The sequence below is a fragment of the Bradyrhizobium sp. UFLA05-125 genome (assembly GCF_059803515.1).
Genome location: NZ_JBANBJ010000045.1, coordinates 1 through 56966 on the forward strand (window position 1 = coordinate 1; position 56966 = coordinate 56966).

At 64.7% G+C, this 56966-nt stretch carries 52 protein-coding genes and 1 pseudogene (1 of these 53 running past the window's edge); 29 read left to right on the plus strand and 24 right to left on the minus strand.

Features of this window, described 5'->3' with window-relative positions; translation table 11 throughout:
• Positions 1-402: 402 nt before the first annotated feature.
• The 6 genes from SO156_RS30240 to cobS all read right to left on the minus strand — a co-directional run bounded on the left by SO156_RS30240 (position 403) and on the right by cobS (position 6863).
• Entirely contained in the window at positions 403-1515 is a 1113-nt protein-coding gene (locus tag SO156_RS30240; RefSeq protein ID WP_498537313.1) for an NADH:flavin oxidoreductase/NADH oxidase, read from the minus strand.
• Positions 1516-1678: 163 nt separating this feature from the next.
• Complete coding sequence (locus SO156_RS30245; RefSeq protein WP_498537314.1) at positions 1679-2374, minus strand: hypothetical protein; 696 nt, start codon at positions 2372-2374, stop codon at positions 1679-1681.
• 91 nt (positions 2375-2465) lie between these two features.
• Positions 2466-3539 carry an esterase-like activity of phytase family protein gene (locus tag SO156_RS30250; protein WP_498537315.1) on the minus strand — a complete coding sequence of 358 codons (1074 nt, stop codon included), beginning with the start codon at positions 3537-3539 and terminating at the stop codon, positions 2466-2468.
• A complete protein-coding gene (gene cobT / locus SO156_RS30255) occupies positions 3536-5440 on the minus strand; it encodes a cobaltochelatase subunit CobT (protein ID WP_458148617.1) in 1905 nt (634 codons plus the stop codon). The genes SO156_RS30250 and cobT overlap by 4 nt, the downstream gene beginning before the upstream one ends.
• Positions 5437-5847, minus strand: a complete 411-nt coding sequence (locus SO156_RS30260) for a GNAT family N-acetyltransferase (RefSeq protein WP_458148618.1) — start codon at positions 5845-5847, stop codon at positions 5437-5439. Before SO156_RS30260 ends, cobT begins: the two co-directional genes overlap by 4 nt.
• Before the next feature lie 17 nt (positions 5848-5864).
• Positions 5865-6863 carry a cobaltochelatase subunit CobS gene (gene cobS, locus SO156_RS30265; RefSeq protein ID WP_027524083.1) on the minus strand — a complete coding sequence of 333 codons (999 nt, stop codon included), beginning with the start codon at positions 6861-6863 and terminating at the stop codon, positions 5865-5867.
• 296 nt (positions 6864-7159) lie between these two features.
• Here cobS and SO156_RS30270 point away from each other — a divergent pair, with 296 nt between their 5' ends.
• Complete coding sequence (locus tag SO156_RS30270) at positions 7160-7819, plus strand: DedA family protein (RefSeq protein ID WP_458148619.1); 660 nt, start codon at positions 7160-7162, stop codon at positions 7817-7819.
• A gap of 187 nt (positions 7820-8006) precedes the next feature.
• On the opposite strand, the gene SO156_RS30275 is transcribed toward SO156_RS30270, so the two are convergent.
• The gene (locus tag SO156_RS30275) at positions 8007-9236 is read right to left on the minus strand and encodes a citrate/2-methylcitrate synthase (protein WP_458148620.1); all 1230 of its coding nucleotides are present in this window, start codon (positions 9234-9236) and stop codon (positions 8007-8009) included.
• Between the two features lie 73 nt (positions 9237-9309).
• Between SO156_RS30275 and SO156_RS30280 the strand changes: the two genes are divergently transcribed.
• Positions 9310-10401, plus strand: coding sequence for a citrate synthase/methylcitrate synthase (locus tag SO156_RS30280; protein ID WP_498537316.1), 1092 nt, complete (start codon positions 9310-9312; stop codon positions 10399-10401).
• 189 nt (positions 10402-10590) lie between these two features.
• On the opposite strand, the gene SO156_RS30285 is transcribed toward SO156_RS30280, so the two are convergent.
• Entirely contained in the window at positions 10591-11226 is a 636-nt protein-coding gene (locus tag SO156_RS30285; RefSeq protein ID WP_458148622.1) for a J domain-containing protein, read from the minus strand.
• A gap of 120 nt (positions 11227-11346) precedes the next feature.
• Here SO156_RS30285 and SO156_RS30290 point away from each other — a divergent pair, with 120 nt between their 5' ends.
• Positions 11347-11616, plus strand: a complete 270-nt coding sequence (locus SO156_RS30290) for a BolA family protein (RefSeq protein ID WP_458148623.1) — start codon at positions 11347-11349, stop codon at positions 11614-11616.
• 171 nt (positions 11617-11787) lie between these two features.
• Here SO156_RS30290 and SO156_RS30295 read toward each other — a convergent pair whose 3' ends face one another.
• From SO156_RS30295 to SO156_RS30305, 3 genes and pseudogenes are all read right to left on the minus strand, one after another.
• Positions 11788-13092, minus strand: coding sequence for an HlyC/CorC family transporter (locus SO156_RS30295; RefSeq protein ID WP_458148624.1), 1305 nt, complete (start codon positions 13090-13092; stop codon positions 11788-11790).
• Between the two features lie 27 nt (positions 13093-13119).
• The gene (gene aroB / locus SO156_RS30300) at positions 13120-14268 is read right to left on the minus strand and encodes a 3-dehydroquinate synthase (protein ID WP_498537317.1); all 1149 of its coding nucleotides are present in this window, start codon (positions 14266-14268) and stop codon (positions 13120-13122) included.
• Positions 14265-14878 (minus strand): annotated as a pseudogene (locus SO156_RS30305) (shikimate kinase). The gene aroB and the pseudogene SO156_RS30305 overlap by 4 nt, the downstream one beginning before the upstream one ends.
• 167 nt (positions 14879-15045) lie before the next feature.
• On the opposite strand from SO156_RS30305, the gene SO156_RS30310 reads away from it, so the two are divergent.
• The 5 genes from SO156_RS30310 (at position 15046) to SO156_RS30330 (ending at position 20407) form a co-directional block, all read left to right on the plus strand.
• Positions 15046-15192 (plus strand): histidine kinase, encoded by a 147-nt coding sequence (locus tag SO156_RS30310; protein ID WP_458148626.1) that lies wholly within the window; start codon positions 15046-15048, stop codon positions 15190-15192.
• 17 nt (positions 15193-15209) lie between these two features.
• The gene (gene xerD, locus SO156_RS30315; protein WP_498537318.1) at positions 15210-16187 is read left to right on the plus strand and encodes a site-specific tyrosine recombinase XerD; all 978 of its coding nucleotides are present in this window, start codon (positions 15210-15212) and stop codon (positions 16185-16187) included.
• A 287-nt stretch (positions 16188-16474) separates the two neighbouring features.
• Complete coding sequence (locus tag SO156_RS30320) at positions 16475-17434, plus strand: acetyl-CoA carboxylase carboxyltransferase subunit alpha (protein WP_498537319.1); 960 nt, start codon at positions 16475-16477, stop codon at positions 17432-17434.
• A 471-nt stretch (positions 17435-17905) separates the two neighbouring features.
• Entirely contained in the window at positions 17906-19468 is a 1563-nt protein-coding gene (locus tag SO156_RS30325; RefSeq protein WP_498537320.1) for a L,D-transpeptidase family protein, read from the plus strand.
• 90 nt (positions 19469-19558) lie between these two features.
• Positions 19559-20407, plus strand: a complete 849-nt coding sequence (locus tag SO156_RS30330; protein ID WP_498537321.1) for a protein NO VEIN domain-containing protein — start codon at positions 19559-19561, stop codon at positions 20405-20407.
• A gap of 375 nt (positions 20408-20782) precedes the next feature.
• On the opposite strand, the gene secA is transcribed toward SO156_RS30330, so the two are convergent.
• Complete coding sequence (secA, locus tag SO156_RS30335; protein ID WP_498537322.1) at positions 20783-23623, minus strand: preprotein translocase subunit SecA; 2841 nt, start codon at positions 23621-23623, stop codon at positions 20783-20785.
• A 342-nt stretch (positions 23624-23965) separates the two neighbouring features.
• Here secA and SO156_RS30340 point away from each other — a divergent pair, with 342 nt between their 5' ends.
• The 3 genes from SO156_RS30340 (at position 23966) to SO156_RS30350 (ending at position 26670) form a co-directional block, all read left to right on the plus strand.
• Positions 23966-24889, plus strand: coding sequence for a peptidylprolyl isomerase (locus tag SO156_RS30340; protein ID WP_498537323.1), 924 nt, complete (start codon positions 23966-23968; stop codon positions 24887-24889).
• Positions 24890-25012: 123 nt separating this feature from the next.
• Complete coding sequence (argJ, locus tag SO156_RS30345; protein WP_498537324.1) at positions 25013-26254, plus strand: bifunctional glutamate N-acetyltransferase/amino-acid acetyltransferase ArgJ; 1242 nt, start codon at positions 25013-25015, stop codon at positions 26252-26254.
• 5 nt (positions 26255-26259) lie between these two features.
• Complete coding sequence (locus SO156_RS30350) at positions 26260-26670, plus strand: (deoxy)nucleoside triphosphate pyrophosphohydrolase (RefSeq protein WP_498537325.1); 411 nt, start codon at positions 26260-26262, stop codon at positions 26668-26670.
• Positions 26671-26788: 118 nt separating this feature from the next.
• Here the strand turns inward: SO156_RS30350 and SO156_RS30355 are convergent, their stop codons facing one another.
• The gene (locus SO156_RS30355) at positions 26789-27637 is read right to left on the minus strand and encodes a methyltransferase domain-containing protein (protein WP_498537326.1); all 849 of its coding nucleotides are present in this window, start codon (positions 27635-27637) and stop codon (positions 26789-26791) included.
• 64 nt (positions 27638-27701) lie between these two features.
• Between SO156_RS30355 and SO156_RS30360 the strand changes: the two genes are divergently transcribed.
• The 4 genes from SO156_RS30360 to SO156_RS30375 are packed head-to-tail and all read left to right on the plus strand — an operon-like array spanning position 27702 to position 30191.
• A complete protein-coding gene (locus SO156_RS30360) occupies positions 27702-28511 on the plus strand; it encodes a ComF family protein (protein WP_498537327.1) in 810 nt (269 codons plus the stop codon).
• A 35-nt stretch (positions 28512-28546) separates the two neighbouring features.
• Positions 28547-28822 (plus strand): glutaredoxin 3, encoded by a 276-nt coding sequence (grxC, locus tag SO156_RS30365; RefSeq protein ID WP_458148297.1) that lies wholly within the window; start codon positions 28547-28549, stop codon positions 28820-28822.
• Positions 28819-29715, plus strand: a complete 897-nt coding sequence (locus SO156_RS30370) for a carbon-nitrogen hydrolase family protein (RefSeq protein WP_458148298.1) — start codon at positions 28819-28821, stop codon at positions 29713-29715. The genes grxC and SO156_RS30370 overlap by 4 nt, the downstream gene beginning before the upstream one ends.
• Positions 29712-30191, plus strand: a complete 480-nt coding sequence (locus SO156_RS30375; RefSeq protein WP_458148299.1) for a DUF1178 family protein — start codon at positions 29712-29714, stop codon at positions 30189-30191. Before SO156_RS30370 ends, SO156_RS30375 begins: the two co-directional genes overlap by 4 nt.
• 108 nt (positions 30192-30299) lie before the next feature.
• Here SO156_RS30375 and SO156_RS30380 read toward each other — a convergent pair whose 3' ends face one another.
• The 4 genes from SO156_RS30380 to SO156_RS30395 form a co-directional block, all read right to left on the minus strand.
• A complete protein-coding gene (locus SO156_RS30380) occupies positions 30300-31199 on the minus strand; it encodes an EamA family transporter (RefSeq protein WP_458148300.1) in 900 nt (299 codons plus the stop codon).
• Positions 31200-31420: 221 nt separating this feature from the next.
• Positions 31421-31735 (minus strand): GIY-YIG nuclease family protein, encoded by a 315-nt coding sequence (locus tag SO156_RS30385; protein ID WP_498537328.1) that lies wholly within the window; start codon positions 31733-31735, stop codon positions 31421-31423.
• 112 nt (positions 31736-31847) lie between these two features.
• Complete coding sequence (ubiG, locus tag SO156_RS30390; protein WP_458148302.1) at positions 31848-32621, minus strand: bifunctional 2-polyprenyl-6-hydroxyphenol methylase/3-demethylubiquinol 3-O-methyltransferase UbiG; 774 nt, start codon at positions 32619-32621, stop codon at positions 31848-31850.
• A gap of 14 nt (positions 32622-32635) precedes the next feature.
• Positions 32636-33103: a PH domain-containing protein gene (locus SO156_RS30395; RefSeq protein ID WP_498537329.1), complete on the minus strand. Its 468-nt coding sequence runs from the start codon at positions 33101-33103 to the stop codon at positions 32636-32638.
• Between the two features lie 148 nt (positions 33104-33251).
• Here SO156_RS30395 and SO156_RS30400 point away from each other — a divergent pair, with 148 nt between their 5' ends.
• From SO156_RS30400 to prfA, 3 genes are all read left to right on the plus strand, one after another.
• The gene (locus SO156_RS30400; protein ID WP_458148304.1) at positions 33252-34508 is read left to right on the plus strand and encodes an aspartate kinase; all 1257 of its coding nucleotides are present in this window, start codon (positions 33252-33254) and stop codon (positions 34506-34508) included.
• A gap of 286 nt (positions 34509-34794) precedes the next feature.
• A complete protein-coding gene (gene ptsP / locus SO156_RS30405) occupies positions 34795-37062 on the plus strand; it encodes a phosphoenolpyruvate--protein phosphotransferase (protein WP_458148305.1) in 2268 nt (755 codons plus the stop codon).
• A 57-nt stretch (positions 37063-37119) separates the two neighbouring features.
• On the plus strand, positions 37120-38205 hold the full coding sequence (prfA, locus tag SO156_RS30410; protein ID WP_498537330.1) for a peptide chain release factor 1: 1086 nt from the start codon (positions 37120-37122) through the stop codon (positions 38203-38205).
• A gap of 97 nt (positions 38206-38302) precedes the next feature.
• Here prfA and SO156_RS30415 read toward each other — a convergent pair whose 3' ends face one another.
• Both SO156_RS30415 and SO156_RS30420 read right to left on the minus strand, forming a co-directional pair.
• A complete protein-coding gene (locus SO156_RS30415; RefSeq protein ID WP_498537331.1) occupies positions 38303-38710 on the minus strand; it encodes a MarR family winged helix-turn-helix transcriptional regulator in 408 nt (135 codons plus the stop codon).
• Between the two features lie 260 nt (positions 38711-38970).
• The gene (locus tag SO156_RS30420) at positions 38971-39483 is read right to left on the minus strand and encodes a hypothetical protein (protein WP_498537332.1); all 513 of its coding nucleotides are present in this window, start codon (positions 39481-39483) and stop codon (positions 38971-38973) included.
• Positions 39484-39818: 335 nt separating this feature from the next.
• On the opposite strand from SO156_RS30420, the gene SO156_RS30425 reads away from it, so the two are divergent.
• From SO156_RS30425 to SO156_RS30440, 4 genes are all read left to right on the plus strand, one after another.
• A complete protein-coding gene (locus tag SO156_RS30425) occupies positions 39819-41165 on the plus strand; it encodes a substrate-binding protein (protein ID WP_458148309.1) in 1347 nt (448 codons plus the stop codon).
• A gap of 105 nt (positions 41166-41270) precedes the next feature.
• Positions 41271-42146, plus strand: a complete 876-nt coding sequence (locus tag SO156_RS30430) for a branched-chain amino acid ABC transporter permease (protein ID WP_498537333.1) — start codon at positions 41271-41273, stop codon at positions 42144-42146.
• Positions 42147-42157: 11 nt separating this feature from the next.
• Positions 42158-44020: a branched-chain amino acid ABC transporter ATP-binding protein/permease gene (locus SO156_RS30435; RefSeq protein WP_458148311.1), complete on the plus strand. Its 1863-nt coding sequence runs from the start codon at positions 42158-42160 to the stop codon at positions 44018-44020.
• Positions 44017-44715 (plus strand): ABC transporter ATP-binding protein, encoded by a 699-nt coding sequence (locus tag SO156_RS30440; protein ID WP_458148312.1) that lies wholly within the window; start codon positions 44017-44019, stop codon positions 44713-44715. The genes SO156_RS30435 and SO156_RS30440 overlap by 4 nt, the downstream gene beginning before the upstream one ends.
• A 14-nt stretch (positions 44716-44729) precedes the next feature.
• Here SO156_RS30440 and SO156_RS30445 read toward each other — a convergent pair whose 3' ends face one another.
• The gene (locus SO156_RS30445) at positions 44730-45155 is read right to left on the minus strand and encodes an HIT domain-containing protein (RefSeq protein WP_458148313.1); all 426 of its coding nucleotides are present in this window, start codon (positions 45153-45155) and stop codon (positions 44730-44732) included.
• A 99-nt stretch (positions 45156-45254) separates the two neighbouring features.
• Here SO156_RS30445 and prmC point away from each other — a divergent pair, with 99 nt between their 5' ends.
• Positions 45255-46139 (plus strand): peptide chain release factor N(5)-glutamine methyltransferase, encoded by an 885-nt coding sequence (prmC, locus tag SO156_RS30450; RefSeq protein WP_458148314.1) that lies wholly within the window; start codon positions 45255-45257, stop codon positions 46137-46139.
• 484 nt (positions 46140-46623) lie between these two features.
• Positions 46624-47379 carry a DUF4167 domain-containing protein gene (locus SO156_RS30455; RefSeq protein ID WP_458148315.1) on the plus strand — a complete coding sequence of 252 codons (756 nt, stop codon included), beginning with the start codon at positions 46624-46626 and terminating at the stop codon, positions 47377-47379.
• Positions 47380-47445: 66 nt separating this feature from the next.
• Here SO156_RS30455 and SO156_RS30460 read toward each other — a convergent pair whose 3' ends face one another.
• Positions 47446-48189 (minus strand): methyltransferase domain-containing protein, encoded by a 744-nt coding sequence (locus tag SO156_RS30460; RefSeq protein WP_458148316.1) that lies wholly within the window; start codon positions 48187-48189, stop codon positions 47446-47448.
• Between the two features lie 108 nt (positions 48190-48297).
• Between SO156_RS30460 and gloB the strand changes: the two genes are divergently transcribed.
• From gloB to SO156_RS30475, 3 genes are all read left to right on the plus strand, one after another.
• Positions 48298-49065 (plus strand): hydroxyacylglutathione hydrolase, encoded by a 768-nt coding sequence (gloB, locus tag SO156_RS30465; protein ID WP_458148317.1) that lies wholly within the window; start codon positions 48298-48300, stop codon positions 49063-49065.
• 9 nt (positions 49066-49074) lie between these two features.
• Positions 49075-49497, plus strand: coding sequence for a cupin domain-containing protein (locus SO156_RS30470; protein WP_458148318.1), 423 nt, complete (start codon positions 49075-49077; stop codon positions 49495-49497).
• A 174-nt stretch (positions 49498-49671) separates the two neighbouring features.
• On the plus strand, positions 49672-50358 hold the full coding sequence (locus SO156_RS30475) for a flavin reductase family protein (protein ID WP_498537334.1): 687 nt from the start codon (positions 49672-49674) through the stop codon (positions 50356-50358).
• Here the strand turns inward: SO156_RS30475 and yddG are convergent.
• The 3 genes from yddG to SO156_RS30490 form a co-directional block, all read right to left on the minus strand.
• Complete coding sequence (yddG, locus tag SO156_RS30480) at positions 50345-51226, minus strand: aromatic amino acid exporter YddG (RefSeq protein ID WP_458148319.1); 882 nt, start codon at positions 51224-51226, stop codon at positions 50345-50347. The genes SO156_RS30475 and yddG overlap by 14 nt on opposite strands.
• A 176-nt stretch (positions 51227-51402) precedes the next feature.
• Positions 51403-52128: an acetoacetyl-CoA reductase gene (gene phbB, locus SO156_RS30485; protein WP_458148320.1), complete on the minus strand. Its 726-nt coding sequence runs from the start codon at positions 52126-52128 to the stop codon at positions 51403-51405.
• A gap of 212 nt (positions 52129-52340) precedes the next feature.
• Positions 52341-53519: an acetyl-CoA C-acetyltransferase gene (locus tag SO156_RS30490; RefSeq protein ID WP_458148321.1), complete on the minus strand. Its 1179-nt coding sequence runs from the start codon at positions 53517-53519 to the stop codon at positions 52341-52343.
• Between the two features lie 316 nt (positions 53520-53835).
• Between SO156_RS30490 and phaR the strand changes: the two genes are divergently transcribed.
• The gene (gene phaR / locus SO156_RS30495) at positions 53836-54426 is read left to right on the plus strand and encodes a polyhydroxyalkanoate synthesis repressor PhaR (protein WP_458148322.1); all 591 of its coding nucleotides are present in this window, start codon (positions 53836-53838) and stop codon (positions 54424-54426) included.
• Between the two features lie 543 nt (positions 54427-54969).
• On the plus strand, positions 54970-56966 hold the 5' portion of the coding sequence (locus SO156_RS30500) for a PAS-domain containing protein (protein WP_498537335.1). It continues 871 nt past the right edge of the window; the window shows 1997 of its 2868 coding nt (coding positions 1-1997); it begins with the start codon at positions 54970-54972; its stop codon lies beyond the right edge, outside the window.

Genomic DNA, 56966 nt, shown 5'->3' on the forward strand with positions numbered 1-56966 from the left:
GCTCCAGCACGTGGGCAGACTTCCGGACACCATAGCGCATGGCAGGCCTCGCGGGGTTCGCGATGGCGAGGTTAGGCTAATTTCGGCAGTGGCGGAAGGTTGGTCGAGTCACGGAGGGGTGATGCGAGGTGGTGGTGAGGATGCGTGAGGAACGGGCAACACACGCCACTGTCGTCCCGGACAAGCGCAGCGCAGCGGAGCGCTGATCCGGGACCCATACCCCCAGGGAGAAGTTTGGCGAAGACTGTTAGTTGCGCTGCCGAGCAACGATCACCGCGCGCTACGGATGGATCGCGCGGTTTGAGTCCCGGGCTCGCGCTTCGCGCGCCCCGGGACGACACTGTGAATGTGGCGACGGCGTCCCAACTCATGCGCACAACATGTACGCACGCACCGCCCTCCTCACCTCGCCCCGAACGTCGTCTTGCCGAACAGCGCCTTCTGCGTCGAGGGCTGCGAGCGCCAGTATTGCGGCGGGGCATCGACGGTACCGCCGAGCTCGGCGGCGGCGTGCCAGCCCCAGCGAGGATCGTAGAGCATGGCCCGCGCAAGCGCGACCATGTCGGCCTTCCCCGAGGCGACGATCTCCTCGGCGTGCCGTGCTTCCGTGATCAGGCCGACCGCGATCGTCGTCACGCCGGTCTCGCGCTTGATGGCCTCCGCGAACGGCACCTGGTAGCCGGGGCCGAGCGGAATCTTCTGCAGCGGCGACACGCCACCGGAGGAGGCGTCGATCCAGTCGATGCCGTGGCTCTTCAGCGCTTTGACGAATTCGATGGTCTGCGGCAGGTCCCAGCCGTCCTCGAGCCAGTCGGTCGAGGACACCCGCATGCCGATGGGCTTGTCATGCGGGAAAGCCGCGCGCACCGCGTCGAACACCTCGAGCGGAAAGCGCATGCGATTTTCGAGCGAGCCGCCATACGCGTCGGTGCGGTGGTTGGAGATCGGCGAGAGGAATTGATGCATGAGATAGCCGTGCGCGCCGTGCAGCTCGATCGCGTCGATGCCGAGGCGCTCCGCGCGGCGCGCGCAGTCGACGAAGGCGTCGCGGATGCGGATCATGCCGGCGCGGTCGAGCGCGGTGGGGGCCGCCTCGCCCTCCTTGTGCGGCAACGCACTTGGGGCAACCGTCTGCCAGCCGCCCTGCTCCACGGCGATCAACTGCCCGCCATCCCAGGGCCGCGCGGAAGAGCCCTTGCGGCCGGCATGCGCGAGCTGCATCGCGACGGCGGCGGTGGAATGCTTGCGCACGGAGGCGATGATCGGCTTCAGCGCGGCCTCGCAGGCATCGCTGTAGAGCCCGAGGCATCCCGGCGTGATGCGCCCGATCGCCTCGACATGCGTCGCCTCGATGCAGAACACCGACGCGCCCGACAGCGAGAGCGAATTGACGTGGGTGAAGTGCCAGTCGGTGGCGACGCCGTCCTCGGCCGAATACTGGCACATCGGCGACACCATGATGCGGTTCTTCAAGGAGAGGCCGCGCAGCTCGATCGGGGAAAACAGGGCGCTCATGCGTGATGTTCCGGCGGATGGAGGGCGATGAGGGGAAGTGTAGTGGGCGGGCGCAGGAATGCTAGCCGCGCAGGAGGAATGGCGGCTAGCGGCGCGGTGCATTGCAAGGCGCGGCCCCGTTCACCGCTGGCGTCCTGGCGAAAGCCAGGACGACATCAAGGAGTTACTCCCAGAACGCGCCCGGCTCCGGCTTGCCGATGCGGAAGCGGTCGCCGCTGACAAGCTCGACTTCGGCCTTCGCCGAGAACTCGATCGAGTAGCGGCCGTCATCCATCTTGCTCGACTTGCCGAACGCGTCGAGCTTGTCGGCAAGCCCGGCATCCTGCATCACGAAGAGCCGATACTCGGACAAGCGAAAGCGGCGCGGGCCCAGCCATTCGATGCCCGGATCGAAGGTGCGCATGTCGCCGTCGGTCTTGCGGTCGATCTTGCGTCCCGTCACGTCGCGGAACAGGTCCGGCGCGGCGATCAGCTGCGCGCGGCCGCCTTCGATGGCGTAGAGGTTCAGCGTCACGATGTGCCGATCGCTGCGGAAAGAGATGGCGACGTGGTGCGAGTCCGGCGACCAGGTGGCGTGATAGGCGTCCGGCGCGGTATCGAGATTGTTGTCCGACGAGACGTTGTCGAGCACCGCGAGCCGGCGGTGGCCCGGCTCAGCCATCAGATAGGCGTGGAAATTGTCGTGGCCGCCTTCGCCGCTGCCATGCACGGCGATCGACAGTTTTCCGTTCGGCGCCTTGCCGCCCGTGACGATGGCGTACTCTCCCTTGGCATAGTCGTGCTCAGCCGTGGCGTGGGCCGGCGACAGTGCGGTGAGGGTAAGAGCGAGGGCGGCGAGGAAAGTGCGAGGGAGGTGCATGACGGTATGTCGCGGCTCTCCGGCTGCGCGTTCAACACCACTGTCGTCCCGGGGCGGGACGAAGTCGCGAGCCCCGGGACGACAAGGTGCGCTACTCCACCAGCGTGAACTGCAACAGCAACGTGCGCTGCAGAAACGAGAAATTATCGTCCGAGACCATCGTCAGCACAGTCTCGCCATCCGCACCGACATGGGCGTCGATGCCTTCCATGTTGTCGATCTCGTGGCCGAGATCGGCGGCGAACAGCTCGGGGCCGTCGACCAGCGCGCCGGGCGCGATCGACTTCAACGCCAGCGAACGGATGCGGATGTTGACGCCGGTGAACCAGGAGAATTTGCGCTCCAGGATCAGAAGCTCGCCGGAGGGCAGCAGCACGGCGTCGCTGATGTCGAAATTTCCGGTGCGGCGCACGCTGAACTGGCCGGGCGAGGGACCGCCGATCAGGAAGGCGATCAGGTTGCCGTCGCGGTCGAGTCCGCGCTCGGAGAGCGCGATCAGCGTGCCGGCGAGCGGCTGCCCCTTGGGCACGAATACCAGCGCCTCCAGCCCCTTGTTGCGCGGCAAAGTCCGCGCCGCGGGCGGCAGCGGCAGCACCTCGCCGCGGGCGCGGGTAAAGCCTTTCGCGAAATCGAAGCGCATCAGCGCATTGACGCGCTCGAGCCCGACATAGACGAGGGAGCCGTCGAGCGCGATCGATTCCGTGTCGTACCAGTAGCGCTTCTCGGTGATCGGCCGCCCCTCGGCGTTGAGCATCGGCGCGGCCTCGACGTTATCGAGCCCGGCCATGTCGCGCCCCGCGTAACGGATGGTCCCGCTGAACCATGCGCCCTGGTCGGAGAGCGCGATGAAGCGCTCGCCTTTGTTATCAAGGAAGCGGATGCCGGAAAGGCCGCCGAAGCCGCGATAGGGCGAGGTCAGCACCAGGCCGCTGCGATACTCCAACGCGCCGAAGCGGGTGCGTGCGCGATCGCGCGGCTCGAACGAAGGGATCTGCCGCGCATTGACCTCGATGGCGACCGGCTCGGTGACGGTGTGCTCGGCGTGGCCGGCAGATTTCGGCGGCGGCTCCGTCGCGCGCTGAGCGCGCGCAAGCGAAGGGAGCGCTGATATGGCAGCTCCCGCCGCATGGGCGAGAAGTTGGCGGCGGGAGAAACCTGTGGTCACGAATGCAGTTTGCGGCGCGGCCGGCTCGCAGGTTGCGCAGGCGCTGAGTGCGTCTCGCTGAAGAGCTCGGCGAGCTTTTCGGTGATGGCGCCGCCAAGTTCCTCGGCGTCCACGATCGTCACCGCGCGGCGATAGTAGCGCGTGACGTCATGGCCGATGCCGATCGCGATCAGCTCCACCGGCGAGCGCGTCTCGATCTCCTCGATGATGTACCGCAGGTGCCGTTCGAGATAGTTGCCGGCATTGACCGACAGCGTGGAATCATCGACCGGCGCGCCGTCCGAGATCATCATCAGGATCTTGCGCTGCTCGGTGCGCCCCAAGAGGCGCTTGTGCGCCCAGTCGAGCGCCTCGCCGTCGATGTTCTCCTTGAGCAGCCCCTCGCGCATCATCAGGCCAAGGTTTTTCCGCGCACGGCGCCACGGCGCGTCCGCCGACTTGTAGATGATGTGGCGGAGGTCGTTGAGGCGGCCGGGATTGGCCGGCTTGCCGGCGGCGAGCCAGGCCTCACGCGATTGTCCGCCCTTCCAGGCGCGCGTGGTAAAGCCCAAAATCTCGACCTTGACGCCGCAACGCTCCAGCGTGCGCGCCAGGATGTCGGCGCAGGTCGCCGCCACCGTGATCGGACGTCCCCGCATCGAGCCGGAATTGTCGAGCAGCAACGTCACCACGGTGTCGCGGAACGTCGCCTCCTTCTCGCGCATGAAGGACAGCGGGTGATAGGGGTCCGTCACCACGCGCGACAGACGTGCGGGGTCGAGGATGCCCTCTTCGAGATCGAACTCCCAGGCGCGATTCTGCTGCGCCATCAGCCGCCGCTGCAAGCGGTTGGCGAGGCGTGCGACGATGCCCTGCAGATGCGCGAGCTGCTTGTCGAGGTAGGAGCGTAAGCGCTCCAGCTCGTCATGGTCGCAGAGGTCTTCGGCGGCGATCACCTCGTCGAACTTCGGCGCGAAGGCATGATATTCCGGCCCGCGCGGCTCGTTGGCCCCGCGCGAATTCGGCCGCGTCGCTTCCCCCGGCGTCTCGTCGTCGCCGAGCTCGCCATCGTCGAAGGTGTCTGATGTCGAGGCCTGCGCGCTTTCCATCGCGCTCTCGCTCATCTCCTCCGTGGTCGCCTGCGCCTGGTCGGCGCTCATCTCCTGCGCGGCGTCGGAATCGGGCGAGCCTTCCGCGCCGGCCTGATCGTTGTCGCCGTCGCGGTTGTCGTCCTGGTTGTCGTCCTCGTCGGAATCGGCGTTGCGCTCGTCACCCAGCTCGAGCGCCGACAACAGGTCATGGATGGCGTCGCCGAACTTGGTCTGGTTCTCGACCAGGCTGTCGAGCCGATCGAGCCGTCTGCCGATCTTGTCCTCCAGCGTCGGCCGCCAGAGATCGACCATCTTCTTGGCCGCTGCCGGCGGCGCCATTCCGGTCAGGCGTTCACGCACCAGCATCGCGAGCGCATCCGCCAGCGGCGCATCGGCCCGGTCGGTGATCTCGTCGAACTTGCCGCGATGGAAATGATCATCGAGCATCGCGGTGAGGTTCTTCGCAACACCCGCCATGCGGCGCGCGCCGATCGCCTCGACCCGAGCCTGCTCCACCGCCTCGAACACGCCGCGTGCCTGCGGATTGCCCGGCATCAGCTTGCGGTGCAGCTTCGGATCATGACAGGCGAGCTTGAGCGCAATCGAGTCGGCGTGGCCGCGCACGACCGCAGCATCGCGCTTGGTCATTTTGCGAGCGGGCTCCGGCAGCCGCGCCTTGCCGGGCGCAAGGCCGGGGCGCTCGGCGGCGAAGCTGACGTCGAGCTCGGGTGTCTTGGCGATCGCCTTCAGGCATGACGCCACCGAGCGCTTGAACGGCTCGGTCGGCGCTTCCTTGGTGCTGCGGAATTTCGAGTTGGATGTGCTGCTCATAGCGACTTCGTAAACCAATGGCGCGTCACGCCGCCAGGATAGCCGTCAATGGCGCCGAATTCTTCGTAGCCGCTAGCGCGGTAGAAGCCCGGCGCCTGGAAACTCATCGTGTCGAGATAAGCCCGGGTCGCCCCGATCTTTCTCGCCTCGTCCTCGATCGCCGCAATCAGCTTGGTGCCGTGGTCCTTGCCGCGGAATTTCTGGTCGATCCAGAACAGCTGGATGAACAGAACCTGCGTCCAGACCCCTCCGACGATGCCGCCGACGATCTTGCCGCGCGCTTTCAGGGAAATCGCGAGGCGCTTGTACTTCTGCTTCCCCATCCGCTCATTGTTGTAGGCAATGAGCCCGGCGAGCACAGCCTTCTTGGTCGTCCCAACGGTGCGCTCGACGGTGATGGTTGCCATGACTCAAACTACATGGATCAGCTGAGCGCCACGTTGACCGCCGATTCCGGCAGCTCCGCATTGAAGCAGCGCTGATAGAACTCGGCGACCAGGGGACGCTCGAGCTCGTCGCACTTGTTGAGGAAGGTGACGCGGAAGGCGAAGCCGATATCGCCGAAGATGTCGGCGTTCTCTGCCCAGGTGATCACCGTGCGCGGGCTCATCACCGTCGACAGATCGCCATTGGCGAAGGCATTGCGGGTGAGATCGGCAAGGCGAACCATCTTGTTGACGATGTCGCGGCCTTCCTGGGTGCGATAGTGCTTGGCCTTCGCCAGCACGATCTCCACTTCCTCGTCATGGCCGAGATAGTTGAGCGTGGTGACGATCGACCAGCGGTCCATCTGGCCCTGGTTGATCTGCTGGGTGCCGTGATAGAGGCCCGAGGTATCGCCGAGGCCGACGGTGTTGGCAGTCGAAAACAAGCGGAACGCCGGATGCGGCTTGATCACCTTGTTCTGATCGAGCAGCGTCAGGCGGCCGGAGACCTCCAGCACGCGCTGGATCACGAACATCACGTCCGGGCGGCCGGCGTCGTATTCGTCGAACACCAGCGCGACGTTATGCTGGAGCGCCCAAGGCAGAATGCCGTCGCGGAATTCGGTGACCTGCTTGCCGTCCTTGACCACGATCGAATCCTTGCCGACGAGGTCGATACGGCTGATATGGCTGTCGAGGTTGACGCGCACGCACGGCCAGTTCAGGCGCGCGGCGACCTGCTCGATGTGGGTGGATTTGCCGGTGCCGTGATAGCCCGTCACCATGACGCGGCGGTTCTTGGCGAAACCTGCGAGGATCGCGAGCGTGGTGGCGCGGTCGAAACGGTAATCGGCGTCGACTTCGGGCACATGAGGATCGACTTCGGAATAGGCCGGCACCTCGAGATCGCTGTCGATCCCGAAGACCTGGCGCACCGACACCTTCATGTCGGGCAAACCGTTGACTTCCTCAACTTTGGACAGGGCGGCGGTCGTCATTCATCCTCCGAGGCCCCGGGCGGTCCCGAGACCAGTTATTTGCACTTTGGCTGCGGCTGGGTGCAGTTGCGAACCTATCAGAGACCACGTGCCGGCAGAAGCCCGCGCCCCAATCAAAGTTCCGTTGTCTTTTCATTTAGATAGGCAAGGAGCGCGATTTTGGGAAGGCTGCCCTGCGAATCACGCTCGAATTTCGCGCCCGGCAGGTGCCCTGCAGCGATCTTTGGCACTTTGGTTGCAGCTCCCTACTTATGTAAGGACTGAACCCCAACGCCCCTCCCCGACACAGAGACGATGTGACGTCCTTCCTCGATCCCTTCATAGACTTCGTCTCGGCCCATGCGGGGCTGGCGTACCTGACCCTGTTCCTCGCGGCGCTGCTGGAGGCGGTTCCGGTGGTGGGTTCGGTCGTTCCCGGCTCGACCATCATTCTGGCGCTGAGCGCCCTGATTCCGGGCGGCGATCTGAAACTGCAATGGGTGCTGCTGGCAGCCGTCCTCGGCGCCGTTCTGGGTGACGGCTCGGCCTATTGGATCGGACACAAGCAGCAGCGCGAGATCCTCAATAGCTGGCCTTTGACCAACTATCCCCGCGTGATCGAGGAGAGCGAGGCCTTCTTCCGCCGCTTCGGCACCTGGGCGGTGTTCTTCGCCCGCTTTGTCCCACCAGTCCGGGCTTTCGTGCCGGTCACCGCCGGCGCGCTCGGCATGAGGCCTTCGCGCTTCTACGCGGTCAACATCCCTGCGATCCTGGTCTGGGCGCCAGCGCACGTGCTGCCGGGCGACCTCGCGATTTCGGCCTGGCATAGCTATGCCGGCCTGCCGCACCACGGGCATCCCGCCAAGCATATCTGGATGCTCGCTGTCGTCGGCGTCGCGATCATTGTGGGCCTCGTGATCTGGTTCGTCCGCCGGAGGCACGGCGGCAATCTGGCGCCCGCGAAACCGGGAGGGTGATTGCGCCACGCAGGAGCTGCGCTCCCTCTCCCGCTTGCGGGAGAGGGCTGGGGAGAGGGTGTTTCCGCAATCGATACTCCCAATGCGGAGAGAGCCCCCACCCGGCGCTTCGCGCCGACCTCCCCCGCAAGCGGGAGAGGTTGAGCGAGCCTGTGGCCCGATCGATCCAACCAACGCGCTTCCTACGTTAACTCTTCGATCCCGCTACCGTCGCCCTCCGTCCCGGCGCGGGCCCAACATAACGCGCCCGCGGACGGATCAGCCTTCCGTGCTGTAACTGCTCGCTGGCGTGCGCGATCCAGCCGACGCTGCGGGCCATCGCGAACAGCGCGAGCTCGCTGCCGGCCGGCAGGCGCAGGGCGTGCACGAGCACTGCCAGCGCATAGTCGATGTTGACGAGCTCGCCGGTCGCCTCCGCAATCCGCTCGGGCACTTCGCGGGTGAACTTCCGCGGCGCTCCTGCGCGCGCCAGCGCGTTGAGCAGCGACTGCGCGCGCGGATCGCCGCGCTTGTAGACGCCGTGACCGAAGCCGGCAAAATGCTCACCGAGCGCGACGCGCTCGCGCACCATCGGCTCGACGTCGCGATCGACCAGCGTCTTCACGAGCTGCGAGGCCAGTACGCCGGCGCCGCCATGCTTCGGGCCCTTGAGCGCAGCGAGACCGGCGATGACGGCATCATAGAGATTGAGGCCGGTCGAGGCGGCGCAGCGCGCGGTGAAGGTCGAGGCATTCAATTCGTGCTCGGCAAGCAGCACCAGCGCGCGGCGGATGAGATCGGCGGCATGCTTGTTGTCGGGGGCCCAGGCGAGCGCGATCTGCTGATGCAGCGGCGCGGCCGACGGCTCGGCATTGAGCATGGTCGCAACCAGCAGCCGGACCATGCGCGCCCCGACCATCGCGCGGCCATCGGGCGCGCGGGTGAAGGCGCGGGGATCGGCGCTGGAGGCAAGCGCCAGCACCGCGATGGCGCGGTCGATCGGCGCGGCGCGGCGCGCGGCCTCCGCGATCGCCCGCATCTCGCCGGAGACGTGCGGGCAATTGTCCGATGCAAAGGGATCGACACCGGAGACGTCCCAGAGCAGCGTCGCGGCATGCTCCAGGGTGTCCCTCTCGGCAAGATCGACACAGTTGACCCCGCGATAGATCGCACCCTCCTCTGTGATGGTCGCGATCTCGGTGTCCATGACAGGCAGGTCGGCGTCGAAGCTGCGCAGGCCGCGCGGCTCGGGCGACGGGGCGCGGCGCTCCTTCAGGCTGCGGACGTCCTCGGCTCGGTAGCGGTTCTTGCGCGAATCCGCCGTCGGTTCCGAGCGGATCAGGCCGCGGCTGACATAGGCGTAGAGCGTCGCCGGTGAGATCGCGAGCTCGGCGGCGGCCTCACGTGCCGAGAGGTACAGCTCCTCGGAATTTTTCATATTGATTTATGTAATCAAGATTGATCAATCTGTCGAGAGGCCTGACCTTTCTCATCGTGAAAGGAGACAGGTCATGAACATCCATCTCACCAAAAGCCAGATCGGGCTGGACGGGGTTCCCGCCGCCGAAACCGTGCTCAGCCATGTCGATGGCGAGCGCGGCGAGCTGATCATTGCCGGCGAGCGTGTCGGCACGCTCGCAAGCCAGTCGAGTTTCGAGGGCGTCACCGCCCGGCTGTGGAACGGCGCATCCAGAAGCACGCTCAGCGAAGCCAATGTGCGGGCGAGTCTCGGGCTTGCACGCGAACGCGCCTTTGCGCGGCTGCCGGACCTTTTGCCGGCAACCCGCGGCATGGGCATCATCGACGGGTTTCGCGCGGCGGTCGCGGGCCTTCACGCCGAGAACGGGCTGGAGCACGAGGCGACCATTGTCGGCGCGTTTCCGGTGATCGCTGGCGCACTGGTGCAGAGCGCGAAAGGGCTCGATCCGGTGGCGCCGGATCCGAATGCGAGCCATGCCGCCGACACGCTCAAAATGCTGCGTGGCGCTGTGCCCGAGCCGCGCGAGGTCGCGGCGCTGGATGCCTATTTCGTCACCGTCTGCGATCACGGCATGAACGCCTCGACCTTCGCCACGCGCGTGGTGGCTTCGACGCAGGCCGATCTGTTCGCCGCCGTCACCGCCGGCTATTGCGCGCTGACGGGTCCGCTGCATGGCGGCGCGCCGGAGCCGGTGCTGGAAATGCTGGATGCGATCGGCTCAAGCGAACGGATCGAGCCCTGGGTCGATGCAGCGCTCGCACGCGGCGAGCGGCTGATGGGGTTTGGCCATCGTGTCTACCGCGTGCGCGATCCGCGCGCCGACGTGCTGAAGGCCGCGATCGAGCGGCTCGCCGCCGATGGCGCCGACCTGCCCTTTGCCGGCGAGGTCGAGGCCTATATCCGCGCCGCGCTGCGCAAGAAGAATCCGGAGCGGCCGCTGGAGACCAATGTCGAGTTCTTCACCGCGATCCTGCTCGATGCCCTCGCGATCCCGCGCCAGGCCTTCACGCCGATCTTCGCCGTGGCGCGCGCTGCAGGCTGGACCGCGCATGCGCTCGAGCATCGCCGGACAGGACGGTTGATCCGGCCGAGCTCGTCGTATGTGGGGGCGATGCCGAGCTAAACGCGGCTGCGCAATACAATGTCGTCCCGACGAAAGCCGGGACCCATTACCCCAGGGAGTGGTTGTGACGCGAGCTGATAACCACGGGTCTTCGCAAAACTGCATCCTGTGGTTATGGGTCCCGGATCTGCGCTACGCTTGTCCGGGACGACGCCAGAGAGTGCGGCGACAGCTACGACGAGAGGAAGCCTACGCCTCCTTCACCACCGTCTTCAGGTAATTATACGCCTTGATGATCTCGATCAGGCGGTCTTCGGTGGAGCGGTCACCGCCGTTCGCATCAGGGTGGTGCTGCTTCACCAGCGCCTTGTACTTCGTCTTGACGTCGGCGAGCGTGGCATTGGGGCCGAGGCCCATGACCTGAAGCGCCTTGCGCTCGGCATTCATCACCTTGCGCGTTTCGGCCTTGGGCTGGGCTTCCGGTCCGCGGCGCCAGTTGGCGCGGCCATTGATCTCGCCGAACATGCTGAACGGATCGAAGGCGCCATCGATCTCGGCTTCCGCCCCCTTCTTGACGCCGCCATTGGCGCCCATCTTCCAGGTCGGACGGTGGCCGGTGAGCGCATCCTTCTGGTAGCGCGCGACCGCGTCGGCATTCATGCCGGAGAAGAAATTGTAATTCTGGTTGTACTCGCGCACGTGATCCAGGCAGAAGTGCCAGTACTCGCGCGAATTCTCGCGGCCCTTCGGCGCGCGGTGGCTGCCCTTGTTCTGGCAACCGGTCCATTCGCAGGCGACCACGGTCTCGCGCGGCTTCGCTTCCGGCTTCGCACCTCTCGGCTTGACGCGGATGGAGTCGAAGAATTTTGATGAATCGATCGGCATGACTGACTTTGACTACGCAATGCGAAAACCTTCAAGTCTTGACATTGCGATTAGCGTAAAAGCACGGGAACTAAAGTAACGCGATCGCGCGACTTAATGGCTCACAGGACCGGCAACGACATGGCTACACAAGACACTATCAGCAACAAGTTGCGCGAAGCTTTCTCGCCGGACAGCCTGCAAGTGGTCGATGAATCACATTTGCATGAAGGCCATGCGGGCCACCGGGCCGGCGGCGAGACGCATTTCCGGGTTTATATCGTGTCTGATGCCTTCAAAGGGAAGAGCCGGGTCGAGCGTCACCGCATGATTAATGCGACGCTGGCCGCGGAACTTTCCGGCGGCGTGCACGCCCTCGCCATCCACGCGCAGGCGCCGGGGGAAGGTTGAATCGCTTACCCTCCCCTGGAGGGGGAGGGTCGCTACGCATGAAGCGAAGCGCAATGCGTAGCGGGGTGGGGTGACGGTCTCTCCGCGTCGAACACCGCCCGTGCTGAGAGATCACCCCACCCCGCTCGCGCTACGCGCGATCGACCCTCCCCCTCCAGGGGAGGGTAAGCATCAAAACGACGTCCCGGCCCGCCTCGGCTTGGCTTCCTCCACCTCCGCTTCGCGCGGCACCGGTGAAATACGGAGTGCGGTGATGCGGTTGCGCTCGCGGCGCAGCACACGGAAGCGGAAGCCGTGGAACGTAAAACTCTGGCCGCGGTCGGGGATCGAGCGCGCCTCGTGAATGACGAGGCCTGCGACCGTGGTTGCCTCTTCATCAGGCAGACGCCAGTCCATCGCACGATTGAGATCGCGGATCGGCACCGAGCCGTCGACCACGACCGAGCCGTCTGGCTGGGCGCGCACGCCCGCGACCACGACGTCGTGCTCGTCGGAGATATCGCCGACGATCTCTTCCAAAATATCTTCCAGCGTCACAAGACCTTCAACTTCGCCGTACTCGTCGACGACGAGCGCGAAATGGGTCTTGCGGCGGCGAAACGCCTTGAGCTGCTCGGACACGGTGCGCATCTCCGGCACGAACCAGGGCGGCAGCGCGATGGTCGAGGCGTCGATGCGCGAGGTGTCGCCTTCGGAGGCGCGAATGGCGCGCAACAGGTCCTTGGCATGCAGCACGCCGATGATGTTTTCGGGCTTGTCGCGCCACAGCGGAATGCGGGTGTATTCGGTCGCCAGCACCTCGCGCACCAGATCCTCCGGCGGCAGGTCGGCATTGATCATCATCATCTCGGTGCGATGGATCATGACGTCTGAAACTTGGAGCTCGCGCAGGTCGAGGAGGCCGCCGAGCATGTCGCGGTCCTGCTTCTCGACCTTGCCTTCATGGTGCAAGAGGTCGACCGCGCCGCGCAGGCGCTCGGTCGGCGACAGGATCGCCTGGTGCTCGCCGGCGAGGCCAAACAGCCGCATCAACAGGCGCACGATGACTTCCACCACCGTCAAGAGCGGCCCGAGCACGTACATCGTCAGCCGCATCGGCCGCGCCACGGCGAGCGCGACGCGGTCGGGCGCGTTGATGGCGATGGTTTTTGGCAAGACTTCCGCGAAGATCACGACCAGTGCTGTCATCACGCCGGTCGCATAGAGCACGCCGACCTCGCCGAACCAGGTGGTGAAGATACCGGTCGCAATCGCCGAGGCCCCGATGTTGGCGATGTTGTTGCCGAGCAGCAGCGCGCCGATCAGACGCTGGCGCATGTCGAGCAACTGGGAGACGACGTCGGCCTCGCGATGCCCCTGCTTGGAGAGCCGCAGCATGCTGGCGCGCGAGGCGCCGGTCAGCGCGGTCTCGCTCGCGGCGAAGAACGCCGAGACCAGAAGGCAGAAGACGACGATGGAAAAACCGAGCCAATCCATGACCCAACCGCCGATATCAATCGCTCATCACGCCTTGCGCGCGAGCTTGTCGTTGAGGAAATCGCGTACCAGCGACGGCTCGACGTCTTTTGCGATCACAGCGCGCCCGACAGCCTCCAGCAGGATGAAGGTGAGCTTGCCGCGCTTGACCTTCTTGTCCTGCGCCATCAGCCCCAGCAGCGCGTCGGCGTCGGCAAGCCCTTCCTGGGCGAAGCCGGCGATGTCCTGGAGCCGCGTCGGCAACCCTGCTTCCGCAAGGTGACGTTCGACGCGCGCCGCGTCCGCCGCACCGATCATGCCGAGCTTTGCGGAAAACTCCGCCGCCAGCACCATCCCGATGGACACGCCCTCGCCGTGGAACAGCCGGTCGGAGAAGCCGGTGGCAGCTTCCAGCGCGTGACCAAAGGTGTGGCCGAGATTGAGCAGCGCCCGCTCGCCGGTCTCGCGCTCGTCACGCGACACGACGCCCGCCTTGGCGCGGCAGGAGGTCGCGATCGCGTGCTCGCGCGCCGAGCCGCCCTTGAAGATATCGGCGTGGTTCTTCTCCAGCCAGGCGAAGAAGGCCTCGTCGCCGAGCACGCCATATTTGGCGACCTCGGCATAGCCGGCGCGGAACTGCCGCGGCGACAGCGTGTCGAGCACGGCGGTGTCGGCAATGACGAGCACCGGCTGGTGGAAGGCGCCGAGCAGATTCTTGCCCTGCGGCGAGTTGATGCCGGTCTTGCCGCCGACCGATGAATCGACCTGCGCCAGCAGCGAGGTCGGCACCTGCACGAAATCGACGCCGCGCCGCAGGATCGCCGCCGCAAAGCCGGCGAGATCGCCGACCACGCCGCCGCCGAGCGCGATGACGAGATCGTTGCGCTCGATCTTCGCAGCGATCAGCGCCTCGCTGACCTTTTCGAGCCCGGCATGGGTCTTGGAGATCTCGCCTTCCTCGACGACGATGCGCGAGGTCGGGATGCCCGCGGCCGCGAGCGAAGCTTCAGTCGGCTCCAGCCAATGCCTTGCAACGGTGCGATCCGTCACGATCGCGGTGCGCACGCCGGGACGCAAGGTCGCGACGCGCGCGCCGAGCGAGACCAGCACGTCGCGGCCGATGATGATGTCATAGGTGCGCTCGCCGAGCGCGACGTCGACGATAACAGGATCTGAATGTTTCAACGGCGCGGTCATCTCGCGGCACTCGCTACATCGAAGGGTGAGGCGCGCCGCAGAGATGGTCGCGCAGCGTCTCGAGGCACTCCTCCACGATCCGGTCATGCGGCACGTCGCGCGAGGAGATCGTGAGGTCGGCATTCTGGTAGACCGGCTCGCGCTCGCTCAGCAGCCGGGTCACCGTCCCTTCCGGATCGGCGGTTTGCAGCAGCGGGCGATCGGCGCGGCGGCGCACCCGCCGCATGATGACGTCATGATCCGCCCGGAGCCAGATCGAGACCGCCTTGGCCGCGATGCGCGCCCGCGTCTCTTCGCGCATGAAGGCGCCGCCGCCGGTGGCGAGCACCAGCGGGCCGCCGTCCAGGAGGCGCGCGATCACCCGCGTCTCGCCGTCGCGAAAATAAGGCTCGCCGTGGCGCTCGAAAATTTCCGGTATGGTCATGCCGGCGGCCGCCTCGATCTCGGTGTCAGCATCGACGAAGGGCAGCTTGAGCCGGGCCGCGAGGCGCCGCCCGATGGTGGATTTGCCGACCCCCATCATGCCGACCAGCACGATCGAGCGGCCCGCAAGCGCCGACAGGATGTCGGGCTCGGGCGAGCTTGGGGCTGGCATGGCGGCTTCGGACATGGACCTCGCTCAATCTGCCGCCAAAGGCGGCATTCGGGCCACCTATACGACCCCGAACGGGCCCTCGCCAGAGACTCTTGCCACGAAACGGCGAACATGTTGGATGATTTCATTGGTTAATTCGTCCCGACGAGACCCCACCGAGACCCTTACCGAGACTTGGCCCGATGCCCAGCCTGTTCCGCTTCCTGACGGTCGTCGCCGTGCTCGCCGGCATCGTCTATGGCGTGATCTTCACGCTGGCCAATTTCGTCAATCCAAAGCCGCGGGAAATGACGGTGACCATCCCGCCTGACAAATTTCTCAAGAAATAGGCGCTAGCCTCCGGGGCATGCCAACCAAGCCCTCAAATATTCAACTGACCGGCCTGTTCCTCGACATGCTCGCGGCGGAACAGGGCGCCGGCCCAAATACGCTCGACGCCTACCGCCGCGACCTCACCGACTTCTCCGACTTCCTCAGCCACAAAGGCCGGGATTTCATCGGTGCGGACACGCAAGTCTTGCGCGACTATCTCGCTGATCTCGATACGCGCGGCTTCAAATCCACCAGCGTCGCGCGGCGCCTGTCGGCGATGCGGCACCTGTTTCGCTTCCTGCTCAACGAGCGGATCCGCAGCGATGATCCCGCCGCGATCCTCTCGGGGCCGAAGCGCGGCCGCGGCCTGCCGAAGGTGCTGTCGATTGCCGACGTCGATCGCATGCTGACGCGCGCGAAGGAGCTGGGCGAGATGGCAGATGCTTCGCCCTCGCAGCGGCTGCGCAGCTTGCGGCTCTATTGCCTGCTGGAAGTACTCTACGCTACCGGCCTGCGTGTCTCCGAGCTGGTCTCGCTGCCGCGCTCGGCCGCAAAACGCGACGCGCGGATGATCGTGGTGCGCGGCAAGGGCAACAAGGAGCGCCTGGTGCCGCTCAACGAGGCCGCGCGGCAGGCGATGGCGGATTATCTTGCCGCAACCGATGCGGCGAAGAGCGACAAGGGCGACGGCAAGGCGAGCAAGAAAGGCAGCCTCGCGACGTCAAAATGGCTGTTTCCCTCCTTCGGCGAGAGCGGCCACCTGACGCGGCAGCATTTTGCGCGCGACCTGAAGGAGCTCGCGGTTGCCTCCGGCCTTCAGGCGCGCCTCGTCTCCCCGCACGTGCTGCGTCACGCCTTTGCCAGCCACCTCCTGCACAACGGCGCCGATTTGCGCATCGTGCAGACGCTGCTCGGCCACACCGACATCTCGACGACGCAGATCTACACTCATGTGGTTGAGGAGCGGCTGAAGAGCCTGGTGCGCGACCTGCACCCGCTGGCGGAGAAGTAAGGTCTCGCGGCCGAATCGCAGCTGCCGTAGCCCGGATGAGCGCAGCGACATCCGGGACCGGCGCCCGAAGCACCACTTGCCCCGGATTTCGCTACGCTCATCCGGGCTACAAAGCTGACACCATCCGCCTTGACTTCGGCCGTTTCTCCGCAGAAAGAGCCGTCTCCTGCCCGTGATTTGGCGCGCTGCGTCGGTGCGCACAAGCCAACTCATTGAAGAAGCTACACTTCTATCCGCGGCCCCAAATCCGTTTCGCCTCCTCGCCCCGTCTTCCCTATATTGAGCCGATGCAAGACCACATGCGCAGCTATCTCGACTTCGAAAAGCCCGTCGCCGAGCTCGATTCCAAGCTCGACGAATTGCGCACGCTCTCGGCCTCCGGCGACATCGCCGAGGAGGTTGGCAAGATCGAGGACAAGGCGGCGCAGGCGCTCGCCGACCTCTATGCGAATTTGACGCCGTGGCAGAAGACGCTGGTCGCGCGTCATCCGCAGCGGCCGCACTTCTCCGATTTCATCAATGGCCTGGTCACCGAATTCACCCCGCTCGCCGGCGACCGCAAGTTCGGCGAGGACGAGGCGCTGGTGGCAGGCTTCGGCCGCTTCCGCGGCGAAGCCATCTGCGTGATGGGCCAGGAAAAGGGCGATTCCACCGACAGCCGCATCAAGCACAATTTCGGCATGGCGCGGCCCGAAGGCTACCGCAAGGCGGTGCGGCTGATGGAGATGGCCGAGCGGTTTGGCCTGCCCGTACTGTCGATTGTCGATTCTGCCGGCGCCTATCCCGGCATCGGTGCGGAAGAGCGCGGACAAGCCGAAGCCATTGCGCGCTCGACGGACGCCTGCCTGTCGCTGGGCGTGCCGAACGTTGCGATCATCACTGGCGAGGGCATGTCGGGCGGCGCGATCGCCATCACCACCGCGAATCGCGTCCTGATGCTGGAGCACGCGATCTACAGCGTGATCTCGCCGGAGGCCGCCTCCTCCATCCTCTGGCGCGACGGCACCAAGGCCCAGGAAGCCGCCAACAGCATGAAGATCACGGCCCAGGACATGCTGCGCTTTGGCGTGATCGACAGCATTTTGAAGGAGCCGGTCGGCGGCGCCCATCGCGACCCTGCCGCCATGATCGCCACCACGGGCGAGGCGATCGAGCAGGCCTTCAATGAGCTGCGTAACCTGGACGCCGACGCCATCCGCAAGCAGCGCCGGCAGAAATTCCTCGAAATCGGCCGCAAACTGGGGTGATTCGGCCTCTCGTGTCCCGGACGCTCTGCGGCACGAAGTGACGCGCCGCAGAGCCGGGACCCAGCATGCCTGCAAATCACCTGCGGCATTGGCCCCGGCTCTGCAGCGCACCGCTGAAGGCGCTGCGCTGCGTCCGGGGCATGAGAGAGACCATCCGGAATGACGGCCTCAATAGCCCACTAAACCCCCATTAACCCTTTTTTCGGCCGAATCGGCGATCCCAGCCCAAATTAGGCCGCTACGCCGTGATTTAGTCTTTGTTGACCATCCCTATGGGGCAACGGGCTCGTGATCCGCACTTGGGTTGCGACGGTTTGGCCCAGAGGGTAAGATTTTAATCAATGGCTTCAGGGCATAAGCGCTGGGGCTTGGTCTGCAAAAAGCCCGCTTCCCGCGGGTCCGGATCGCCGGTCAGGCCATGCTCCAGAAATGGGGTTTTCGCTGACATGCCCGGTGAGTGTGGGGTCCATCTTGATTTCTAGCTCGCTTGCACGCGCGCTTTTGACGTCGGTTGCGCTTGTCGCCAGCGTGCTGCTGGCTGGCTGCGATACCGACCAGGTGTCGCTCGCCGCCAACGCCAAGGCCAATCAGCCCGTCCCGCCAAAGCTTCTCGCCGCGATGACCGAGAAGGACATGGATCTGCAATCGCCGATCCTGGTCCGCCTGTTCAAGCAGGAGGCCGAGCTCGAGGTCTGGAAGCAGACCCGCTCCGGCCAGTTCGCGCTGCTCAAGACCTATCCGATCTGCCGCTGGTCTGGTGATCTCGGCCCCAAGGTGCGCGAAGGCGACCGCCAAGCCCCCGAGGGGTTCTATTCGATCAACCCCAGCCAGATGAATCCGCAGTCGGCCTATTACCTCTCGTTCAACACCGGCTATCCCAACGCGTTCGATCGCGCGCTCGGCCGCTCCGGCTCGCAGCTCATGGTGCACGGCGACTGCTCCTCGCGCGGCTGCTACGCAATGACGGACGAGCAGATCGCGGAGATCTATTCGCTCGGCCGCGAATCCTTCTTCGGCGGCCAGAAGGCATTTCAGTTCCAGGCGTATCCGTTCCGAATGACGCCGGTGAACATGGCCAAGCACCGCAACAATCCGAACATGGCCTTCTGGAAGATGATCAAGGAAGGCAATGATCATTTCGAGGTGACGCGGCAGGAGCCGAGGGTCGATTTCTGCGAGAAGAAATACGTCTTCGACGCCGCAAAGACGCCGGACGCCAAGCGCGATCCGGTGTTCGACGCCTCCGCAAAGTGTCCGGCCTATGTGATCCCCGACGACATCGCGAACGCCGTGCGCGAGAAGCAGGAGAAGGACGAGGCGGAATACGCCAGGCTCGTCGCCAAGGGCACGCCAATGGCGCGCATGAACACCGGCATCGACGGCGGCATGAATAAAGTGTTCGCCGCGAAGATTCCGGAGGGCTCGACCGGCCTGTCCGAGGGCGCCGAAGGCAACACGCTCCAGATGCTGGCGATGTCGAAGGCGCCCGGCACCATCCCCGGCACGGTCAATCCACCGAGGCCGAACCTCGAGCCTGTCGCAGCAAGCCCGCAGAGCGAGCCGGTCGTGGCCGCCCCCGCGCAGGCCAGCAACACCCGCGTCGCGTCCGCCGCGCCCACCGAGAAGTCCCAAGAGAATTCGCAAGGCGGCGGCTTCTTCTCAGGCCTTGCCCGCAAGATGGGCATGGGCACCGCCGACACCACGGCGACCACATCACCGCCGGCCACCACCGCTACGGCAACTCCGCCCACGGCGGCATCCCGGCTGAAGGCCGCGGTGACCCGGTTCGTGCCGGGACACGGCACAGCGAAGGACGCGAAGGATGCGGCCAAGGAAACGGCCAAGCCGGTCGCAGCCGCCAAGCCCGCCGAGCCGAAGCCGGCCGACACCAAGGTCGCCGCCTCACGCCCGCCGCTGAAGCCGTCGGTGTCGGGCAGCACGGCTGATGCCGGCAGCAAAGATGCGCAGCTCGCAGGCGCCGCGCCGGTGATGTCGTCGAATTCGTTCGACACCCGGTTCGGGGCGGTGAAGTAGAGCTTCGATAGTCACCGCACCTTCTGCATTCGCAGGCCGCATTGTACTCACGGCATCTCCTGATACGCTCTAAGTCCGAGGGGTTGCGACTTGGACCGGGAGCGCATCGAAGGGATCGCAGGGACGCATTGGACGGAGAGCGAGATCTCCGCCGTGGTCGACAGCTATTTCCGGATGTTGGCCTCGGAAAGAGCGGGCGTTCCCTACAGCAAGGCGGCTAACCGGCGGCAACTTATGAATGCCGTCCACCGGTCCGAAGGATCAATTGAGCGCAAGCTTCAGAACATCTCCGCCGTTTTGGACATGCTCGGGGCGCAATGGATCAATGGCTACAAGCCGTTGGCGCACTATCAGGACGCCTTGGTGGCGGCCGTTGAACGCAACGTCGGGCGAGAGCCGGATTTCCTCTATCCCGCAAGCGCAGATACTCAACCGCTGGCACTGAACGACGAGGCGACCTTCGTTCCCCCGCCTTCATTCGCCGATTTGGACAAGACGCTGACACCAGCTATCCGACGACTGGTTGGGAAATTCGATCCCGCCGAGCGGGACGCCAGAAATCGCGAGTTAGGAAAAGCCGGTGAGAGATTCGTCGTGGAGTTCGAACGCGACCGCTTAGGGCGGGCTGGGCGTGACGACCTTGCCGCTGAGGTTCGGTGGGTGTCGGACCTGGACGGCGACGGATACGGTTACGACGTCCGATCCTTTGAGCCTGATGGCCAAGAACGCCTACTAGAGATCAAGACGACATGTGGCCATGAACGCACGGCATTTTGGCTTACCAGGCGAGAGGTTGACGTTGCGGCAGAACGAAGGGATGTGTACCGGATTCGACGGGTCTTCCACTTCCGTAACCGCGCGCAGATGTTCGAGATAGCTCCGCCGCTTGAAGACAAGCTGCTGATGACGCCGACTACGTTCACTGCCGAGCTGAGATAGCGCATCGCCGGGAGCGACGCTGTCTGACCGTCACCCTGACAGCTTCTGAGATTTTCCGTCGTTCCGGGCGCGACGAAGTCGCGAGCCCGCAATCCATCGGGCCGCAGAGAGGACCGCGCAATGGATTCCGGGCTCGCGCTGGCGCGCGGCCGGAATGACGAAGGGAGGGAGCGAAACCTGCGCTCGGGCGCTCACCCTGAGGTGCCGAAGCGTAGCGGACGCCTCGAAGGCGACGGCCGAGCTGGATCTCGGCCGTTCATACTTCGAGGCTCACCGTGCTCGGCACGGCTCGCACCTCAGGATGACGGACAGCTAGTTAGCGGGCGTTGAGAGAGGAGAGTGAGGCGAGAGAGTCCCGCTTCACGTACGCACCTCTCACGCATATCGCCCATGGCAGTGCTTGTACTTCTTGCCGCTGCCGCAGGGGCAGTCTTCGTTGCGGCCGACCTTGCCCCAGGATGCCGGGTTCTTCGGATCGCGCTGCGCGGCGTTGGCCTGCGGGGCTAGCGTCACGTTGGCGAAGGCCATCTCGTCCTCGCCGGTATCCGGATTGAGCTTGTGCGCTTCCATCGCGGGCAGGATGGGCGCTTCCTGCTCCGGCGGGATGATCTCGACGCGCATGAGCTGCGCGGTGACGGCCTCGCGCAGATGCGCGCTCATCTCCTGAAAGAGATTGAAGGCCTCGGTCTTGTACTCCTGCAACGGATCGCGCTGGCCGTAGCCGCGCAGGCCGATGACCTGGCGCAGATGGTCGAGCATGATGAGGTGCTCGCGCCAGAGGTGATCGAGCGTCTGCAGCAAGATGGTCTTCTCGACGTAACGCATCACGTCGGGACCCCACTGCGCGACCTTGGCCGCCATGTGCTCGTCGGCGCGGGTCTCGATGCGGGTGAGCAATTCCTCGTCCGCGATGCCCTCTTCCTTGGCCCAGTCATCGACCGGCAAGTCGAGATCGAGCACGCGCTTCAGCTCTTCCTTGAGCCCCGCGACGTCCCACTGCTCGGCATAGGCATGCTCGGGCACGTGCTTGGCGACGAGGTCCTCGATGAAGGCGTGGCGCATGTCGGCGATGGTCTCGGCGACGTTCTCGTCCTTCATCAGATCGACGCGCTGGTCGAAGATCACCTTGCGCTGGTCGTTCTGGACGTTGTCAAACTTGAGCAAGTTCTTGCGGATGTCGAAGTTGCGCGCCTCGACCTTCTGCTGCGCCTTCTCGAGTGCCTTGTTGATCCAGGGATGGATGATGGCCTCGCCCTCTTTCAGGCCGAGCCGCTGCAACATGCTGTCGAGACGATCCGAGCCGAAGATGCGCATCAAATCGTCTTCCAGCGACAGGAAGAACTTCGAGCGACCGGGGTCGCCCTGGCGGCCCGAACGGCCGCGGAGCTGGTTGTCGATGCGGCGGGACTCGTGACGCTCGGAGCCGATGATGTAGAGGCCTCCGGGCTTCTTCACGGTCTTGGCGGGCTTTGAGCCCTTGGCCGGCTCGATCTCGACGGTCTCCTCGGCTTTCAGCACGATGTCGCGGAAATGCTCGATGTCGGCCTTGATCTGCTCGATCTTTTTGGCCTTCTCGGCTTCGTCCTCGATCCCTGCGGTCTCCTGCTGGATACGCATCTCCAGGGAGCCGCCGAGCTTGATGTCGGTGCCGCGGCCGGCCATGTTGGTCGCGATCGTGATCGCGCCGGGAACGCCGGCCTCCGCCACGATGTAGGCTTCCTGCTCGTGGAAGCGCGCGTTCAGCACCGCGAAAAGCTTTGCGGGCTTGCCGGCGCGGGCGGCGGTGTAGAGCTTTTCCAACGCGCTTTCTTTACCGAAATCGATCTGCTTGTAGCCGTTCTGCTTCAAGAACTCGGCGAGCACTTCCGACTTTTCGATCGACGCCGTGCCGACCAGCACCGGCTGGAGGCGCGCATTGGCGCGCTCGATCTCGGCGAGGATGGCGACGTATTTTTCCTTCTGGGTGCGGTAGACCTCGTCGTCTTCGTCCAGACGCGCGACCGGCAGGTTGGTCGGGATCTCCAAGACCTCGAGCTTGTAGATGTCGAACAATTCGTCGGCTTCGGTCGCCGCCGTGCCGGTCATGCCCGCCAGCTTCTCGTACATGCGGAAGTAGTTCTGGAAGGTGATCGAGGCGAGCGTCTGGTTCTCGGGTTGAACCGCGACGTGCTCCTTGGCTTCGAGTGCCTGGTGCAGGCCTTCCGAATAGCGCCGGCCCGGCATCATACGTCCGGTGAATTCGTCGATGATCACGACCTCGCCGTCGCGAACGATGTAGTCCTTGTCGCGCGTGAACAGCGTGTGGGCGCGCAGCGCCTGGTTGACGTGGTGCACGACCGAGACGTTCTCGACGTCGTAGAGCGACTCGCCCTTGAGCTGGCCCGCGTCGCGGAGCAGCGTCTCGAGCTTCTCCATGCCGCCTTCGGTCAAGGTCACCGTGCGCTGCTTCTCGTCGACCTCGTAGTCCGTGACCTTCTCCAGTTTCGGCATGAAGGTGTCGATGGTGTTGTAGAAGTCCGAACGGTCGTCGAGCGGGCCGGAGATGATCAGCGGGGTGCGGGCTTCATCGATGAGAATGGAGTCCACTTCGTCGACGATCGCGTAGTAGTGCGGCCGCTGGACCATGTCCTCGAGCCGGTACTTCATGTTGTCGCGCAGATAGTCGAAGCCATATTCGTTGTTGGTGCCGTAGGTGATGTCACAGGCATAGGCCGTCTTGCGCTCGGTATCGTCGAGCCCGTGCACGATCACGCCGGTGGTCATGCCGAGGAAGCCGTAGATCTGGCCCATCCAGCCGGAGTCGCGACGGGCGAGGTAGTCGTTGACGGTGACGACGTGGACGCCCTTGCCGGCGAGCGCGTTGAGATAGACCGCGAGCGTTGCGACCAGCGTCTTGCCTTCGCCGGTCTTCATCTCGGCGATGTCGCCCTCGTGCAGCACCATGCCGCCGATGAGCTGGACGTCGAAATGGCGCTGGCCGAGCGTGCGCTTGGCGGCCTCGCGCACCGTGGCGAAGGCCGGCACCAGGAGGTCGTCCAGCGACTTGCCCGATGCGAGCTGTTGCTTGAATTCGGCGGTGCGGGCCTTGAGGGCTTCGTCGGAGAGTTTTGAGAGTTCCGGCTCGAGCGCGTTGATCGCGTTGACCCGGGATTGGTATCCCTTCACCCGCCGGTCGTTGGCGGAGCCGAAAAACTTGCGGGCGAGCGCGCCGATCATGCCAAATTCCTGTGTTCGCGATTACCGCGTTGCAGCCAAGAGGTTGTCACCAACTTGCCTATCAACTCACCGTGACGCCTCGCGGCCAAGACCCCGTTCCGGGGTCATCCGCCATATAGGTGGGAATTGAGCAAATCTGGGTTCAACGGCCAAAAACGCAGCAAAATAAACGCTATCGCCATGGACGCGACCGGCCAGAGATATGGCCCACCCTGAGCCTTGTCAACGGCGACCGGCTTTCCGCTAATTCATCATTTTGACAGGTTTTTCGCGTTGCCAAGGCACCCCGATTGGGCGAGTGTCCGCCCCGCCCAAATACCCCCTTCAGGATAAGGATTTTCCATGACCACCTCGTTCCCGGTAACGAAAACCGGCCTGCGCTTCGGCCTTGCCACCGCCCTTGCGGGCTGCCTTGCACTGGCGCTGATCGCAGGTCCCGGCCGGGCCGCCGACGACCCGGTCCTTGCCAAGGTCAATGGCGCGGAGATCAAGAAGAGCGACGTCGCGCTCGCCGAGGAGGAATTGGGGCCCTCGCTCGCGCAGATGGACCCGGCGACCAAGGACGAGAACGTGCTGGCCTTCCTGATCGACATGAAGATCGTCGCCAAGGCCGCCGAGGACAAGAAGATCGCCGACGGCGACGAGTTCAAGAAGCGCCTGGCGTTCGCCCGCAACCGGCTCCTGATGGACAGCCTGCTCGCCCAGGAAGGCAAGACGTCGACCACCCCCGACGCCATGAAGAAGGTCTATGAGGAGGCCTCCAAGCAGATCACCGGCGAGCAGGAAGTGCGCGCCCGCCACATCCTGGTCGAGACCGAGGACGAGGCCAAGGCCGTGAAGGCCGAACTCGACAAGGGTGCCGATTTCGCCGAGCTTGCCAAGAAGAAGTCCAAGGATCCGGGCTCCGCCGACGGCGGCGACCTCGGCTTCTTCACCAAGGAGCAGATGGTGCCGGAATTCTCGGCCGTCGCGTTCGCGCTCGAGCCGGGCAAGATCTCCGACCCCGTGAAGTCGCAGTTCGGCTGGCACATCATCAAGGTCGAGGAAAAGCGCAGCCGCAAGGCGCCGGATTTCGACCAGGTCAAGGGCCAGATCGAGAACTACGTCACCCGCAAGGCGCAGGCCGACTATGTCGCCAAGCTGCGCGCGGAGGCCAAGGTCGAGCGGCTCGACCAGCCGGCTGCCGACGCGGCCAAGCCGGCCGAGGCGGCGAAGCCGGCTGACAAGCCGGCCGACAACAAGATGGCGCCGCCTGCAAAGAAGTAGGACCGCGAAGAAGTAAGAATTCGCTGTCACTTCGCTGACGCCAATAGTATCTAAGCATCGTGATGCCCGGCCTCGTGCCGGGCATCTGCTTATCTGGATTTGATTCCCAAAAGGCGCCCCGCGATGTCCTCCTCCGTCTCCCCGCTTGCCCCGAAACATGTTCCCGACATGCCCGTCATCGCGGGCGTCAGGTTGGCAACGGCCGAGGCCGGCATCCGCTACAAGAACCGCACCGACGTGCTGCTCGCCCTTCTGGACAAGGGTACCGCGGTCGCCGGCGTCTTCACCAGGTCGAAATGCCCCTCTGCACCGGTGGAATGGTGCCGCGCCAAGCTGAAGGGCGGCAAGGCGCGCGCGCTGGTCGTCAATTCCGGCAATGCCAATGCCTTTACCGGCAAGACCGGCCGGGCATCGACCGCGCTGACCGCGAAGATCGCGGCCAAGGCCGTCGGCTGCAGCGAGGGCGAGATTTTTCTCGCATCGACCGGCGTGATCGGCGAGCCCCTGGATGCGACCAAATTCGACGGCGTGCTGGGCCGTCTCGCGGAGACCGCCGAGTCCGGCGATTATCTCGCAGCGGCGAAGGCGATCATGACCACCGACACCTTCCCGAAGGTCGCAACCAGAACCGTGAAGCTCGGCAAGGCCAAGGTCACCATCAACGGCATGGCCAAGGGAGCCGGCATGATCGCGCCTGACATGGCGACGATGCTGTCGTTCATTTTCACCGACGCGCCGATCGCACCAGCCGCGCTGCAGGCGCTGCTCAAGAGCGGCGTCGAGGACACGTTCAACGCGGTGACGATCGACGGCGATACCTCGACTTCGGACACGCTGCTGGCCTTCGCGACCGGAGCGGCAGCCCAGCACGGCGCACCAAAGATCAGCCGCGCCAGCGACCCGCGCCTGAAGGCCTTCGTCAAGGCGTTCAACGAGGTGCTCGCCAATCTCGCCGAGCAGGTCGCCCGCGACGGCGAAGGCGCGCGCAAGCTGGTCGAGATCACCGTGGAAGGCGCCAAGACCAGGGCGTCGGCGCGCAAGATCGCGATGTCGATTGCGAACTCGCCGCTGGTGAAGACTGCGATCGCCGGCGAGGACGCCAATTGGGGCCGCGTAGTCATGGCGGTGGGCAAGGCCGGCGAGCCCGCCGATCGCGACAAGCTGTCGATCTCCTTCAACGGCATCCGCGTCGCCAAGAGCGGCGCGCGCGATCCGTCCTATGATGAAGCGCAGGTGTCGGAGGCGATGAAGGCACCGGAGATCGCGATCAAGGTCTCGCTCGGCCTCGGCAAGGGCCGCGACCGCGTGCTGACCTGCGACCTCACCAAGGAATATGTCGCGATCAACGGCGATTATCGCTCATAGGCGTCATGGCCGAACTCAAGCTGACATTGGTGGTGGCCTGCGCGCTCATCGACGCCGACAAGCGCGTCCTGATCGCGCAGCGCCCCGCGGGCAAGGCACTTGCCGGCCTCTGGGAGTTTCCCGGCGGCAAGCTCGAGCCGGGCGAGCGGCCGGAGCAGAGCCTCATTCGCGAGCTGCACGAGGAGCTCGGCATCACCGTCAGCGAGCCGTGCCTGGCACCGCTCACCTTCGCAAGCCACGCCTACGAGACGTTCCATTTGTTGATGCCGCTCTACATCTGCCGCCGCTGGGAAGGGATGGTGGCGGCACGCGAAGGCCAGACCCTCGCCTGGGTCCGCGCCAACAAGCTGCGCGACTATCCGATGCCGCCGGCGGACATCCCGCTGATCCCGCATTTGATCGATCTGCTGATGTGACGATGCTCTTGCATCGTCATTCCGGGGCGCGCGCAAGCGCGAACCCGGAATCTCGCGCCACAACTTCCGGATTCCGGGTTCGGGTCCTGCGGACCGCCCCGGAATGACAGTGTGTGGCTTACGTCTTCCCCGCCTTCTTCACGGCGTCCGCAAGACTCGCCTTGGCCGAGCCGGGCTTGAGCGGCTGCTGCTGGCTGGCATGCGGCGCCCAGCCGGAGAGCCAGATGATGTCGAACGTCGCGCGGATACGGCCGTCGGAATCCGCAAAGCGCTCGGCATAGACCTCGGCCATCCGCAGCATCGTCGCGCGCCGCGTCGGCGTGCGCCGCCGCTCGATCAGCACGTTGGCTGCGCCCATGCGCCGCAAATCCTGCATCAGCGCGAAGGCATTCGCGTAACGCACGACGATGCGGTCGACGTCGGTGACCGGCAGCGCAAAGCCAGCCCGCTGCAACAGCGCACCGATGTCGCGCAGGTCAGCGAACGGCGCGACGCGCGGCGATACCCCGCCCTCGCATTCGGCTTCGGCCGCGGCAAAGGCCTGCCTGAGCTCGGTGAGACTGTCGCCGCCGATCATCGCGGCGAGCAGCAGGCCGTCGGGCCTCAGCGCGCGACGGATCTGCGCGAGCACACCCGGCAAATCATTGACGAATTGCAGTGCCAGCGCAGACGCCACGAGATCGAGGCTTTCCGGCGCCAGCGGCAGCTTCTCCTCGCCCGCAGCATCGAGCTCGATCCGTTGCACGTTGCCAAAGCGCGTGCGCAGCGCCGACAGGCCGTCGCCGGGGGTCCAGAGATCGGCAACGGCGCCAAATTCGCGCATCACTGCGGCAAGCCGATCGGCCATGTCCTCGTCGACGCGATCGAGCAGGAAGCTGACAGGCCCCTGCACGCGCGCACGGGACTGCCGCACATGCAGCAGCGCACGATCAAACAGGGCGGGCGGGATTTGCGGGGTTTGCGCCATGCTGCTGGTTACGCCGATCTCGACGGGTCTGGCAATCCGTTGTGAGCGGCGCTAGCCTTCGTTCATGGAAGCCGAAACCGTCCCGTCCCGTTCCATCTCCGCCCATTGGCGTGGGGCGCTCTCGGTCGGCCAGCGCATGCTGTCACGCGTGGCAAGGCTCGCACTCGACATCGCGCTGCCGACCCTGTGCGTGTCTTGCCGCGAACCGGTCGATGGCGAGGGCGTGTGTGCGGCCTGTTGGGCAAAGCTGTCGTTCATCGCCCCGCCCTACTGCCCGCGACTTGGCATTCCCTTCGTCTATGATCCCGGCCCCGAGATGCTGTCGATGGAGGCAATTGCCAGTCCGCCCGCCTACCATCGGGCGCGCGCCGCCGTGCGCTATGACGACGTCGCACGCACGCTGGTGCATTCGCTGAAGTACCAGGACCGCACCGATCTTGCGCCCACCATGGGCCGCTGGATGGCGCGCGCAGGGCGCGAGTTGCTCAGCGAGGCCGACATGCTGGTGCCAGTGCCCCTGCATTGGCGGCGGGCCTGGCGCCGCCGCTACAACCAGTCGGGCGCTCTGGCGCGCGTGATCGAGCGCCAGAGCGGAGTCAAGGTGAAAGGCGACGTCTTGCGCCGGGTCCGCGCCACCGAGCAGCAGATTGGGCTGTCGCGCGCCCAGCGCACCACCAACGTGCAGGGCGCATTCCAGGTATCTGCCGACCACCAAGCCGAGGTACAGGGCCGGCGCATTGTCCTCATAGATGACGTCCTGACCTCCGGTGCGACACTGGATGCCTGCGCCCGGGCCTTGCTCCGCGCCAAGGCGACGCAGGTCGACGCACTGGTCTTTGCCCGGGTTGTGGAGACCGGGTCCCGTCCCATATAATTCAATCAATTCATGAAACGAGAGCGCCACCCGACATGACTGCTGCTGTCGAGATCTACACCCGGCCAGGCTGCGGCTATTGTTCCGCCGCCAGGTCGCTGTTGACCCGCAAGAAAGCCGCCTTCACCGAGTTCGACATCGCCAAGAACCCGTCGTGGCGCCAGGAGATGTATGACCGCGCCGGCGAGGGCTCGACATTCCCGCAGATCTGGATCGGCGAGACGCATGTTGGTGGCTGCGACGAGCTCTATTCGCTCGATCGCGAAGGCAAGCTCGATGCACTGCTCGAAAGCGTCAAGGCGGTCTCATGAGCCAGAATCAAGCTCAAGCGCAGGATCGTACCTTCACCGCCGCCATGGTGCAGATGCGCACCGGTCTTCTGCCTGAACCGAGTTTCGAGCAGGCGAACAAGCTGATTCGAAAGGCGGCGGCGAACGGCGCGAATTACGTGCAGACGCCCGAAGTCAGCAACATGATGCAGCTGAACCGCAAGGCGCTGTTCGATCACCTCGCCAGCGAAGAGGACGACAAGTCGCTGAAAGCCTATCGCGCACTCGCGGCCGAATTGAATATCCATCTGCATATCGGCTCGCTGGCGCTGCGCCATTCGCCGGAAAAGGCGGTCAACCGCTCCTTCCTGATCGGGCCCGACGGCAATGTGCTGGCGAGCTACGACAAGATCCACATGTTCGACATCGAGCTGCCGGACGGCGAGAGCTATCGCGAATCCGCCAACTACCAGCCGGGTGAGACGGCTGTGATCTCCGACCTGCCCTGGGGCCGCGTCGGGCTCACGATCTGCTACGACGTGCGCTTCCCCGCGCTCTATCGCGCGCTGGCAGAGGCTGGCGCGTCGTTCATCACCGTGCCCTCGGCCTTCACCCGCAAGACCGGCGAAGCGCATTGGCATGTGCTGCTGCGCTCGCGCGCAATCGAGACCGGGTGCTTCGTGTTTGCCGCGGCGCAGGCCGGGCTGCACGAGAACAAGCGCGAGACCTATGGTCACTCGCTGATCATCGATCCCTGGGGCGAGATCCTCGCCGAGGGCGATGTCGAGCCGGGCGTCATCATGGCCAAGATCGATCCGGGCAAGGTCGAGACCGCGCGCAGGGCGATTCCCTCGCTGCAACATGGCCGCCGCTTCGGCGTCGCCGATCCGAAGGCAGGCCCTGACCATCTGCACCTGGTGCGGGGATCGGCATGATACGCTATGCGCTCCGCTGCGAGCGGGACCACGAGTTCGAAAGCTGGTTCCAGAGCTCGTCAGCTTACGACCAGCAGGTCAAGCGCAAGCTCGTGACCTGCCCGATCTGCGGTTCGGCCAAGGTCGACAAGGCGATCATGGCGCCGCGCATCGTCGGCAAGAAGGGCCGCGAACGCGCCGCGCCCGAGCCGACCACGCCCGCGCCGACGACCGAGGTCGCACAGCAGACGCCGACGTCGCTGATGCTGGCGCAGGAGCGCGAGCTGCGCACCAAGCTGAAGGAGCTCCGCGATCACATCGTGAAGCATGCCGACAATGTCGGCGAGCGCTTTCCGAATGAAGCCCGCGCCATGCACTATGGCGACAAGGAGCACCGCCCGATCTATGGCGAGGCTTCGCCGGACGAGGCCAAGGCGCTGATCGACGAAGGCATCGAGGTGTCGCCGCTGCCGACGCTGCCGGAAGACAGGAACTGACGCCTCGGTGTCATTCCGGGGCACGCGCAGCGTGAACCCGGAATCTCGCGCCGCAACTTCTGGATTCCGGGTTCGATGCTGCGCATCGCCCCGGAATGACAGCTTGGGTTAGGCGCCGACCAGCACCGCGACGCCGATCACGATGAGCACGATGCCGAAAATCTCGCGCGGCGAGACCGGCTGCTTGAACGAGTAATACGCCACGGCTTGCGCGAACAGCACCTCGATCAGTGCGAGCGTGCGGACATTGGCCGCGGCAGTCAGCGCGAACGACAGGAACCAGAATTGCGAGGCGAACGCGCCCATGAAGCCGGCGAGCAGCGACGGTTTCCAGAGGCCAAGGATCGCGTGCAAGACCTTTGGCGCGCGCCACAGCAGGTAGATCGTCAGGATCAGCGTCTGCACGAACAAGCCCAGCACCAGCGTGAACGAGGACGCCGTCACGAAGGTGACCCCGGGCACCGTGATGATCGCGCCGCGGAAGCCGACGGCTGACAGTGCGAACGCTGCGGCGGCGACGAGGCCGGTGATGGTCGGCTTCAATTCGGCGAAGCTTTTCTCGCCACCGGGACGCAGCGCGGTGGTGACGACACCAACGGTCGCGATCACGATCGCCAGCACCTTGAGCCAGGTCAGGTGATCGCCGAGAAAGACGAAGCCGAAGATCGCGGTCTGAATCGCTTCGGTCTTCAGGTAAGCCGTCGTCACCACGAAGGAGCGATCGTTCATGGCGAGCAGCATCAGTCCGGTGGCGACGATCTGGCTGAGCGCACCGAGCAGCAGCCACGGCCAGAACACCGACGGCGGCATGCTGAGATGATCGCCGGAGGCGACCAGCACCACGGCGAGGAACAGCACCGAGAACGGGAAGCCGAACAGGAAGCGAATGTTGGTCGCGCCCCAGGTGCCCAGCGGCTTCGTCAGCGACCGCTGCATCGCATTGCGAGCCACCTGCCCGAGCGCAGCGATGACGGTGAAAGGAATCCAGAGGCTGGTAACGGTGAGCATGGGCGGGAGCTAGAACAGGAATCGATTGCGGCCAACCTGCAAGCTGAGGCCTGCGCGGTCAACCGCGGCGACGTCATGGGAGCGATGCCCGCGCCACAAACTCCCTGTCGTCCCTGCGAACGCAGGGACCCATACCCCAGGGAGTAGCTATGCGAAGGCTGCCAACCCGCGCATCCAACACCGTTCGCCACCGATAGATTCCGCAGGATGGGTTCCTGCGTTCACAGGGACGACAGTTGGGGGTAGGTGGTCCCGACCGCCGCCTCAAACCAGTAAGTCGCTGAGGTCACGCCATCGCGCTCGATCAGGTCGATCTTCCAGTCGCGCTTCCAGCGCTTCAGCTGCTTTTCGCGGGCAATCGCGACTTCCGCCTGCTCAAAGGCCTCGGTGTAGACAAGCCGATGCACTCCGTAGCGTTTAACGAATTCCGAACCCTTGCCGCTCCGGTGCTCTTGCAAGCGTTTCTGAAGCGAGTTGGTGATCCCGATATAAAGTGTTCCGTGATGGCGGCTCGCGAGGATGTAGACGTAATACATGCTCGGAACGCCTGTCTCGGCTAACGACTTGGGCCTGTGGTTATGGGTCCCTGCGTTCGCAGGGACGACATCGACCGTGGGGCGGATGCTCGTGTCCTATTCACAGCCAGCCTCACACCATCCCTTCCGCCACGACCATGTAGTTCACGTCCATGTCGGGGGAGAGGCTCCATTTGTCGGCGAAGGGCGAGTAGACGACGCCGGTTTGCTCGGTGATGACGAGGCGGTTGTCGAGCAGATATTTGGCGAGCTCGTCGGGGGTGACGAACTTGTTCCACTCATGGGTGCCGCGCGGCAGCCAGCGCAGCACGTATTCGGCGCCGACGATGGCGAGCGCAAAGCTCTTCCAGTTGCGGTTCAGCGTCGAGACCACCATCAGCCCGTTCGGCTTCAGCATCGCGGCGCAGCGGCTTAAGAAGACGCCGACGTCGGTGACGTGCTCCACCACCTCCATCGCCAGCACGATGTCGAAGCGCTCGCGCGGATCGACCTCCTCGACCGTTGTGCAGCGGTAGTCGATCGACAGGTGGCCCTTGTCGGCATGCAGCTTTGCGGCGGCGATGTTGCTTGCCGAGGGATCGATGCCGATGACCTGCGCCCCGAGCCGCGACAGCGGCTCGCAGAGCAGGCCCGCGCCGCAACCGATGTCGAGCACGCGCAGGCTTCCGAGGCAGTTGAGGCTGCGCACATTGCGCTCGAACTTGCGGCAGGCGGCGTCGCGGATATAGCCGAGCCGCAGCGGATTGATCTTGTGCAGCGGGGCCATCTTGCCATTGGGGTCCCACCACTCGGCGGAGAGTTTCGAGAACTTGGCGACCTCGCCGGCGTCGACGGTCGAGGCCTGGCTGCTCATCGTGGCGGTGGAACTATTCTGCTGCATGCTCATGACAACGCGCCGTCCTACCGCACGGTGATGGAATTGCGGAAGGCGAGTGGGGACGCGATGGTCTCGATCTTCTCGATCCCCTCGCCCACGCCGCGGATCGTCACATCGCCGTAGTTGAAGATGCGGCCCAGAATGCTCTGGTCGACATCCACACTTTCAACCTTGTCGAGGCTCATTTCAAAGGTCTTCCGGGTAATCAACCCGGTCTTATGCACAACCCTGAAATTGGTCACGTCGGTTTCGGTCGTGAAGCGGTGGAACCAGCCCTTCAGCATCCAGTAGAGGGCGACCAGCGCCACCAGGCCGGAGGCCGTGAGGCAGAGCAGCACGAGCGCCTCCGTGGCCGTCTGCCGGGACATCAGAAGCAGGACCAGGGCCACGATCCAGGCCAGTATCGCCGGGAAATAGAAGATCCAGTGCGCATTGGTCGAATACAGCACCTTCTCGCCGGGCTGCAGGATCTCGTCGATATAACGCGCCATAACCTCGATTAACCCATTCCCCGCCCCAACGGGTCCATCAGGAACCGGCTTGCCCCCGGCCCCGCCGCTCTGTATACGCGCGGTCGGCAGCTACCCCGCCCAGCGCGGGCCACCATACTGATCCTCAAGAGGGAATGCACGCGTCGTCATGAGCCGCCTCGTGATGAAATTCGGCGGCACGTCCGTCGCCAATATCGAACGTATCCGCAACGTCGCACGACATGTGAAGCGCGAGGTCGACGCCGGGCATGAGGTTGCCGTGGTGGTCTCGGCGATGTCCGGCAAGACCAACGAGCTGGTCGCCTGGTGCACCGAAGCTTCTCCGATGCACGATGCGCGCGAATACGACGCCGTCGTCGCCTCCGGCGAGCAGGTGACGTCGGGCTTGCTTGCCATCGTGCTCCAGAGCCTGGGCATCCAGGCCCGCTCCTGGCAGGGCTGGCAGATCCCGATCAAGACCAGCGACGCCCATGCCTCGGCCCGCATCGAGGACATCGACGGCACCGAGATCATCAACCGCTTCAAGGAGCGCAAAGAGGTCGCGGTCATCGCCGGCTTCCAGGGCATCAATCCCGAGACCGGGCGAATCACCACGCTCGGCCGCGGCGGCTCCGACACCTCGGCGGTTGCGATTGCCGCCGCCGTCAAGGCGGATCGCTGCGACATCTACACGGATGTCGATGGCGTCTACACCACCGACCCGCGGATCGTGCCGAAGGCGCGCCGGCTCGACAAGATCGCGTTCGAGGACATGCTGGAACTGGCCTCCCAGGGCGCCAAGGTGCTCCAGGTCCGCTCGGTGGAACTCGGCATGGTCCACAACATGCCGATCTTCGTCCGCTCGAGCTTCGACAAGCCCGAGGACATCGACCCGCATGCCAACCAGCCGCCCGGCACGCTGATCTGCAGCGAGGAGGAGATCATGGAAAACCACGTCGTCACCGGCATCGCCTTCTCCAAGGACGAGGCCCAGATCTCGGTGCGCCAGATCGAGGACAAGCCGGGTGTCGCCGCCTCGATCTTCGGGCCGCTCGCAGACGCCAACATCAACGTCGACATGATCGTGCAGAACGTCTCCGAGGACGGCAAGACCACCGACCTGACCTTCACGGTGCCGGCGACCGACTACGCCCGCGCCAGGGATACGATCACCGCTGCCAAGGCCAAGATCGGCTATGCGCGGCTCGACAGCGCCACCGACGTCGCCAAAATTTCCGTGATCGGCAGCGGCATGCGCAGCCATGCCGGCGTCGCTGCCCAGGCGTTCTCGGCCCTCGCGGCGCGGAATATCAACATCCGCGCCATCACAACCTCCGAGATCAAATTCTCGGTTTTGATCGACACCGCCTATACCGAGCTTGCGGTGCGGACCCTGCACACGCTCTACGGTCTCGATCAGGTTTAGACGAATTTTCTGTTAGCGGCCGCAGCAAACGCGAAGGTGTACACACCTTCGCGTTTGGCAGGCGTTTTGCTTGGCAAAACAAGCCTCAATTCGCTATACGGCGAACAGGGTGGGCTGCCGCAGACTGTGCCCCAGTTCAGGCGGTGCCGATTCGGCACAAGCGCCAGATCCCGGAGGATTTGGGCTCGTGCCGGCGCCGGACGAGCAAATTTGTTGTTTTTCTGGAGTTTTGGGCCAGCCGCCGGCTACCCCGCCGGGCCAGGCAGATGAAGGAGATTGACGGCACATGCGGAGTGCATCGGGAGGTCCCCGCGTCTTGTTGAGACGGCTCCGCGAAACCATGGCGGAGCAGGTCTCGGCCCAGGAGCGGCTGGACAAGATCGTGGTGCTGATCGCCGCCAACATGGTGGCCGAAGTGTGCTCGGTCTATGTGCTGCGCGTCGACAACACCCTCGAGCTCTACGCCACCGAAGGCCTCAACCGCGAGGCCGTGCACCATACGGTGCTGAGCGCCCATGAGGGCCTGGTCGGCCTCGTCGCCAGCGAGGCGACCCCGCTCAACCTCAGCGACGCCCAGAGCCATCCCGCCTTTTCGTTCCGTCCCGAGACCGGCGAAGAGATCTACCACTCCTTCCTCGGCGTGCCGATCCTGCGCGCCGGCAATACGCTCGGCGTGCTGGTGGTGCAGAACCGCGCCAAGCGCAATTATGTCGAGGAGGAGCTGGAGGCACTGCAGACCACCGCGATGGTGCTGGCGGAGCTGATCGCCTCGGGCGAATTGTCCGCGCTGGCCCAGCCCGGCCTCGAGCCGGCCGCGCGCCATTCCGCGCAAAAGGTCGGCGCGATCCTGTCGGAAGGCATCGCGCTCGGCCATGTCGTGCTGCACGAGCCGCGCGTCGTCATCAAGGACTACATCGCCGAGGACCTGCCGAGGGAAATCAAGCGGCTCGACACCGCTCTCGCCAAGCTGCGCTCCGACCTCGACCGCATGCTGGAGCGCGGCGACGTCGCCGAGGGCGGCGAGCACCGCGACGTGCTCGAAGCCTACCGCATGTTCGCAAACGACCAGGGCTGGTCGCACAAGCTGCACGAGGCGGTCGCGACCGGCCTCACCGCGGAAGCCGCGGTCGAGCGCGTGCAGTCCGACACCCGCGCGCGCATGCTGCGCTCCACCGATCCCTATTTGCGCGACCGCCTGCACGATCTCGAAGACCTCGGCTACCGCCTGATGCGGCAGCTCGTCGGCCAGGACCACGCGCCGTCCCGCGAGCAACTGCCCGACAACGCCATCGTCATCGCCCGCGCAATGGGCCCGGCGGCGCTGCTCGACTACGACCGCAAGCGGTTGCGCGGCATCGTGCTGGAGGAAGGCACCGCCAACTCGCATGTCTCGATCGTGGCGCGCGCGCTCGGCATCCCCGCGGTCGGCGAGGTGCCGAACGCGCCGGGTATCGCCGATCCCGGTGATGCCATCATCGTCGACGGCACCTCCGGCTCGATCTATGTGCGGCCCTCGCAGGAGATCGAGGCCGCCTATGCGGAGCGCGTCCGTTTCCGCGCGCGCCGCCAGGCGCAGTATCTGGCGCTGCGCGACCGTCCCTGCGTCACCAAGGACGGCGAGGCGGTCGAGTTGATGATCAACGCGGGCCTTGCGATCGACCTGCCCCATATCGACGACACCGGCAGTGCCGGCATCGGCCTGTTCCGCACCGAGCTGCAATTCATGGTCGGCCAGAGCCTGCCGCGCACCAGCGACCAGCTCGCGCTCTACCGCACCGTGCTCGATGCCGCCGGCACCAAGCCGGTCACCTTCCGCACCCTCGATATCGGCGGCGACAAGGCGCTGCCCTATATGGAGGCGGTGATCGAGGAAAATCCCGCGCTCGGCTGGCGCGCGATCCGGCTTGGCCTGGACCGCCCCGGCCTGCTGCGCGGCCAGATCCGCGCACTGTTGCGCGCCGGCGGCGGCCGCGCGATCCGTGTGATGTTCCCGATGATCTCGGAGGTCGGCGAATTCGATTCGGCGAAGGCGCTGGTCGAGCGCGAGCTGACCTATTTGCGCCAGCACGGCCATACGCTGCCGGAGCGCATCGACATCGGCACCATGGTCGAGGTGCCGGCGCTGCTCTACCAACTCGACGAGCTCCTGAAGAAGGTCGACTTCATCTCGGTCGGCTCCAACGATTTGTTCCAGTTCCTGTTCGCGGTCGATCGCGGCAACGCCAAGGTCTCGGAGCGGTTCGACACCATGTCGGCACCGATCCTGCGCGTGCTGCGCGAGATCGTGCGCAAGTCCAATGCCGCGAAGAAATCCGTCTCGCTGTGCGGCGAGATGGCGTCCAAGCCGATCGGCGCGCTGGCGCTGATCGCGATGGGCTACCGCTCGCTGTCACTGTCGGCGACCGCGCTCGGGCCGGTGAAGGCGATGGTCCTCGACCTCGATGCCAAGAAGGCCGGCGCGATGCTCGATCCACTCCTGGACGCGCCGACCGGCACCGTCTCGATCCGGCAGAAGCTGACGCAATTTGCCGAGGCCGAAGGGCTGTCGTTGTAGCGGGCCGGTCCGAAAGCCGTCCCGACTCGTCCCCTTTTTGCACCTGAGACTTGATCGATGTCGTCACTCCCCGAAGCCAAACTGGACGTCCTCCTTGCACATCACGCCTCCCTCGAGGCCGAATCGCTCGGCCAGCTCGCCTCCGAGCGTTATGTGCAGATCACGCGCGAGCTCGCCGAGATCGGCCCGCTCATCGACGCGGTGAAGACTTATCGGTCTGCGGTGAAGGAGCTCGCCGACACCGAGGCGCTGATCGCCGATCCCGCGACCGATGCCGAGATGCGCGGCATGGCCGAGGCCGAGCGCGACGAGCTCTCGTCCAGAATCGAGGATCTCGTGCAGAAGATCCGCGTGGCACTGCTGCCCAAGGACGCCATGGACGACCGCAACGTGATGCTGGAAATCCGCGCCGGCACCGGCGGCGACGAGGCCTCGCTATTCGCCGGCGACCTGTTCCGGATGTATGAGCGTTTTGCCGGTTTGCAGGGCTGGAAGGTCGAGGTGATCTCGGCGAGCGAGGGCACGGTCGGCGGCTACAAGGAAATCATCGCCGAGGTGCAGGGCCGCGGCGCATTCTCGAAGCTGAAGTTCGAATCCGGCGTGCACCGCGTGCAGCGCGTGCCCGACACCGAGACGCAAGGCCGCATCCACACCTCCGCCGCAACGGTCGCCGTGCTGCCCGAGGTCGAGGATGTCGATGTCGACATCAAGAACGAGGATCTGCGCATCGAGACCATGCGCGCGGGCGGCGCCGGCGGCCAGCACGTCAACAAGACGGAATCGGCGATCCGCATCACCCACATTCCGACCGGCATCGTCGTGATGATGCAGGACAGCCGATCGCAGCACAAGAACCGCGCCTCGGCGATGAACATCCTGCGCTCGCGCATCTACGACGCCGAGCGCCAGCGCGTCGAGGCGGCGCGCTCGGCCGACCGCAAGGAGAAGGTCGGCTCCGGCGACCGCAGCGAGCGCATCCGCACCTACAACTTTCCGCAGGGGCGCGTCACCGACCACCGCATCAATCTGACGCTTTACAAGCTGCCGCAGGTGATCGCGGGCGAATCGCTTGGCGAGCTGATCGATGCGCTGACCACGGAGCACCAGGCCGCCCAGCTCGCGGCGCAGGGTGCTGCGGCCTAAAGCGCGATGAGATTAGCATGAATCGTCATCGCGCTTTAGGTTGTTGTTTGAGCATGATCTTTTCGGAAAACCGCTCCACACTTTTCCGGATCATGCTCTAACGCCCCTTCGTACGGAACGACCGCAGGATCTTGCTCAGGGCCGGGCTTGCCGCGCGCAGCTCTTCAAGATGGATTTTTGAGAGCGCCCGCAGCTTCTGTTCGCCGACGGCCGTCAGCCTGAGACGGACCTTCCTGGCATCCTTCGGATCGGCAACCCGGCTGACCAGCTTGAGCTTCGTCATCCGGTCCATCAGCTCGACCGCGGTGTGATGCCGGATCAAAAGGAACCGCGCGACGTCGCCGATGCTTGCAGCGTCCGGTCCGGCATAGCCCTTGATCGCGAGCAGTGCCTGATGCTGCTGGGGCGTCAGCCCCGCGCGCTGGGCTGCGGCCTCGCTGAAGGCCAGGAAGGTTCGCAGCTGGTAGCGGAATTGCGCCAGCGCCTGATAGTCGGCCTCGCGCATCGCCACACTCTCGCGCCGCGCCGGCGTCTTCTTCGGTTGGACCATGCCGTGCCGTCCGCCTCGATCTCACCACCGCCGACAGGAGCGGAGCGTCAAGGCTAGCAAGCGGCCGGCTCCAGACCAACCGGGCGACACCGTGGATGCACAGCTATCCGCCGGCCTAAGCGCGATGAGATTAGGATGAACCGTCATCGCGCTTTAGGTTGTTGTGTGAGCATGATCTTTTCGGAAAACCGCTCCACACTTTTCCGGATCATGCTCTATTCGAAGTTGGAGAAGTTCGAGAGCAGGATCTTCACCAGGATGATCTGGAACGCGATCGGGATACGCACGCTTCTTCGCCGGATCGACCGCTGCAACGCGCCCGCAATCTCGGTGCTGGAGAGAGCGCCGGAGGCGGCGTTGGCGATCAGCCGCGTCCACATCTCCGACAGTGATCCGCCGGGCCGGATCGTCGGCTTGATCGTGACGCCACAGCCCTGCGCCCAGGCGATGATCTCGCGTGTCGTGTGAGGGCCGCAATTGCGCGCGGTCGCAAGACGCTCGGCGGTCAGCGCGAGCAGCAGCTCGCGTGACGGCGACCAGCTGCCCTTCGGCGGCTGCTCACCCGTCAGCTCGACTGCAAGCTCCTTGAGCACGTTCTGGGCACGCACGCTCAGCGTCTTCATCGGACCGGGCGCAGGGTTCGACTGACCGGCCGGCGTGCTGCGCCAGCCGTCCGGCCGATTGCGCGCGTCCGGGTTGCGTAGCGCGTCGAGCGCCTGCGGCATCATCCGCTGGCCCTCGCCGTCGCCCGCAGTCCGGCCCGACTCCCGCGGCCAGGATCGCCGCTTCCTGGCCCTCGCCGTTCTCGTTTGCCGCGTCATCTCGCCTGCCAAACCCAGAAGTCACGTACTCATAAAGACTAATATATATCGTTATGCGATATGTTTTTGCGAGACAATTTTCGTCGTCCTACGAAAGGCGAAATTGACAGCGAGCCATCACAAGCAATGCTTGCGGCAAGAGCTACACGGGGATGTGACACGACGCGTTCGGCTGGTGAGACCGGATGAGCGCGGCAAACGGTCACGTCCCCCGAACAAACATGCTCGGGAGGAACTTGATCATGACGAACAGCTTCATCAGCCGCGGCTTGAATTCCAGACTTTCGCGCCGGCGCTTGCTGCAAGGCAGTGCCGGCATCATCGGCGGCTCGCTGCTGCCGGCGATGCCCGCCCTCGCCGACGACAAGCCCGCGCTCGGCACCTATCCGGCGGGCGCCTCCGGCTCGTCTGTCTTCATCGGCATCTCCGTGCCGCGCACCGGCACCTATGCGGTGCAGGGCGAGGACGAGCTCAAGGGCTATCAGCTCGCGATCGAGCACATCAACAGCGGGCATGATCTGATCAAGAAGATCTCGCCCAAGACGACCAAGGGCGTGCTGGGCAAGGAACTGAAATTCGGCGTCGCCGATTCTGCCGCCAAGCCCAACGAGGCGGTGCAGGCGCAGCAGCGCTTCATCAGCGAGAACAAGGCGATCATGATCACCGGCGGCACGTCGAGCGCGGTCGCGGTCGCACTGAACAAGCTCGCGCAGCGTGAGAAGGTGATCTTCGTCTGCGGCATCTCCGGCTCCAACGATACCACCGGCAAGGATTGCGTCCGCTACGGCTTCCGTCAGGACTTCTTCGGCCAGACGGCCGCCGCGGCAATTGGACCTGTAATGGTCAAGGCCTTCGGCAAGAATAAGAAAGCGGCTTACCTCACGCCGGACTACACGTATGGTCACACCGTGACCAAGTCGATGCAGGACTTTCTCGCGGGCGCCGGCTGGACCACCGCGACGAACCAGGTCGCGCCGCTGGGCGCTCCCGACTATTCCTCATACCTGCTCAACGTCGCGAACTCCGGCGCCGACGTGCTCATCAACGTCAACTGGGGACACGATGCCGTGCTCTCGACCCAGCAGGCCAAGCAGTTCGGCGTGCTCGACAAGATGAAGCTCGTGATTCCCTACCAGGTGCCGTTCATCGCGCGCGAAACCGGCGGCCTGATGCAGGGCGTCTACGCCGCGACCGACTATTGGTGGACGATCGAGGACAAGTTCCCGCTCGCCAAGATGTTCAACGACGCCTTCGCGGCGAAGTACGGCTACAAGCCGGAATGGGGCGCAGAGAACGCCTATATCAGCTTCGCGCACTGGGCCCACATGTGCGAGGAAGCCGGCAGCTTCTATCCGCCTGACGTCATCAAGGCCTATGAGAAGGGCGAAACCCTCCCCTCTTTCGTCGGCGACGTCCACTATCGCGCGGAAGATCATCAGTGCGTCCGCCCTGTCATCATCGTCAAGGGCAAGATGGAAAAGGACATGAAGAACAAGGAGGACTATTACGACGTCGTCGAGATCGTCCCCGGTGAGGGCCTGATGCAGAAGCCGGACGCGTTCGGCTGCCATCTCGGCGAATACTCGTGAACCTGGGTTGACCCCTATGACGCCGCAGGCAGTTGCCACGCCTGCGGCGTCAGCCTTTTGCGGATCGGCGCGTCGGTCCGCGCGGCTCGGAATCAAGACGCATTCATGATCAGTTGGCCCAATCTCATCTCCCAGCTCTTCAACGGGCTCGCGCTCGGCGCGCTGCTCGCACTGATCAGCTCGGGCCTGACCATCATCTACGGCACGCTCGGCGTATTGAACCTCGCGCATGGTGCGATGTTCATGATCGGCGGCTACGCCGGCTTCGTCGCCTTTCAGTACACCCACTCGTTCATCCTCGCCGTCATCGCGGGCTCGCTGTTCGTGATGCTGCTCGGGGTCGCGATGGAGCGGGTGATCATCCGCCATTTCTACCAGCGTCCGCATGAAGACCAGCTTCTCGTCACCTTTGGCCTTGGCATCTGCTTCGTCGAGATCGTGCGGCTGATCTTTTCCAGCCAGTCGCAGATCGTCCCACCGCCACCCCTGTTCCAGGGCATCACCAATCTCGGCTTCATGTACTATCCGACCTATCGCCTCGCCGTGGTCGGCATCGTCGCGATCGCGCTCGGCGCGCTGTTCCTCGTGCTCTACCGGACCCGGCTCGGCATGATCGTGCGTGCCGGCATCGAGGATTCCGTGATGGTGGATTCGCTCGGCATCGATGTCTATCGCGTCTTCATGGTCGTGTTCGGCATCGGCGCGATGGCCGCCGGCTTTGCCGGCATCATCAACGCGCCGGTGGTGTCGCTGACACCTGGCGTTGGCGACGACATTCTGGTCGAGACCTTCGTGGTGGTGGTGATCGGCGGCGTCGGCTCGTTCCCGGGCGCCATTCTGGGCGGCCTGATCGCCGGCGAGATCATCAGCGTCACCTCCATGTTCAACCCCGGCTATGCCTATGTGATGCTGTTTGCTGCGATGACGCTCGTGCTCGTGGTGCGACCGCATGGCTTGCTCGGCGTGCAGGGGCGCGAATGAGAAACGCTCTGATGTCCAAGCAAGCGAAGTCCAGGCAGCTTCCCTATCTGATCGAGATCCTGACGGCGGCCGGCCTGATCGTCGCGCCCGTCGTGCTGCCTCATCTTGGCTTTGCGCCGAACACGGTGAACCGGATCCTGGTCTGGGGTCTGTTCGGCCTCGGCTTCGACATCCTGTTCGGCTTCACTGGCCTTTTGTCATTCGGTCAATCCGCCTTCTACGGCACCGGAGGCTTCGTCGCCGCCTGGCTTCTGACCCGCGCCGGCTTCGGCAACGTGCTGGGCGCGCTGATCATTGGCATGATCGCCGCGGCAGCGACCGGCTACCTCGTCGGATTGATCGCCTTGCGCCGCACCGGCATCTACTTCGCCATGATCACGGTGGCGATCGCCGAAGTGTTCTTCTTCGTCGAGTTCAATCCGCTGGCCGACTTCACCGGCGGCGAGAACGGCCTGCCGGGCGTGCCAACACCGAGCTTCAATCTCGGCTTCACCACGCTGCACTTCGCCGACGGTTGGTCGCTCTACCAGTTCATCGCGCTCTGCTACTTCATCGGCATCGTGATCGCGCTCAGGATCGTGCGCTCGCCGGTCGGCGCGATCTTCAGCGCGATCCGCGACAATCCGCTGCGTGCCACCGCGGTTGGCCACAACATCCACGGCTACAAGCTGACCGCCTTCGTGATTGCCGCCGCCTATGCCGGCTTCGCCGGCGGGCTGCTCGGCGTGCTGCAAGCCTTCATGCCGCCGGACGCGTTCACGTTCGACACCTCCGGGCAGCTCGTGATGCAGACCGCGATCGGCGGCCGCGGCACGCTGTTCGGCCCACTGGTCGGCGCCGCCGTCTGGCTGTTCCTCCAGGATTTCCTGCAGGCCGCGATGGGATTAGGCGCCGCCTGGAAGCTCGTGCTGGGCGTCGTCTTCGTGGCTTTGGTCTGCTTTCTGCGTGGCGGCATCGTCGGCGGCCTCATCGATCTCTACCGCTTCGTCACGGGCAAGCGCGCCGCCGCTCCGGCCGAGGAAGCGCCAGCAGTCGTGGACCCGCAGGCCGCGGAGGCCGAAATAGCGGAACGAGCGCCTGTCGTTCCTGCACCGGCGGGCCGCCATTCGGGTCCAATCCTTCAAGCCACCGGCCTGACCAAGCGCTATGGCGGCCTCGTCGCCAACAGCGATATCGACTTCAGCGTCAATCACGGCGAGCTGCGCGGCATCATCGGCCCCAACGGGGCCGGCAAGTCGACCTTCTTCAAGATGCTGACCTGCGAGATTGCACCGACCTCGGGCCGCATCATCTTCGAAGGCCGCGACATCACCGGACAGCGCATCGCCGACGTCTGCCAGCTTGGGCTCACCAAGAGCTATCAGGTCAACCAGCTCTTCGCCGGCCTGACGGTGCGGCAGAACTTGACGATCGCGGCGCTCGCCAAATTGCGCGGCAAGTTCCGCCTCGACCTGTTCCGCAAGCCCTCCAGCGTGAAAGGCCTGTCCGAGCAGGTGGAGCACACGCTCGCGCTGGTCAATCTGGCCGCGCGGGCCGACACGCCGGTTGCCGAGCTCGCCTATGGCGAAAAGCGCCGGCTGGAGATCGGGCTCGCGCTCGCAACCTCGCCTCGCCTGTTGCTGCTCGACGAGCCGCTTGCGGGCATGAGCCCGCGCGAGAGGGTCGAGACCGTCCGCCTGCTCAAGGCCATCGCGCGCGACCGCACCATGATCATCATCGACCACGACATGGATTCGCTGTTCGAGCTGGTCGAGCGCGTTACCGTGCTCCAGGAGGGCCGTGTGCTGCTCGAGGGCACGCCGGAGGAGATCAGGACCAACGCTGCCGTGCAGGAAGCCTATCTCGGCGGCGTGCATGGAGAGATCGCCGCATGAGCCTGATCGAGGTCAATGGCCTGAACAGCTATTACGGGGACTCCCACATCCTGTTCGACGTCGCCATGCGCGTCGAGCGGCACGAGGTCGTCGCCCTGCTCGGCCGTAACGGCGCCGGCAAGAGCACCACGTTGAAGAGCCTGATGGGCGTGGTGACGCCGCGCAGCGGCACCGTGATCTTCGACGGCACCGACATCGCCGGGCGCCGCAGCCACAGGATTGCTCGGGCCGGCATGCAGCTCGTCCACGAGGAGCGCCGTATCTTCGGCAGCCTCAGCGTCGAGGAGAACATCGTCATTGCCGGCTTCACCGCGGAGAATCGCTGGCCGCTCGATCGTATCTACGAGATGTTTCCGCGGCTGAAAGAGCGGCGCGGCAATCGCGGCAACGAGCTCTCGGGCGGCGAACAGCAGATGCTGGCGATCGCGCGCGCGCTGGTGCGCGATCCCAAGATCATCCTGCTGGACGAGCCGTTCGAAGGGCTTGCCCCCGTGATCGTCCGAGATCTCGTCAAAGCATGCGGCGATCTCGCCGCAGCCGGCCAGACCATCGTGCTGGTCGAACAAAATCTTGCGGCAACGCTGGCACTCGCCAAGCGCATCTACATCATCAACAACGGCCACATCGTGCACGAGGGGCCGGCCCAGGAATTGAAGGCGCAGCCGCAACTCCTGCAACGCTGGCTCGGCGTATGATCCGCCGTACCGGATCAACCGCCGAGCGCGGCCATCAGCCGCCTGGCGTGGTCGGCCAGCACCGCGGGATCCTCCTGTCGCGTCTGCGGCGGCAGCAATTCGACGCCTGCCCTGACCGGCATGACGTGCATGTGCAGATGCATGACCACCTGCCCGCTGGCGGGCTCACTGAATTGCTGGATAATGATGCCCTCGGCGGCGAACGCCTTCATCGCCGCGATCGCGATCCGCCTGGCCGCACGTGCCACCTCGGCAAGGTCGTCCTCGGCGATGTCCAGGATACCGCGCGCGGGCGCCTTGGGGATCACCAGGGTATGGCCGGGCGAGCGCGGCATGATGTCGAGAAAGGCCAGCACACGATCGTTCTCGTAGACCTTGAGGCAGGGAATTTCGCCGCGCAATATCTTTGCGAACACATTCTGATCGTCATAGGTCGTCATGGCTGTCACCGTGCGTTTTCGCCGATCAAACGCGACCGCTTCCGTTGACGCAAGCATGGCCATCGTCCTATCCACGTGCCAGGCAGGACAGGTCCAGCGGTGGCAGATTTCGTTCCCGGAAACAGCATCGAGAGCACGCGGCGCATTTTGGCGGCGCGGCTGAGATCGGCCGCCATCGACGAGGCCGAGATCGAGGCGCGTCTGCTCGTCGGGGCTGTGCTGGGCCTCGATCTGACCGGGCTGATCACGCAGGCGGACCGCCCGCTGACGGCGACCGAGGTCTCGCAACTCGAACGCTACGCGCAGCGGCGCCTCGTGGGCGAACCGGTCGCGCGCATTCTCGGGGCCAAGGAATTTTGGGGCCTCACCTTTCAGCTCTCGGACGCAACGCTGGTGCCGCGGCCCGACACAGAGACCGTCGTCGAGTTGGCGCTAGAGATTTTTCGCGAAAGTCCCGTCTCCGGAAGGCCGCCGCGGATCGCCGATATCGGCGTAGGTTCAGGTGCGATCCTGCTTGCGCTGTTGCACGAGATTCCGGATGCGTTCGGCGTCGGCACCGATGTCAGCCTGACCGCGCTCGGCACCGCAAAGAGTAACTCCGCAGCACTTGGTCTCGCCGACCGTTCCGCCTTCATCGCCTGCTACTACGCGGCCGCGCTCACGGGTCCCTTCGACCTGATCGTATCGAACCCACCCTACATTCCCTCGGGCGACATCGCGAATTTGAGCGTCGAGGTCCGCGACTACGATCCGCGCCTCGCACTCGACGGCGGCAATGACGGCTTCGATGCCTACCGCGCCCTGATACCGCAAGCCGCCCAGCTTCTGGCTCCCGGCGGAGCTTTGGTTGTGGAGGCCGGACAAGGTCAGACACGCGGCATTGAAACCTTGATGGTGGCTGCGGCGTTAGAGGTGGAGAGGCCGCCCAAGGCTGATCTGGCAGGCGTCTTAAGGGCCGTGTCGGCCCGAAAAATGCCCCCATAAAAGCCGGATTGGGCTGCAAAAACCTCTTGGAATATCCCGTGGGAACGACTACGTTCCGGTCAAACATCGGTGCCGGCCCCGTAGACCAACGGGCGAGAGCCGGGCTCTCAAGGCGAGAGCTGCACTGGATTGAAGGTTCCAAGCCGCAGGTCCTGTTAAGCGCGATGGCCCGTTGAGCTGCGCTGCTTTCCGACCGCAAAGTGAACGAAAGCCTGATATTGCGCTTGAAGATTTACGCAAGAAACCAGGGCTTGTTTCGGCAGGCAGAATGAATGGGTTCGCTGGCGACGGGCGCCGGCGGGTGGGGAACGCGTCTTTGTTGAACGCGAAGGTCAACGACATCGGCAGGGACCTTGGTCGGGACGTCGGCAGGGATTCGAGCCGCGCGCGGTGCGTGTGCCAAACCTGCGCCGCAGCAATTTAGGTCACTCTCAACAGCAGTAACGCGTACGAACTTTTCAAGGGCTGGAATTAAAGGCAGGACATGAGAAACGGTCAGAACAAGCAGCGGATGCGCAACCGGAACAACAACAACAACAATAACCGGCGCGGCCAGAACCCGATGACCCGGGTTTACGAGTCCAACGGACCCGACATCAAGATCCGCGGCACCGCCTCGCACATCGCCGAGAAATATCTCCAGCTCGCGCGCGACGCGCGCTCCTCTGGCGATCCGGTTGCGGCCGAGAACTACTATCAGCATGCCGAACATTATTTCCGCCTGATTGCCGCAGCGCAGGAGCAATTCCGCCAGAACCAGCAGCAGCCGCGCGGCGGTGAAGAGGTCGTCGTCAGCGACGACAGTGATGACGATGGCGAGACCTTCTCCAATTTCGGCCAGGAGCCCGGCTTCGTGCCGCAGCCCCAGCAGCAACAGCCCTATGTGCGCGACCGCGACCATCAGCGTGACCACCAGCGTGGCGAGGGCCAGCCCTATCAGCGCGACCAGCAGCAGCCGCGCGAGCATCGCGATCGCGACCGTCCGCAGCCGCAATATCAGGCCCAGCCGCAACCGCAGAACCAGCCGCAGCCGGTGATTGCCGATGCCGGCAGCGTCGATCGCCTGCCCTCCTTCATCACCGGCGCGCAGCCGCAGGTCAATGGCGGCCAAGGCGGATTCGAAGGCAGCGGTGGCGGTGAACGCTATCCGCGGCGGCGCCGCCGGCCGCATGGTCCGCGCCCCGACCGCGAGGCAGCGCCGGCCGCCGCCTCGAGCGACGATCTCGCGCCCGGCGAGTAAGCCTTAAAAGCGCGCTTCGATTTATCCGACACAAAAAACGCCCCGGCTCGCCGGGGCGTTTTGCTGTCAGCTCCGCGTCACCGTCGTCGAGGACGGCACCAGCACGGGTTTGAGCGATGGAATTAGCCGGGCGCGTTCGCGCTTCGCCGGGATCACGCGATAGACCTGCTTGGTCGCTTCCACGATGTGCACGCCTGCAAACGGCAGCGACAGCGCGGCACCCGCGCGCTCCCACATCAGTGCCGATTTCAACAGCCAGCCGCCGGCATAGGGCGGCATGAACAGCGCCTCGCCCCATGCCGTCGGCGTGAACCAGGTCTGGCGCAACAGGTCGGTGATCTGTGCGCGCGAATACGGCCGGCCATGGCCGAATGGCGTGTTCTCGGTGCGAGTCCACACCCCGCGCCGGTTCGGAATGATCGCAATGACGCGGCCCGACGGCGCCAGCACCCGCCACACCTCGCGCAGCAGCGCCGCCGGATCGTCGCAGATTTCGAGCGCATGGACGAGCAGGATGCGGTCAACCGCGGCATCCGGCAACGGCAGCGAGAACTCATCGACCAGAGAGGCCAGCGCAGGCCGCCCCGTCGGCCATTTCAGGACGCCCTGAGCGGCCGGCATGAAGGCGATGCAGCGCTCCGCGTCCTCGCGGAACAGGCCGAGATAGGGGGTGGGATAGCCGATGCCGAGCACCCGCTGCCCCTCCGCCTTCGGCCAACGTTCCCTGATTCCACGATTGATCAATTGCCGCGCCACGATCCCGAGGCGGCGCGAATAGAAGTCACGTAGATCAATGACATCGATGCTCATGGCCGCAATGTAACATGCGCCCGGCGGCCAGGGCGCGCGGAATATTGCGTTGCCTGCGTACCGTTAACGCCATATCTGTTTGCCGGGGCTGAGCGCGAGGGAGATGTCATGGCCACCGAAATTCGTACTTTCAACTGTTTAAACGACAATTTCGGTTATCTGATCCACGATGCGGAAACCAAGGCAACCGCCTCGATCGATGCGCCGGAAGCCGGGCCGATCCTGCAGGCGCTGGAGCGCGAGGGCTGGACGCTCACCGACATCCTGATCACCCATCACCACGGCGATCATGTCGGCGGCGTCGCCGAGCTGAAGCAGAAATATAACTGCCGCGTCGTCGCGCCGCATGACAAGACGACGAAAATTGCCAATGTCGATTTGCGCGTCGGCAATGCCGATGTCATCAAGGTCGGCAGCCTGCTTGCGCGCGTGCTGGAGACCCCCGGTCATACACTCGACCATATCTCCTACGTGTTCGACGCGGAGAAGACGGTGTTCGCCGCCGACACGCTGTTCTCGATCGGCTGCGGTCGCGTGTTCGAGGGCAACTACCCGATGATGTGGGATTCGCTCCTGAAGCTGCGGGCGCTGCCCGACGACTTCAAGCTCTATTGCGGCCACGAATACACCGCCTCCAACGTCAAGTTCGCGCTCACCATCGAGCCTGACAATCCCGCACTGCAGGCCCGCGCGGCAGAGGTGACCAGGCTCCGCGCCGAGAACAAGCCCACGATCCCCTCACTGCTTGGTGATGAGAAGCGAGCAAATGTGTTCCTGCGCGCCGATGACCCCTCGGTTGCTGCCAAGCTACACATGAAGGGTGCCGATGGCGCCACGGTGTTCGGCGAATTGCGCGAACGCAAGAACAAGTCCTGACGGGGATCGATGCCGACCGCAGCCGAGATCATCGCGCGCCTGGAGCTGAGACCGCATCCCGAGGGCGGGCATTACCGTGAGACGTTTCGCGACCAGACGACCGACGCGCAGGGACGCTCACGCTCGACCTCGATCTACTTCCTGCTGGCGCGCGGCGAGCGCTCGCACTGGCATCGCATCGATGCGGTCGAGGTCTGGCACTATTACGCCGGCAGCCCCTTGACGCTGCGCATTGCGCATGAGGGCTGCTCGCAGCACGAGGTGCGGCTCGGCACCGATCTCGCGCACGGCGAACGTCCGCAGGCGATCGTGCCGGCAGATGCCTGGCAGATGGCCGAGACATCAGGCGAATGGACGCTGGTCGGCTGCACCGTGGCACCGGCCTTCGAGTTCGCAAAATTCGAGCTCGCGCCGAAGGGCTGGGAGCCGTAGAGCATGATCCGGAAAAGTGTGAAGCGGTTTTCCGAAAAGATCATGCTCAAACTACAACCTAAAGCGCGATGACGATTTATCCTAATCTCATCGCGCTTTAGACGCGATCGGAAATCGGGTGGGAACCGCCGGTCGCACGCCCTATCACGTCGCTCCTCACAACAGGAGCGACCGATGCACGGCACTTTCGACACTTCACACATTCAGATCGAACCGGCCATTCTCTATTTCGGAACGCCTGTTGTGCTGATCGGCACGACCAATGCGGACGGGTCCTACAATCTCGCGCCGATGTCCTCGGCCTGGTGGGTGGGTTGGCGCTGCATGCTCGGGCTCGCGCGGGAATCGCAGACGACCGCCAACATGATTCGCACCGGAGAGTGCGTGCTCAATCTGCCGTCCGCCGGTCTCGTCGGCTCCGTCGATCGTCTGGCGCGGACCACCGGCTCTGATCCGGTGCCGCCGGCCAAGGCTTGGCGCGGCTACCGCTACGTGCGAGACAAGTTCGGCGTCAGCGGATTGACCGCATTGGCGGCGGAGACGGTCGCGGCGCCGCGCGTCGCCGAATGTCCGGTGCAGATGGAGGCGAAACTCGCGCATGTCCACGACATGGCGCAGGACGACGAGATCTTTCGCGGCCATCTGACCGCAATCGAGGTGCGCATCACGCGCGTGCATGCGCATCCCGCCATCATGATGGAGGGCGAGAATCACCGCATCGATCCCGACAAGTGGCGACCGCTGATCATGAGCTTCCAGCAGTTTTATGGCCTGACGCCGGAGCGGCTGCAGCGCTCCGAGCTTGGACAGATTCCGGAAGCGATGTACCGGCCGCCGGGCTGGCGGCCTAGCGCGGCTTGACCGGCTTCCACAACAGCAAGTCCTTCGCCGCGATCAGGCCGCCACCGGCGATCAGGATCGCGGCGATGGCGATGCTGGCGCTGGCTTTGGCGAAGCCGGCAGCGATTAGGAAGGCGGTCGAGAGCAGCGGTGTTGCGTAGGACGCCGCGCCGAGCACGCGGATGTCACCGCGCTTCATGCCGATGTCCCAGGCGTAGAATGCCGCGCCCACGGGGCCGACACCGAGTGCGATCACCGAGAGCCATTGCAGCGTGGTCTCCGGCCACACCGTGGTCTCGAGCGTGGCATGCATCAATGCGGCAAGCAGCGAAGTGGCAAGGCAGAAGCCGGCGACCGCATCGGTCGGCACGGCTTTCAATCGGCGCGACAGCACCGAATAGCTGGCCCAAACGAACGCCGCGATGAAGGCGGCGATCAGCCCCGGCAACTGGCCCTGCGCAAAGCCAGACGAGTTGCCGGCGAACAGCAACACGGTGCCGACAAGGCCGAGCACGGCACCGACGACGTGATGCACGGCGAGACGTTCGCCCGGCAAGAAGGACGAAAACAGCACGATCAGCAGCGGCCATAGATAATTGAGCAGGCCCGCTTCGGCCGGCGGCGCGAAGCGCAGCGCCAGGAAATAGAGCGCGTGATAGCCGAACAGGCCACCGACGCCGACGGCCCACACGACCGGCGGCTGGCGCAGACTCGCTGCCACTCCGCTGCGGCCGATCCAAGTCAGGAGACCGACGAGGCCGCCGATCGCGAATGTCATCGCAGCGAGCTGGAACGCGGGGATCTTGCCGGTCGCGACCGTCATCACCGCGAGCAGGGACCACATCAGGATTGCTGTCAATCCGATCAGCGTCGCGGTGCGGGGAGTCATCAGCCACATACTCTCGTCATGGCCGGGCTTAGCCATCTGAAGGACGGCGTCGCTTCCGCTCGCCTATGCCCGGCCAGCCACGTGGGTTGGAGGCCGATGGTTTTAAGGCCGTGGATGCCCGGGACAAGCCCGGGCATGACGATATTATTGGTATGGCCGCGTGTGATGCTTGCGTATCACACCATGTACTGGCCACCGTTGACCGACAGTGTCGAACCTGTGATGGCGCCGGCCTCATCGGCCGCGAGGAACACCACCGCGCGGGCGATCTCTTCGGGCTCGCCCAGGCGTCCGATCGGGATCAGCGGCAGGATCGCCTTTTCCAATACGTCCTTCGGCACCGCCTGCACCATCTCGGTGTTGATGTAGCCCGGGCAGATCGCATTCACGGTGACGCCACCCTTGGCGTTCTCGATCGCGAGCGCCTTGGTGAAGCCGATCTCACCGGCCTTCGCCGCGGAATAGTTCACCTGGCCGAACTGACCCTTCTGGCCATTGATCGAGGAGATGTTGATGATGCGGCCGAATTTACGCGCACGCATGCCCTCGATCACCTGGCGCGACATGTTGAACAGCGAGCCGAGATTGGTGCCGATCACGGCATTCCATTGCTCGAGGCTCATCTTGTGGAACGCGCCGTCCTTGGTGATGCCGGCATTGTTGACGAGCACGTCGACCGGGCCGACCTCGGCCTCGACCTTCTTCACACCCTCGGCGCAGCCGTCGAAGGAACTGACGTCCCACTTGTAGACGTTGATCCCGGTCTCGGCCTTGAACTTCTCCGCCGCCGCATCATTGCCGGCATAACTCGCCGCGACCTTGTAGCCGGCCGCCTTCAGCGCCTTGCTGATCGCAGCACCGATACCGCGCGTACCACCCGTGACCAATGCAACACGTGCCATATTGTATTCCTTCCCTCGACGTTTCCTTGGGCGCTTCTAGAGATTTGAGTGATCGTTTTTACTGACGGATTATGCGGGTGGATTGACGGACATCAAGAACAAAACGCCCGGCAGTACGCCGGGCGTTTGTCTTTAGTCGAGGCTGACGCGGTTGCGAAGAATATTTGAGTTGCAACCGCTACCCTTTTTAGCCGCGTGCAATGCACCCGTTCTCAGTCGCGTGCCACGCACATGGCGATACCCATGCCGCCGCCGATGCACAGCGTGGCGAGGCCCTTCTTGGCGTCGCGCTTCTGCATCTCGTGCAGCAGCGTCACCAGCACGCGCGCGCCGGACGCGCCGATCGGATGGCCGATCGCGATCGCGCCGCCATTGACATTGACCTTGGAGGTATCCCAGCCGAGGTCCTTGTTGACGGCGCAGGCCTGCGCGGCGAAGGCTTCGTTGGCTTCAATCAGATCTAGATCGCCGACGTTCCAGCCAGCCTTCTTCAGCGCCAAACGCGAGGCCGGAATTGGGCCGGTGCCCATGATCTTCGGATCGACGCCGGCATGCGCCCAGGAGACGATTCGGGCGATCGGCTTCTTGCCTTCCTTGGCCGCCTGCTTCGCGGTCATCAGCACGACGGCAGCGGCGCCGTCATTGATGCCGGATGCGTTGCCGGCCGTCACCGTGCCGTCCTTTTCGAAGGCCGGCCGCAGCTTGCCCATCGCATCGAGGGTTGCGCCGTGGCGCGGATATTCGTCGCTGTCGACCACCACGTCACCCTTGCGGGTCTTGATGGTGACCGGAACGATCTCGTCCTTGAACTTGCCGGCCTTCTGCGCGGCCTCGGCCTTGTTCTGCGAAGCGACCGCGAACTCGTCCTGCTGGGCGCGGGTGATCTGGAATTGCTTGGCCACGTTCTCGGCGGTGTTGCCCATGTGGTAGCCGTTGAAGGCATCCCACAGGCCGTCCTTGATCATGGTGTCGACGAATTCGAGGGCGCCCATCTTGACGCCGCCGCGCAGGTGCTGGGCGTGCTGGGCCATGCTCATGGACTCCTGCCCGCCGGCGACCACGATGTCGGAATCACCGTTGACCAGCGCCTGATAGCCGAGCGCGACCGAGCGCAGGCCGGAGCCGCAGAGCTGGTTGACACCCCAAGCCGGGCTATCCACGGGGATGCCGGCCATGATCGAAGCCTGGCGGGCCGGGTTCTGGCCCTGACCTGCGGTCAGGATCTGGCCCATGATGACTTCGGAGACCCGGCCGGGCTCGATGCCACCGCGCTCCAGCGCGGCCTTGATGGCAATCGCGCCGAGGTCGTGGGCGGGAAGGGTCGCGAAGGCTCCGTTGAAGCTTCCGACCGGGGTGCGGGCGGCGCTGACGATGACGACATCGTCTGACATGGGCATCTCCTGGGGCTTGAGTTCTTTTGAAATGGGGGCAGGCAGGCGACGATAAAAGGCTCGCCAGTCTCACCCGGCATCCTGTTAACGTCGTTGCGGCATGTCAATCGGCCGAGGAGCAGATTCATGCCGCAGCGCACTCAGAATAGCGCATCTGTCGCTTTCGCACGCAAGTTTTTGCTCTGCAATTAACCGTGGCGCACAAAACGGTAGCGTGAGCCCTTTGAAAATGCTTATTTTGTTGCGTTGCGTACTCTTCCCGCCCTGCGGCATAGCCCGCCGGGTTCCCGTTCTCAGCGTTTGCAAGTGAGAGCCCATGGCGAAATCAGACCAACCCACCACAATCAAAAAATACGCGAACCGCCGGCTCTACAACACCGGAACGAGCACCTATGTGACGCTGGAAGACCTCGCCGCCATGGTGAAGGAAGGCGAGGATTTTCTGGTGTATGACGCCAAGACGGGCGACGACATCACCCGCTCCGTGCTCGCCCAGATCATCTTCGAGCAGGAGAACAAGGCTGGCCAGAACCTCCTGCCGACCACCTTCCTACGCCAGCTGATCCGCTTCTACGGCGACAGCATGCAGATGGTGGTGCCGAAATATCTGGAGCAATCGCTCGCGACGCTGACCCAGGAGCAGGAGAAATTCCGCAAGCAGCTCGCCAACACCCTGTCCGGCACGCCCTTTGCGCCGCTGGAGGAGCAGGTCCGCCGCAACATGGAGCTTTTCCAGCAGACCTTCTCGATGTTCAAGCCGTTCGCGACCCCGCAGCGCTCCGCGACGCCGGAGCCTGAGCCCGAGACCAACGGCGAGGCACCGAAGAGCGACAACATCGACGAACTGCGCCAGCAGATGAAGGACATGCAGGAGCGCCTCGAGCGGATGTCGAAGAAGGAGGAGTAGGCGCCTTCGAGGCGCGTGTCCGCGGAGGTCCCGCAGGCACGCCAAGCGTCGTTTCACGCTTGATGCACCCACAATGTCGTCCTGGCGAAAAGCCAGGACCTATTACCCCCGACCATTATTGCTGCGGGCCATGCTTTCCCGCCCACCGCTGTCATTCCCCGCGAAAGCGGGGAATCCAGTACGCTGCGGCTTCCCCGTATTAGTCACCGCATCTGGAATACTGGATCGCCTGATCCCGTCTCCGCCAAGGCTCCGACGAAGCTCGCGAACTTGGCTCGCCGAAGCTTCAGCGTAGGCGGCAAGTCGGGCGATGACACCTTGGGTATGGCACACGCGTGCCTCGATCTCGTCATTGCGAGCGCAGCGAAGCAATCCAGAGTCTTTCCGCGCAGTCATTTGCCCGACGATCAGTTGCAAAATTCGCACCCGCGGTCACGGTCCGTAAACTAAAGCGTTTAAGACAATTTTCCCCGATGGCGGTCTAAGCTCGCCTCGCCGATTACGCCCGTTCATTGTCCCGCTCCCGACGAAGCGCCCTTGCCGATGACGACGCCCAGCACGACAGAGCCGCGCGCGAGCGTCCAGCACGGGCCCGAAGCCTTGCTCGCGCTGAGCCAGCTTGCGCTCGACCGCATGGAGCAGGGTGTCTGCGTCTACGATTCCGACAATCGGATCGTGTTGTTCAACCGCCGCTACGTCGACCTCTTCGACATGTCGCCCGAGGTGGTGCGTCCCGGGACGAGCTATCGCGAGGTGCTCGCCCACAGCGCTTCGCGCGGCAACTTTCCAACGAGCGAGATCGACAAGCTCTATCAGGAGCGCGTGGCCCTGATCGCGAGCGGCAAGGCCTTCCGGACGGAGCAACGATCGTCCAGCGGACTGGTTCTGGCGCTCGATCTGAAGCCGCTCCCCGAGGGGGGCTGGATGACGATCTGCGACGACGTCACCCGTCTCGACCGACTCGAGGCGGAACTGCGCGTGCAGACCGAGCGCAGCCAGCATGCACTCACCAATATGTCGCACGGTCTCATCATGTACGACGCGCAAGGCCGCGTCGTCGTCTGCAACGAGCGGTTTCTGCGCCTCTACGACCTCGACCCCGACATCGTGAAACCCGGCGTGTCACACAGCGCGGTAATCGCGCACTGGATGTCGCGCGGCAATCTGCCCGGAATGTCCGCGGAGGAATTCCACGACAGGCGGATGAGCGATGTGCGCGCCAAGAATTCGGACGCCGTGCTCGTGATGCGCTGCGACGGTCGAATGTTGCAGGCGATATCACGGTTTCTGCCAGACGGCGGCTGGGTGACGGTGCACGAAGACGTCACCGAGCGGCTGCGGTACGAGGAGGCGCTGAAGCAGCAGAACTTCATGCTCGACGCGGCGCTGGAGAACATGGCGCACGGGCTCGCCTTCTACGACGGCGACATGCGGCTCAAGGTCTGCAACAACCGCTACCGCGAGATCTACCGGCTGTCGGTCGAGGAAACCAGGCCCGGAACGCATCTGGCCGAGCTGATCGAGCGGTCGATGGCGAATGGCGCCTTCGCATCCCAGTACAGTCCCCAGCAGATCCTGGAAGCCGCCCGCGCGCGCATCGCGAGCCGCGACGACTCGTCGATGCGGCGGAGCATGGCCAACGACACCGTCGTCTCGGTACGCTACTGCGCGCTGCCCGAGGGGGGCTTCGTCGCGACCTACGAGGACATCACCGAGCGCGAGCGCGCGGTCGAGGAGCTCGGTGAGCAGTACCGCCGGTTCGACGCGGCGCTGAACAACATGAGCCAGGGGCTGTGCATGTTCGACAGCCATCTGCGGGTCATCGTCTGCAACACGCGTTACATCGAGATGTTCGGCCTGTCGCCCGAGATCGTGAAGCCCGGTGTCTCGATGCGAGAGATCATGGAGCATAGTTGTGCGATCGGTATCAACCCGAACACGACGGCGGCCGCACTCTATGCCGACTATCTCGAGCGGCTGCGCGAGGGCGCGCACACGCTGCACCGCCATTTGAGCGACGGTCGCATCATCAAGCTCAACCACACCCGCATGTCACATGGCGGCTGGGTCGTGACCTACGAGGACGTCACCGAGCGCCACAAGACGCAGGCTCGCGTTGCGCATATGGCGCGGCACGATTCGCTGACTGACCTGCCCAACCGTGTGCTGTTCCGTGAGCAGATGAGCGAGGGCCTGAACGAGGTCGCGACCGCCGGCGGCGCGATCGCCGTGCTGTACCTCGACCTCGACAATTTCAAGACCGTCAACGATCGCCTCGGTCACGCCGCCGGCGACCAGCTGCTGTGCTGGGTCGCTGCGCGGCTGAAGGAGCAGGCCGGCCAGCACGCCACCGTGGCGCGGCTCGGCGGCGACGAATTCGCGCTGATCCAGCGCGGGCCGCAGCCGGAAGCGGCCGAAAAGCTGGCGCGCCGCCTGATCGAGATCATCGGCCATCCCCCACCGCTCGAAAATCAGTCGGTCCATGTCGGCGTCAGCATCGGCATCGCACTCGCGCCCGATCACGGGCTGGACGTTGACGA

Coding starts and splice junctions, on each gene's coding strand:
- SO156_RS30240 (WP_498537313.1), bottom strand. CDS start 1,515: ATGAGCGCCCTGTTTTCCCCGATCGAGCTGCGCGGCCTCTCCTTGAAG.
- SO156_RS30245 (WP_498537314.1), bottom strand. CDS start 2,374: ATGCACCTCCCTCGCACTTTCCTCGCCGCCCTCGCTCTTACCCTCACC.
- cobT (WP_458148617.1), bottom strand. CDS start 5,440: ATGAGCAGCACATCCAACTCGAAATTCCGCAGCACCAAGGAAGCGCCG.
- SO156_RS30260 (WP_458148618.1), bottom strand. CDS start 5,847: ATGGCAACCATCACCGTCGAGCGCACCGTTGGGACGACCAAGAAGGCT.
- cobS (WP_027524083.1), bottom strand. CDS start 6,863: ATGACGACCGCCGCCCTGTCCAAAGTTGAGGAAGTCAACGGTTTGCCC.
- SO156_RS30275 (WP_458148620.1), bottom strand. CDS start 9,236: ATGAAAAATTCCGAGGAGCTGTACCTCTCGGCACGTGAGGCCGCCGCC.
- SO156_RS30280 (WP_498537316.1), top strand. CDS start 9,310: ATGAACATCCATCTCACCAAAAGCCAGATCGGGCTGGACGGGGTTCCC.
- SO156_RS30285 (WP_458148622.1), bottom strand. CDS start 11,226: ATGCCGATCGATTCATCAAAATTCTTCGACTCCATCCGCGTCAAGCCG.
- SO156_RS30290 (WP_458148623.1), top strand. CDS start 11,347: ATGGCTACACAAGACACTATCAGCAACAAGTTGCGCGAAGCTTTCTCG.
- SO156_RS30295 (WP_458148624.1), bottom strand. CDS start 13,092: ATGGATTGGCTCGGTTTTTCCATCGTCGTCTTCTGCCTTCTGGTCTCG.
- aroB (WP_498537317.1), bottom strand. CDS start 14,268: ATGACCGCGCCGTTGAAACATTCAGATCCTGTTATCGTCGACGTCGCG.
- SO156_RS30310 (WP_458148626.1), top strand. CDS start 15,046: ATGCCCAGCCTGTTCCGCTTCCTGACGGTCGTCGCCGTGCTCGCCGGC.
- xerD (WP_498537318.1), top strand. CDS start 15,210: ATGCCAACCAAGCCCTCAAATATTCAACTGACCGGCCTGTTCCTCGAC.
- SO156_RS30320 (WP_498537319.1), top strand. CDS start 16,475: ATGCAAGACCACATGCGCAGCTATCTCGACTTCGAAAAGCCCGTCGCC.
- secA (WP_498537322.1), bottom strand. CDS start 23,623: ATGATCGGCGCGCTCGCCCGCAAGTTTTTCGGCTCCGCCAACGACCGG.
- SO156_RS30340 (WP_498537323.1), top strand. CDS start 23,966: ATGACCACCTCGTTCCCGGTAACGAAAACCGGCCTGCGCTTCGGCCTT.
- argJ (WP_498537324.1), top strand. CDS start 25,013: ATGTCCTCCTCCGTCTCCCCGCTTGCCCCGAAACATGTTCCCGACATG.
- SO156_RS30350 (WP_498537325.1), top strand. CDS start 26,260: ATGGCCGAACTCAAGCTGACATTGGTGGTGGCCTGCGCGCTCATCGAC.
- SO156_RS30355 (WP_498537326.1), bottom strand. CDS start 27,637: ATGGCGCAAACCCCGCAAATCCCGCCCGCCCTGTTTGATCGTGCGCTG.
- SO156_RS30360 (WP_498537327.1), top strand. CDS start 27,702: ATGGAAGCCGAAACCGTCCCGTCCCGTTCCATCTCCGCCCATTGGCGT.
- grxC (WP_458148297.1), top strand. CDS start 28,547: ATGACTGCTGCTGTCGAGATCTACACCCGGCCAGGCTGCGGCTATTGT.
- SO156_RS30370 (WP_458148298.1), top strand. CDS start 28,819: ATGAGCCAGAATCAAGCTCAAGCGCAGGATCGTACCTTCACCGCCGCC.
- SO156_RS30375 (WP_458148299.1), top strand. CDS start 29,712: ATGATACGCTATGCGCTCCGCTGCGAGCGGGACCACGAGTTCGAAAGC.
- SO156_RS30380 (WP_458148300.1), bottom strand. CDS start 31,199: ATGCTCACCGTTACCAGCCTCTGGATTCCTTTCACCGTCATCGCTGCG.
- SO156_RS30385 (WP_498537328.1), bottom strand. CDS start 31,735: ATGTATTACGTCTACATCCTCGCGAGCCGCCATCACGGAACACTTTAT.
- ubiG (WP_458148302.1), bottom strand. CDS start 32,621: ATGAGCATGCAGCAGAATAGTTCCACCGCCACGATGAGCAGCCAGGCC.
- SO156_RS30395 (WP_498537329.1), bottom strand. CDS start 33,103: ATGGCGCGTTATATCGACGAGATCCTGCAGCCCGGCGAGAAGGTGCTG.
- SO156_RS30400 (WP_458148304.1), top strand. CDS start 33,252: ATGAGCCGCCTCGTGATGAAATTCGGCGGCACGTCCGTCGCCAATATC.
- ptsP (WP_458148305.1), top strand. CDS start 34,795: ATGCGGAGTGCATCGGGAGGTCCCCGCGTCTTGTTGAGACGGCTCCGC.
- prfA (WP_498537330.1), top strand. CDS start 37,120: ATGTCGTCACTCCCCGAAGCCAAACTGGACGTCCTCCTTGCACATCAC.
- SO156_RS30415 (WP_498537331.1), bottom strand. CDS start 38,710: ATGCGCGAGGCCGACTATCAGGCGCTGGCGCAATTCCGCTACCAGCTG.
- SO156_RS30420 (WP_498537332.1), bottom strand. CDS start 39,483: ATGATGCCGCAGGCGCTCGACGCGCTACGCAACCCGGACGCGCGCAAT.
- SO156_RS30425 (WP_458148309.1), top strand. CDS start 39,819: ATGACGAACAGCTTCATCAGCCGCGGCTTGAATTCCAGACTTTCGCGC.
- SO156_RS30430 (WP_498537333.1), top strand. CDS start 41,271: ATGATCAGTTGGCCCAATCTCATCTCCCAGCTCTTCAACGGGCTCGCG.
- SO156_RS30435 (WP_458148311.1), top strand. CDS start 42,158: ATGTCCAAGCAAGCGAAGTCCAGGCAGCTTCCCTATCTGATCGAGATC.
- SO156_RS30440 (WP_458148312.1), top strand. CDS start 44,017: ATGAGCCTGATCGAGGTCAATGGCCTGAACAGCTATTACGGGGACTCC.
- SO156_RS30445 (WP_458148313.1), bottom strand. CDS start 45,155: ATGACGACCTATGACGATCAGAATGTGTTCGCAAAGATATTGCGCGGC.
- SO156_RS30455 (WP_458148315.1), top strand. CDS start 46,624: ATGAGAAACGGTCAGAACAAGCAGCGGATGCGCAACCGGAACAACAAC.
- SO156_RS30460 (WP_458148316.1), bottom strand. CDS start 48,189: ATGAGCATCGATGTCATTGATCTACGTGACTTCTATTCGCGCCGCCTC.
- gloB (WP_458148317.1), top strand. CDS start 48,298: ATGGCCACCGAAATTCGTACTTTCAACTGTTTAAACGACAATTTCGGT.
- SO156_RS30470 (WP_458148318.1), top strand. CDS start 49,075: ATGCCGACCGCAGCCGAGATCATCGCGCGCCTGGAGCTGAGACCGCAT.
- SO156_RS30475 (WP_498537334.1), top strand. CDS start 49,672: ATGCACGGCACTTTCGACACTTCACACATTCAGATCGAACCGGCCATT.
- yddG (WP_458148319.1), bottom strand. CDS start 51,226: ATGACTCCCCGCACCGCGACGCTGATCGGATTGACAGCAATCCTGATG.
- phbB (WP_458148320.1), bottom strand. CDS start 52,128: ATGGCACGTGTTGCATTGGTCACGGGTGGTACGCGCGGTATCGGTGCT.
- SO156_RS30490 (WP_458148321.1), bottom strand. CDS start 53,519: ATGTCAGACGATGTCGTCATCGTCAGCGCCGCCCGCACCCCGGTCGGA.
- phaR (WP_458148322.1), top strand. CDS start 53,836: ATGGCGAAATCAGACCAACCCACCACAATCAAAAAATACGCGAACCGC.